The 56,717-nt window shown below is 59.3% G+C and carries 50 protein-coding genes and 2 pseudogenes (1 of these 52 only partly in view); 33 read left to right on the top strand and 19 right to left on the bottom strand.

Annotation, left to right across the window (positions count from 1 at the left end; genetic code table 11):
- Positions 1-402: 402 nt before the first annotated feature.
- The 5 genes from PMI36_RS18265 to PMI36_RS18285 form a co-directional block, all read right to left on the bottom strand.
- Entirely contained in the window at positions 403-771 is a 369-nt protein-coding gene (locus PMI36_RS18265) for an antibiotic biosynthesis monooxygenase family protein (protein WP_007985036.1), read from the bottom strand.
- A gap of 78 nt (positions 772-849) precedes the next feature.
- A complete protein-coding gene (locus PMI36_RS18270; protein ID WP_008070870.1) occupies positions 850-1,560 on the bottom strand; it encodes a glutamine amidotransferase in 711 nt (236 codons plus the stop codon).
- A gap of 37 nt (positions 1,561-1,597) precedes the next feature.
- Positions 1,598-2,659, bottom strand: a complete 1,062-nt coding sequence (locus PMI36_RS18275; RefSeq protein ID WP_008070868.1) for a 2Fe-2S iron-sulfur cluster-binding protein — start codon at positions 2,657-2,659, stop codon at positions 1,598-1,600.
- Positions 2,656-3,618 carry an AurF N-oxygenase family protein gene (locus PMI36_RS18280; protein WP_008070866.1) on the bottom strand — a complete coding sequence of 321 codons (963 nt, stop codon included), beginning with the start codon at positions 3,616-3,618 and terminating at the stop codon, positions 2,656-2,658. The genes PMI36_RS18275 and PMI36_RS18280 overlap by 4 nt, the downstream gene beginning before the upstream one ends.
- A gap of 158 nt (positions 3,619-3,776) precedes the next feature.
- On the bottom strand, positions 3,777-4,991 hold the full coding sequence (locus tag PMI36_RS18285; protein ID WP_008070864.1) for an MFS transporter: 1,215 nt from the start codon (positions 4,989-4,991) through the stop codon (positions 3,777-3,779).
- Positions 4,992-5,251: 260 nt separating this feature from the next.
- Here PMI36_RS18285 and PMI36_RS18290 point away from each other — a divergent pair, with 260 nt between their 5' ends.
- Positions 5,252-6,550 (top strand): serine hydroxymethyltransferase, encoded by a 1,299-nt coding sequence (locus PMI36_RS18290; RefSeq protein WP_008070862.1) that lies wholly within the window; start codon positions 5,252-5,254, stop codon positions 6,548-6,550.
- 30 nt (positions 6,551-6,580) lie between these two features.
- Positions 6,581-6,757 carry a hypothetical protein gene (locus PMI36_RS31690; RefSeq protein WP_008070860.1) on the top strand — a complete coding sequence of 59 codons (177 nt, stop codon included), beginning with the start codon at positions 6,581-6,583 and terminating at the stop codon, positions 6,755-6,757.
- Here PMI36_RS31690 and pdxR read toward each other — a convergent pair.
- Entirely contained in the window at positions 6,754-8,250 is a 1,497-nt protein-coding gene (gene pdxR / locus PMI36_RS18295) for a MocR-like pyridoxine biosynthesis transcription factor PdxR (RefSeq protein WP_008070858.1), read from the bottom strand. The two genes, PMI36_RS31690 and pdxR, sit on opposite strands and share 4 nt — an antisense overlap.
- Before the next feature lie 135 nt (positions 8,251-8,385).
- Between pdxR and serC the strand changes: the two genes are divergently transcribed.
- From serC to PMI36_RS18325, 7 genes are all read left to right on the top strand, one after another.
- Positions 8,386-9,468 (top strand): 3-phosphoserine/phosphohydroxythreonine transaminase, encoded by a 1,083-nt coding sequence (gene serC, locus PMI36_RS18300; RefSeq protein WP_008070855.1) that lies wholly within the window; start codon positions 8,386-8,388, stop codon positions 9,466-9,468.
- Between the two features lie 124 nt (positions 9,469-9,592).
- Complete coding sequence (locus PMI36_RS18305) at positions 9,593-10,846, top strand: benzoate/H(+) symporter BenE family transporter (protein ID WP_008070850.1); 1,254 nt, start codon at positions 9,593-9,595, stop codon at positions 10,844-10,846.
- Positions 10,846-11,691: a YggS family pyridoxal phosphate-dependent enzyme gene (locus tag PMI36_RS18310; RefSeq protein WP_008070848.1), complete on the top strand. Its 846-nt coding sequence runs from the start codon at positions 10,846-10,848 to the stop codon at positions 11,689-11,691. The genes PMI36_RS18305 and PMI36_RS18310 overlap by 1 nt, the downstream gene beginning before the upstream one ends.
- Before the next feature lie 24 nt (positions 11,692-11,715).
- Positions 11,716-12,897 carry an aspartate aminotransferase family protein gene (locus tag PMI36_RS18315; protein WP_008070846.1) on the top strand — a complete coding sequence of 394 codons (1,182 nt, stop codon included), beginning with the start codon at positions 11,716-11,718 and terminating at the stop codon, positions 12,895-12,897.
- Between the two features lie 25 nt (positions 12,898-12,922).
- Entirely contained in the window at positions 12,923-14,188 is a 1,266-nt protein-coding gene (gene glyA, locus PMI36_RS18320; protein ID WP_008070844.1) for a serine hydroxymethyltransferase, read from the top strand.
- 207 nt (positions 14,189-14,395) lie between these two features.
- The gene (locus PMI36_RS31955) at positions 14,396-14,797 is read left to right on the top strand and encodes a LysR substrate-binding domain-containing protein (protein ID WP_338010022.1); all 402 of its coding nucleotides are present in this window, start codon (positions 14,396-14,398) and stop codon (positions 14,795-14,797) included.
- A 94-nt stretch (positions 14,798-14,891) separates the two neighbouring features.
- Positions 14,892-15,461: a DJ-1/PfpI family protein gene (locus tag PMI36_RS18325; protein ID WP_008070842.1), complete on the top strand. Its 570-nt coding sequence runs from the start codon at positions 14,892-14,894 to the stop codon at positions 15,459-15,461.
- A gap of 214 nt (positions 15,462-15,675) precedes the next feature.
- Here the strand turns inward: PMI36_RS18325 and PMI36_RS18330 are convergent, their stop codons facing one another.
- The 4 genes from PMI36_RS18330 to PMI36_RS18345 all read right to left on the bottom strand — a co-directional run bounded on the left by PMI36_RS18330 (position 15,676) and on the right by PMI36_RS18345 (position 19,631).
- Positions 15,676-16,674: an NADP-dependent oxidoreductase gene (locus PMI36_RS18330; RefSeq protein ID WP_008070832.1), complete on the bottom strand. Its 999-nt coding sequence runs from the start codon at positions 16,672-16,674 to the stop codon at positions 15,676-15,678.
- Between the two features lie 77 nt (positions 16,675-16,751).
- A complete protein-coding gene (locus tag PMI36_RS18335; RefSeq protein WP_008070831.1) occupies positions 16,752-17,621 on the bottom strand; it encodes an alpha/beta fold hydrolase in 870 nt (289 codons plus the stop codon).
- A 47-nt stretch (positions 17,622-17,668) separates the two neighbouring features.
- Positions 17,669-18,457: an SDR family NAD(P)-dependent oxidoreductase gene (locus tag PMI36_RS18340; RefSeq protein ID WP_008070830.1), complete on the bottom strand. Its 789-nt coding sequence runs from the start codon at positions 18,455-18,457 to the stop codon at positions 17,669-17,671.
- A 52-nt stretch (positions 18,458-18,509) separates the two neighbouring features.
- Positions 18,510-19,631, bottom strand: a complete 1,122-nt coding sequence (locus PMI36_RS18345) for an alkene reductase (RefSeq protein WP_008070829.1) — start codon at positions 19,629-19,631, stop codon at positions 18,510-18,512.
- Between the two features lie 146 nt (positions 19,632-19,777).
- Here PMI36_RS18345 and PMI36_RS18350 point away from each other — a divergent pair, with 146 nt between their 5' ends.
- From PMI36_RS18350 to PMI36_RS18370, 5 genes and pseudogenes are all read left to right on the top strand, one after another.
- Positions 19,778-20,350 (top strand): TetR/AcrR family transcriptional regulator, encoded by a 573-nt coding sequence (locus PMI36_RS18350; protein ID WP_008070828.1) that lies wholly within the window; start codon positions 19,778-19,780, stop codon positions 20,348-20,350.
- A 24-nt stretch (positions 20,351-20,374) separates the two neighbouring features.
- A pseudogene (locus tag PMI36_RS18355) lies at positions 20,375-20,599 on the top strand (sugar ABC transporter substrate-binding protein); the annotation flags it as partial.
- Between the two features lie 282 nt (positions 20,600-20,881).
- Positions 20,882-22,219: an MFS transporter gene (locus tag PMI36_RS18360; RefSeq protein WP_008070824.1), complete on the top strand. Its 1,338-nt coding sequence runs from the start codon at positions 20,882-20,884 to the stop codon at positions 22,217-22,219.
- A gap of 24 nt (positions 22,220-22,243) precedes the next feature.
- The gene (locus PMI36_RS18365; protein ID WP_008070822.1) at positions 22,244-23,506 is read left to right on the top strand and encodes a gallate dioxygenase; all 1,263 of its coding nucleotides are present in this window, start codon (positions 22,244-22,246) and stop codon (positions 23,504-23,506) included.
- Positions 23,507-23,716: 210 nt separating this feature from the next.
- Positions 23,717-24,880 (top strand): OprD family porin, encoded by a 1,164-nt coding sequence (locus PMI36_RS18370; protein ID WP_443216693.1) that lies wholly within the window; start codon positions 23,717-23,719, stop codon positions 24,878-24,880.
- Here PMI36_RS18370 and PMI36_RS18375 read toward each other — a convergent pair.
- Positions 24,855-26,090: a LysR family transcriptional regulator gene (locus tag PMI36_RS18375; protein WP_008070803.1), complete on the bottom strand. Its 1,236-nt coding sequence runs from the start codon at positions 26,088-26,090 to the stop codon at positions 24,855-24,857. The two genes, PMI36_RS18370 and PMI36_RS18375, sit on opposite strands and share 26 nt — an antisense overlap.
- A 155-nt stretch (positions 26,091-26,245) precedes the next feature.
- Between PMI36_RS18375 and galB the strand changes: the two genes are divergently transcribed.
- The 4 genes from galB (at position 26,246) to PMI36_RS18395 (ending at position 31,299) form a co-directional block, all read left to right on the top strand.
- Positions 26,246-26,980 (top strand): 4-oxalmesaconate hydratase, encoded by a 735-nt coding sequence (galB, locus tag PMI36_RS18380; RefSeq protein WP_008070800.1) that lies wholly within the window; start codon positions 26,246-26,248, stop codon positions 26,978-26,980.
- A complete protein-coding gene (locus PMI36_RS18385; protein ID WP_008070797.1) occupies positions 26,977-27,693 on the top strand; it encodes a 4-carboxy-4-hydroxy-2-oxoadipate aldolase/oxaloacetate decarboxylase in 717 nt (238 codons plus the stop codon). The genes galB and PMI36_RS18385 overlap by 4 nt, the downstream gene beginning before the upstream one ends.
- Before the next feature lie 2 nt (positions 27,694-27,695).
- Entirely contained in the window at positions 27,696-28,784 is a 1,089-nt protein-coding gene (locus PMI36_RS18390) for a 4-oxalomesaconate tautomerase (RefSeq protein ID WP_008070795.1), read from the top strand.
- 1,816 nt (positions 28,785-30,600) lie between these two features.
- Positions 30,601-31,299, top strand: coding sequence for an ion channel (locus tag PMI36_RS18395; protein WP_008070793.1), 699 nt, complete (start codon positions 30,601-30,603; stop codon positions 31,297-31,299).
- A 106-nt stretch (positions 31,300-31,405) separates the two neighbouring features.
- Here PMI36_RS18395 and arcD read toward each other — a convergent pair whose 3' ends face one another.
- Both arcD and PMI36_RS18405 read right to left on the bottom strand, forming a co-directional pair.
- Positions 31,406-32,872, bottom strand: a complete 1,467-nt coding sequence (gene arcD, locus PMI36_RS18400) for an arginine-ornithine antiporter (protein WP_008070779.1) — start codon at positions 32,870-32,872, stop codon at positions 31,406-31,408.
- Between the two features lie 455 nt (positions 32,873-33,327).
- Positions 33,328-34,917, bottom strand: coding sequence for a winged helix-turn-helix domain-containing protein (locus PMI36_RS18405; protein WP_008070777.1), 1,590 nt, complete (start codon positions 34,915-34,917; stop codon positions 33,328-33,330).
- 258 nt (positions 34,918-35,175) lie between these two features.
- On the opposite strand from PMI36_RS18405, the gene PMI36_RS18410 reads away from it, so the two are divergent.
- The 4 genes from PMI36_RS18410 to PMI36_RS18425 all read left to right on the top strand — a co-directional run bounded on the left by PMI36_RS18410 (position 35,176) and on the right by PMI36_RS18425 (position 39,173).
- Positions 35,176-35,928: an SDR family oxidoreductase gene (locus PMI36_RS18410; protein WP_008070775.1), complete on the top strand. Its 753-nt coding sequence runs from the start codon at positions 35,176-35,178 to the stop codon at positions 35,926-35,928.
- Between the two features lie 43 nt (positions 35,929-35,971).
- Complete coding sequence (locus PMI36_RS18415; protein ID WP_008070774.1) at positions 35,972-36,385, top strand: cupin domain-containing protein; 414 nt, start codon at positions 35,972-35,974, stop codon at positions 36,383-36,385.
- 98 nt (positions 36,386-36,483) lie between these two features.
- Complete coding sequence (locus PMI36_RS18420) at positions 36,484-37,581, top strand: HlyD family secretion protein (RefSeq protein WP_008070772.1); 1,098 nt, start codon at positions 36,484-36,486, stop codon at positions 37,579-37,581.
- Positions 37,578-39,173, top strand: a complete 1,596-nt coding sequence (locus PMI36_RS18425; protein WP_008070768.1) for a DHA2 family efflux MFS transporter permease subunit — start codon at positions 37,578-37,580, stop codon at positions 39,171-39,173. Before PMI36_RS18420 ends, PMI36_RS18425 begins: the two co-directional genes overlap by 4 nt.
- A 190-nt stretch (positions 39,174-39,363) precedes the next feature.
- On the opposite strand, the gene PMI36_RS18430 is transcribed toward PMI36_RS18425, so the two are convergent.
- Complete coding sequence (locus PMI36_RS18430) at positions 39,364-40,173, bottom strand: NYN domain-containing protein (protein WP_008070766.1); 810 nt, start codon at positions 40,171-40,173, stop codon at positions 39,364-39,366.
- Positions 40,174-40,570: 397 nt separating this feature from the next.
- Between PMI36_RS18430 and PMI36_RS18435 the strand changes: the two genes are divergently transcribed.
- From PMI36_RS18435 to PMI36_RS18445, 4 genes and pseudogenes are all read left to right on the top strand, one after another.
- On the top strand, positions 40,571-41,125 hold the full coding sequence (locus tag PMI36_RS18435; protein WP_008070764.1) for a YdeI/OmpD-associated family protein: 555 nt from the start codon (positions 40,571-40,573) through the stop codon (positions 41,123-41,125).
- Between the two features lie 134 nt (positions 41,126-41,259).
- A pseudogene (locus PMI36_RS30460) lies at positions 41,260-41,400 on the top strand (transposase domain-containing protein); the annotation flags it as partial.
- 114 nt (positions 41,401-41,514) lie between these two features.
- On the top strand, positions 41,515-41,979 hold the full coding sequence (locus PMI36_RS18440) for a hypothetical protein (RefSeq protein ID WP_008070763.1): 465 nt from the start codon (positions 41,515-41,517) through the stop codon (positions 41,977-41,979).
- Positions 41,966-42,859, top strand: coding sequence for a tyrosinase family protein (locus PMI36_RS18445; RefSeq protein ID WP_008070762.1), 894 nt, complete (start codon positions 41,966-41,968; stop codon positions 42,857-42,859). The genes PMI36_RS18440 and PMI36_RS18445 overlap by 14 nt, the downstream gene beginning before the upstream one ends.
- A gap of 6 nt (positions 42,860-42,865) precedes the next feature.
- Here the strand turns inward: PMI36_RS18445 and PMI36_RS18450 are convergent, their stop codons facing one another.
- Entirely contained in the window at positions 42,866-43,759 is an 894-nt protein-coding gene (locus PMI36_RS18450; RefSeq protein WP_008070761.1) for a LysR substrate-binding domain-containing protein, read from the bottom strand.
- Positions 43,760-43,867: 108 nt separating this feature from the next.
- Here PMI36_RS18450 and PMI36_RS18455 point away from each other — a divergent pair, with 108 nt between their 5' ends.
- Complete coding sequence (locus PMI36_RS18455) at positions 43,868-44,275, top strand: tautomerase family protein (protein ID WP_008070760.1); 408 nt, start codon at positions 43,868-43,870, stop codon at positions 44,273-44,275.
- A 186-nt stretch (positions 44,276-44,461) separates the two neighbouring features.
- Here PMI36_RS18455 and PMI36_RS18460 read toward each other — a convergent pair whose 3' ends face one another.
- A complete protein-coding gene (locus PMI36_RS18460) occupies positions 44,462-45,424 on the bottom strand; it encodes an AraC family transcriptional regulator ligand-binding domain-containing protein (protein ID WP_008070759.1) in 963 nt (320 codons plus the stop codon).
- 67 nt (positions 45,425-45,491) lie between these two features.
- Here PMI36_RS18460 and PMI36_RS18465 point away from each other — a divergent pair, with 67 nt between their 5' ends.
- Positions 45,492-46,376, top strand: a complete 885-nt coding sequence (locus tag PMI36_RS18465) for a sterol desaturase family protein (RefSeq protein WP_008070758.1) — start codon at positions 45,492-45,494, stop codon at positions 46,374-46,376.
- Positions 46,377-46,611: 235 nt separating this feature from the next.
- Here the strand turns inward: PMI36_RS18465 and PMI36_RS18470 are convergent, their stop codons facing one another.
- Complete coding sequence (locus PMI36_RS18470; protein WP_008070756.1) at positions 46,612-47,496, bottom strand: LysR substrate-binding domain-containing protein; 885 nt, start codon at positions 47,494-47,496, stop codon at positions 46,612-46,614.
- A 157-nt stretch (positions 47,497-47,653) separates the two neighbouring features.
- Here PMI36_RS18470 and ydiJ point away from each other — a divergent pair, with 157 nt between their 5' ends.
- Positions 47,654-50,677 (top strand): D-2-hydroxyglutarate dehydrogenase YdiJ, encoded by a 3,024-nt coding sequence (gene ydiJ, locus PMI36_RS18475; RefSeq protein ID WP_008070755.1) that lies wholly within the window; start codon positions 47,654-47,656, stop codon positions 50,675-50,677.
- Between the two features lie 148 nt (positions 50,678-50,825).
- Here ydiJ and katG read toward each other — a convergent pair whose 3' ends face one another.
- Complete coding sequence (gene katG / locus PMI36_RS18480) at positions 50,826-53,114, bottom strand: catalase/peroxidase HPI (RefSeq protein WP_008070753.1); 2,289 nt, start codon at positions 53,112-53,114, stop codon at positions 50,826-50,828.
- A gap of 384 nt (positions 53,115-53,498) precedes the next feature.
- Here katG and PMI36_RS18485 point away from each other — a divergent pair, with 384 nt between their 5' ends.
- From PMI36_RS18485 to PMI36_RS30455, 3 genes are all read left to right on the top strand, one after another.
- Positions 53,499-53,990, top strand: coding sequence for a GNAT family N-acetyltransferase (locus PMI36_RS18485; protein WP_008070751.1), 492 nt, complete (start codon positions 53,499-53,501; stop codon positions 53,988-53,990).
- 201 nt (positions 53,991-54,191) lie between these two features.
- Positions 54,192-54,563, top strand: a complete 372-nt coding sequence (locus PMI36_RS18490; RefSeq protein WP_008070749.1) for a hypothetical protein — start codon at positions 54,192-54,194, stop codon at positions 54,561-54,563.
- Positions 54,564-54,566: 3 nt separating this feature from the next.
- Positions 54,567-54,749, top strand: coding sequence for a DUF1289 domain-containing protein (locus PMI36_RS30455; protein WP_081499251.1), 183 nt, complete (start codon positions 54,567-54,569; stop codon positions 54,747-54,749).
- A 171-nt stretch (positions 54,750-54,920) separates the two neighbouring features.
- On the opposite strand, the gene PMI36_RS18495 is transcribed toward PMI36_RS30455, so the two are convergent.
- Positions 54,921-55,817: a LysR family transcriptional regulator gene (locus PMI36_RS18495; RefSeq protein WP_008070747.1), complete on the bottom strand. Its 897-nt coding sequence runs from the start codon at positions 55,815-55,817 to the stop codon at positions 54,921-54,923.
- Between the two features lie 128 nt (positions 55,818-55,945).
- Here PMI36_RS18495 and PMI36_RS18500 point away from each other — a divergent pair, with 128 nt between their 5' ends.
- On the top strand, positions 55,946-56,717 hold the 5' portion of the coding sequence (locus PMI36_RS18500; RefSeq protein ID WP_008070745.1) for an MFS transporter. The gene runs 650 nt beyond the window's last position; only the first 772 of its 1,422 coding nucleotides appear in the window; its start codon is at positions 55,946-55,948; its stop codon lies off the right edge, out of view.

The following is a 56,717-nucleotide window of genomic DNA, read 5'->3' as shown; positions in this document are numbered from 1 at the left end:
AACAGTGATTCGACCAGACGCTGCCCCACACCTTAGATGATTGGCACCTTTGAGATCGGCGCAATGTGTAGCGAGGACCATAAAGGCTGCTTTTGGCCCAGAGTGTGTAAAAACGCTTCGCCCAAAATTGAAGTGTGCGCGTCTACGTTAAATCTGAAATTCATCAGCACGTCAGCAGATGTGGATTTCGCGTAGACGCGCGATTTCCAGTCCAGTTTTGAGTACCTGTCGCACTCATAAACGTCTTTACACCATCGACCCATTATAGATAGTCCGTCCCACCTTCACCGATGCATTCGAACACGCCGAAACCTCGGGTGATGAGCGGGTTGTGGTGAGCCGGCTCACCACAACCACCGACAATAAATCTCTCGCCCCTGTGCAGCTGACGAGAATACGGCGTTATACCACCGCGGCAGCCGTGGCGGGTTCACCGTCGACCACTACGTTGTACGGTGCCTGTTCGCGATCACGCAGGCCGTAATCACGAATCACCGATGTCACGCGCACGCGATAGTCATCGAAGATTTTGTCGCGCCCGGCGCGCTGGGCCGACAGGTGGGCTGTCACGTTGCGCCACTGCACCACGGCTTCCTCATCGCGCCAGGTGGTGACCGACATCACCTTCTTGGGGTTCAGCGTGCTTTGAAAGCACTCGACGGAGATAAACCCGCTCATGGGTTCAAGCAGCGGGGTCAGCTTGTTGACCAGGTCAACATAGGTCTCGCCCTGGCCTGGCAGTGCCTGCAACTCAAACAAAACTACGATCATTTTTGACTCCTCATCCTTGACGGTATTTTTCAGGTGGTTTTACACGGTGCAAATGCGGGGGAGGTTGCCCGACCGCCTTTAGTGTTTTATCGGGGTGCCCAGGTTGTTCAGCCAGGCCCGCATGACGTGGCCCGCAGCGCGGGTCAGGCGGTCGCCGAGGTTAATGGCCTCGCTCCGCAACGCAACAGGATCGATGCCGGTTTGTGCCAGTTCGCTGGCATGGCCAACCAGCCATTGCTCGATGTTGGCGGTATCGGCTTCGAGGTGAAATTGCAGGCCGAGAATCGTGTTGCCCACGGCGAACGCCTGATGAGCACCCACCTGGGTACTGGCCAGCAGCACAGCGCCTTCCGGCACATCGAACTGGTCGCCGTGCCAGTGCAGCACGGGGGTGTCCATCAGCGCGGCGAGCGGCGAGTCCCGGCCGGCCGCGGTCAGGGTCAGCGGTGAAAAACCGATCTCCTTGACCCCCATCGGGTAGACGTTGGCGTGCATGGCCCGGGCGATCAATTGCGCACCGAGGCAGATGCCCAGCAGGGGATTACCGGACGCAACGCGCTGGCGCACCAGCTTCAATTCGTCGTGCAAAAACGGATACAGCTGCTCGTCATGGGCCCCGATAGGGCCGCCGAGTATGATCAGCAAGTCGGCCTGCAACACCTGCTCGCTGTAGATGGCGTCGACCGTAGGGTCCAGGTAAATCAGCGTATAGCCTTCTTCGGCCAGAACGGCATCCAGGGTGCCAACGTTTTCGAAGTGAATGTGGCGCAATGCAATGGCAGTTTTCATGGAAAAACCCAGTTGTTGAAGTAAGGACGGTAACGGTTCATGCCGTGGTGGTGAGTTCGACCTTGATCGTCCCGGATTGCGGGAAGGTGCAGCAGGCGAGGGCGTAGCCTTCATCCTTGTCCTTGTCCGTCAGGCAAAAGTCGGGCTCAAGGGTGTAGTGACCCTCCGACACCTTCAGCCGGCAGTGACCGCAGATGCCGGCGCGGCAAAGGCTGCGCACCGCAATACCGCTGGTTTCGAGCATCTCCAGCAAATTCTTGCCGGCGGGTGGCTCCAGCACCTGATCGTTGTGGTTCAAGTACAGGCGCAGCGTCGTGTCGGTCTGAGCCTCGGTCTGTGCGGCGGTGACCGGCGCGGCCGGTGGCGTGAATGACTCGATCAGCAAGCGGCTGGCGGGGAACATGGCCAGCGTGTGTTCGCGCATGCCCTGGGCGAAGCCATGGCTGCCGCAGATCACCACGCTCTCGGGGTTACCCAGCCGGCTCAGGTCCTGGGCTTGGGGACGACCGGCGCTGAAGTGCCCGTTGTTGTTGACCGCTTCGCGGGTGACGAACACCTGCAAGGAGAACCACGATGTGGTCAGCTCAAGCTCCAGCAACTCATGTAGAAACGGAATCTCGGCGACGGTCGGCACAGACAGCAGCAGGCTCACATCGGGCACCTCCAGTCCGCGTCGCGCGCGCTCGACCAGGCCGCGCAGCAACGCAATCGGCAAGGTGATGCCGATGCCGCCGGCGAGCATGCCGACCTGTCGGCAACCCAGAACCGACTCCAGCGAAATATCACCCGCCACAAACCGCACCGAGGTGGTCGAGCCGGCTTGCAGCATAGCGTGCAACTGGTCCGAAACCCCGCCATGGCCTTCGCGCTTGACCGCAATGTCGAACCGGTCGGCGCCGCGCTTGCGCGTGATCGAATACAGCCGCTGGTGATGGGTGCCCGCCATGTCAGCGGTATGCAGGGCCACGTGTTTGCCTGCCTCCAGGCTGTCGAGGAATTCGGCGGATGCGTCCAACGCGCGCAGAGTGAAGACTTTTACATTGGCCGTTTCAATGCTCACGTGTTCGCACAGGGCCTGGAGGGACGTCATGGAGTTCATGCGCGGGCCTTCTCGCCTAAGGTTTCAATGGCATGCTCGGCACTGCTGAGGCCGTTGCCGGTCAAGCCGATCCGGTCTATCAGGGCTTCGAGCGAGTCGGTGTAGACGCTGATTTCGTTGTTGTCGCCCACGTCATGCAGGATCTCGCCGGCATGGGGGAAATCCAGCATAGAAAACACGGTGGACCATGCGCCCATTTCGTTATTGGCGAACATCTGCACCGTGCGCAGGATGATCGAGCGCAGGTACTCGCGTTCCTTGCGGCTAAGGCCATTGACGATGTCGGAAGCGACGAAGCTGAAGACGCTGGAATGGCTCCACTCGTCCATGGCATGGGTGCGCGTGACCTCATGGCACACCGCCTGAATGCTGGCGTCTTCGGCCATGGTCTTGAGGTAGTCGGTGATCAGCGTTTCGCTGGCGCACGCGACGCCGAAGCGGGTCAGGCGTCGCTCCCATTCGGCGGTGCAGTTGGCCAGAAGGGTCTCGCGCCAGGTCACCAGGTTGAAGGCGCTGAAATCCAGCGGGGTGAGTTTGCGCATGTCATAGATATAGTTGCAGGCCATGATGGACATGCGCGTGTGCAGGGCTTCGTCGAGCAGTGCCTGAGACATCACGTCCTGCAGCAGGGCGCGGTTGTTGCTCGGCGGCGGGGTCTTGATAGTGTCCTCGCAGGCAGGGACGACCACATTGCATTCGATGTAGATGGTCTTGAGGTTGTAGATGCCCCACGCGTAGGACAGGCATTTGGATTGCAAGTCCTGGGGGGCTTCGAGCCAGGCCTGGTGATGACGAAACGGCAGCAGCGACAGACTGAAGTCGTGCTTGTCGGCATCAAAGGCGAGGCCCCAGTAGTTCGGTTGCGGGTTGTTGACGGCGGCGCGGGTTTTCCAGAGCGTGGATAGTTTGGCCAGCATGTTTTTTACCACGTCATCGGTACCACAATTCAAACGTTCCATGTTTTAACTCCAAGGAAATCGACTATTGGTGTTCGGGTTTACCGTGCAGTCCTTGCAAAAATAACGGGTCCGCACAAGCGGGGGAGGGGCAGCGCAATCAATGCGGGACGGTGCCCTACAAGTCTGCGGCAAAAACACGCTGGGGCTATTGACCCAGGTCACTTGAATGCCACTTGCAGTGCCATCATTTTTCGGGTCCTGGCCAAGGACCGCTCCTGCATCAGGGTCAGTACAACGGTCAGGCCCATGAAGGCGGCGCTGGCCCAGAAAATTGCGTCGGGGTGGCCTTGGTCGAGCAGCCAGCCGAACCCGACGGGACCGATGGCGCCACCGATATTGAAACCTGTAGAGACGATGCCGAAGGTTTTGCCTTCGGCATCCTTCGGGGCGGCCGCACGTACCAGCATGTCGCGGGACGGTGCGATCACCCCGGTCAGGAAACCCGCAGTCCCCAGCACGACCAGCAGCGCCGGCTCGCTCAAGCGTGCCGTGGAGACCAGCAGCATCAGCACGGTGGCCAAGGCAAACGCGCTGGCTGCCACTACGCCATGGCGGCGGGTCCGGTCGGCCAAGGCTCCCCCTGCCAGCACGCCGAAGGCGCTGGCAAAGAGGAAGGCGGTCAACGCCGAGTTGGCCCAGGTCAAGGCCACGCCCTGGCCTTGCATCAGGGCGGCGACCGAGAACTTCTCAATCGCGCCGGTGCTCAGGTTCAGCAGCACGAACAACAGGGTCAGGCTTAGCACCATAGGCGAGAGCAGTGACAGGCGACGGGCGCCGAGGGGTGTCGGGTCGGCGGCGGGATGCACGCGACTGACCCGGGTCAGTGCGGAGCCAGGGATCAACAACAGCGCCAGCGCGACAAACCCCACCAGTGCCGCCGCCGCGAAGGCCATGGCCGGGTTGCTCGCCACCGCGATACCCAGCAAAAACACAGGGGCCACGGCCGCGCCAAGGAAACCGGCAAAGGTATGCACGGAGAACGCCTTGCCGATGTGGGCGGGGTCAATGTGTCGGGACAGCAAGGCGTAGTCGGCCGGGTGATAAATGGCGTTGGCGACGCCGGCCAGCGCCATGCCGATCAACAAACAGGTGTAGCCGGGCAGGAGTGCAATCAGCAGGAAACTGCTGCTGCCCAGTGCCAGCGCGACCAACAGCAAGCGCCTGGCACCGTGGCGGTCCACGGCAAACCCCATGGGCGCCTGTACCAGCGCCGTGACGATATTGAACAGGCTGAAAGCCAGGCCCAGCTCGACATAATCCACGTTGAAAAAAGCCGGAAGCAGGGGGAACAGCGCCGCCAGCACCATGATGTGCAAATGACTGACAAAGTGCGCTGCGGCGACCTGAGGCAACAACCCGATACGAATCGTCATGGCGAAACCTGTGTGATGAGCATGGCAAAACCGGCGCAGAGCTTAATGAGGCGATGGTCTTGCGCGATAGTCCATTACCGATGAGTCCATCAGACCACTTTGAATGGCTGCGATTTCGCGACGCCTGCCCCTGCGTAGACGCGTGGCAGCGGCATTGAGCGCAGTGGTCTGCAACGTCGGCACGAACTGGTATGGCTGGTCGGTCCGTGGGCGGCTAGGGTAGTGCGGCGTGTTATCGGACGTTTACACAGGGAGTGACCATGCCGCATTTCGCTTATCGGGAGGGCCACGCGCTGCCAGGGGTCAGTGGCGTTGCGCTGCCCCAGGTGGACGCGGAGGTGTGGCGCGCCATCGACGCCGAGCGTCAGCGCCAGGTGCAGTCAATCGAGCTGATCGCCGCCGAAAACGTGGTCAGTCGTGCGGTGCTCGAGGCCCAAGGGTCGGTGCTGACCAACAAATATGCCGAGGGCTACCCAGGGCGTCGCTATTACGCCGGTTGCTGCAATGTCGATGCAATTGAAGAACTCGCCATCGAGCGGGCCAGGCAACTGTTCAGCTGTGCCTATGCCAACCTGCAACCCCATTCGGGCAGCCAAGCCAACCAGGCTGTGTTTCTGGCTCTGCTGGCGCCGGGGGACAAGATCCTGGGCCTGGACCTCAAGTCCGGTGGGCACCTGTCCCATGGTGCTGCGTTCAACTTGTCCGGGCGCTGGTTTCAGGCCCTCAGCTATGGGGTGCACCCGGTGACCCATCGGGTCGACATGGATCAGGTCGAGCAGATCGCCCGACAAGAACGCCCACGCCTGATCATCGCAGGGGCCTCGGCGTATTCACGGGCGCTGGATTTCGTCCGGTTTCGTGCGATTGCCGACGAGGTGGGTGCGTTCCTGATGGCCGACATCGCCCACGTCGCCGGGCTGGTCGCGGGTGGTGCGTATCCGTCTCCAGTGCCGTTCGCCCACGTCACCACCCTCAGCACCCACGCCACGTTGCGCGGTCCGCGTGGCGGGATGATCCTGTGCAATGAGCAGGCCATTGCGCAGAAGATCAATGCGGCTGTATTCCCCGGCCTGCAGGGCGCGGCACTGATGCACACCATAGCGGCCAAGGCCGTGGCGCTGGGCGAGGCATTGCAACCGGCCTTCGGCGCTTATGCCCACGCCGTGGTCGCCAATGCCCAGGCCTTGTGCGGCCGATTGGCTGAAGGTGGGCTGTTGGTTGTGTCGGGCGGCACCGACTGTCACTTGGGGGTGATTGACCTGCGGCCCTGGGGCCTGGTGGGGAATGTCGCCGAGCGTGTGTTGGAGGCAATCGGCATTACCGTGAACAAAAATGTCGTGCCCGGCGATGAGGTCAAGCCCACCGTGACGTCCGGCATTCGTCTCGGCAGTGCGGCGTGCACTTCGCGTGGCATGGGGGTCGATGAATTCAGGGAGATCGGCGACATGATTCTGGCCATGCTCGGTGGTTTGCGCAGCGGTGCCCTCGACGGCCGCACTGAACGCTCGATTCGTGAAGGCATCAGCGACCTGACCAAGCGTTTCAGGTTGCCGTATTAACCGCCTGCGCTTTTTTGAAAAGGAATTCCAATGCCCGGCATCATCCCCACCGGCCGTCTGGCGGCCACCCGCACGTCACGGTTCAGACTGTTCGCCACCGCCAAGCCTCAACCCGTCACCGCGGTTGAATGCCCCAAGCTGCCCAGGCGTGCGCGGATGGCCACCCAGGCCCAGCAGCTGCTGATGAACTATGCGCTGGGCCATTAGATTTTCAGGGCGTTGGCCAGGCGCAACATGGCGGCTTCGATTTCATACGCGGTCAGGGAGGAGTAGCCCAGCAGCCAGCCCTGTTGCTTCGGGTCGCCCGCGTACAAGCCGCTGAGGCCGGACAGTTGCACGCCGGCAGTGGCGGCTTGGCGGATGGTTTTTTCCTCGGACCATCCGGCTTTCAGCAAGCAGGGGATTTGCAGCCCGCCCGGCGGCAGTTCGGCGGTGACCACCGTGCTCAAGTACTTGCCGATGGCATCGTGCATGATCGACCGGCGTCCGGCATACAGCTTGCGCATGGCCCGGACATGCGCGTTGTAATGGCCGTCTTCCATAAAGCGCGCCAGCGTCAGTTGCAGCATTTGCGGAGTGTGGCCGTCCATCATGCTGCGCGCATAGGCAAAGGGCTTGACCAGCTCGGAGGGCAGCACCATATACCCCATGCGCAGGCCGGGGTAGAGGGTCTTGCTGAACGTGCCGATGTAGAGCGTGCGCTGATACTTGTCCAGGCCCTGCACGCACGCCGTGGGTTGCCCGTCGTAATGGAACTCGCTGTCGTAGTCATCCTCGATGATCCACTTGCGTTTTTGCGCCGCCCAATTGATCAACTCAAGACGCCGCTCCAGCGGCAACGTCGCGCCGGTGGGGTATTGGTGCGAAGGCGTGACATACACGCAATTGGCGCCGCTGCGGTCGGCGTACAGCAGGTCGGTGCGGATGCCCCGTTCATCGACATCAATGGGCAGCACCTTGGTTTCGGCGATTTCGAAGGCCTTGCGGGCGCCGTAATAGCCGGGGTTTTCCAGCAGAATCGGCTTGCCGGCGTCCACCAGCAACTGCGCGCACAGATACAACGCCTGACGCGTACTGCTCAATACCAGCACCTGGTCGGGGGAGCATTTGGCGCCGCGTTCGAGGTTCAGGTAGGTGGCAATCGCTTTGCGCAGGGGCTCGGCCCCTTGTGGATCGCCATGCAGCAGCACGTTCGCGCGATAGTCCTTCATGACCTGGCGCTGCAAACGCTCCCAGACATCCGTCGGGAAGCTGCGGGTTTCCGGCAGGCCGGTGGCGAATGCCTTGATGACTTGCTGATCGCGCACGCCGCCGGTGTCGAAGATCATCCGCCCGCGTTGGCTGAGTTCGGCGCCCGGTGCGGCGACGCTGCTCCTGACTTCCTGAGCCTTGAGGCGTCGGCGGCCGGCACCGCGCAATTCGACGCCCACCGTGTCGCAGACGTAACTGCCGGCGCCTTCGCGGCGCACGATAAACCCGTCCCGATGCAACTGCACATAGGCGTTCTCAACGGTGTCGCGGGCGCAGCCCAGTGACTTGGACAGCACCCGCGTGGCGGGCAGTTTCAAGCCGGGGCCGAGGGCGCCGTCGAGTATCAGCGCACGCAACGCACGCTGGATCCGCTGGTGCAAATCCAGCAGCTGAAACTCAGCGTCGTTGAGGCGCATCTTCAGGGTTTCCAGCTCGAAGGTCTTTGCCATGTGGTCTGCTCTCTTTCCATGAATTGGCAGGTAAAGGCAGGCCAGTTTATCCGTAGACTCTGGCCCTCGCCACCCAAGGCTTTACCTCGGTGATTACGCACAGGGCAAGCGTTCTTGAACAGGAGTTACTCAACCATGGCTCGGTCACACAACTTCAGCGCAGGCCCCACCGCGGTGCCGTTGGACGTCCTCACTCAGGCGCACGAGGAGTTTTTCGATTTTGCCGGCACCGGCATGTCCGTGATGGAAATCAGCCATCGTTCGCAGGTGTTCATGACGGTGGCCCGCGAGGCCGAACGGGACCTGCGCGATATCCTCGGGGTGCCGCCCGCCTACAAAGTGCTGTTCCTGCAAGGGGGCGCCTCGTTGCAGTTCGCTCAAGTGCCGATGAACCTGATAGGCGATAAAGGCACGGCGGATTACCTGCACACCGGCCTCTGGTCGGGCAAGGCGATCGAGGCTGCACGGCGCTACTGCGATGTGCGCGTGGTTGCCAGTACCCACGCGTCCGGTTTCGACCGCGTCCCCCACGCCTCGGACTGGCGCCTTAACGCCGACGCCGCCTACTTGCACTACACCGAGAATGAGACGGTGCACGGCGTGCAGTTCATCGACACGCCCGCGAGCGACGCGCCGCTGGTGTGCGATGCTTGTTCAAGCCTGCTGTCCAAGCCGATCGACATCGCCAGGCATGGGCTGGTGTATGCCGCCGCGCAGAAAAACATGGGCGTGGCGGGGTTGACGGTGGTCATCGTGGACCCGGCGTTGCTGGAGCGTTCCCATGCCTTTACCCCGGACATTCTCAACTACGCGCGCATCAGCGACGCGCAGTCGATGCTCAATACCCCGGCGACCTTCCCCTGGTACCTCACCGGCTTGACGCTCAAGTGGATCAAGTACAGCGGCGGTCTGCAGGCCCTGCATCAGCGCAACCAGGCTAAGGCGGGAATGCTGTACCGCGCCATCGATGGGAGTGACGGGTTTTATCGCAACCCTGTGCAGTTACCGTATCGCTCCATCAACAACGTGCCCTTCCGGTTGGCCGAGGCGGCTCTGGAAAAGGCCTTTTTGCGGAGCGCCGAGCAGGCCGGCCTCAATGGCCTCAAAGGTCACGCCAGCGTCGGCGGCCTGCGCGCCAGCCTCTACAACGCCGTTTCAGTGCCGGCGGTCGAGGCGTTGTGCGATTTCATGAACGCGTTTGCGCGCGAGCATGGCTGAGCCGACCGCGCAAAGTGGTCTGGTCTGCTGCGGTAAAGCGTAGGGGTAAAACCTGCCATTCAACGGCTATAAATGACCGCTTACCAGCGGCCGGATTACATCGTCCAGCAAGGAGCCAAGACCTATGTCATCTACTCAATTCCTTTCGTCCCTGCGTCTGCGGGACCTGCTGCACCCGGTGGTTGCCGGGCTGATTTCGGTGATCGTCAATTACGGCGGCACCTTCATCCTGGTGTTTCAGGCCGCCAAGGTCGCAGGGCTCAGCCCTGAGTTGACGGCGTCGTGGGTTTGGTCAGTGTCGATCGGGGTAGGGGTGACCGGGCTGTTCCTCAGTTGGGTGAGCCGCGAGCCGATCATCACCGCCTGGTCGACCCCGGCGGCGGCTTTTTTGATCGTCGCCTTGGCGACCACACCCTACGCCGAGGCCATCGGGGCGTACATGATTTCGGCTGCAGCGTTCGTGCTGCTGGGCGTGTCCGGCTACTTTGAAAAAGCCGTTCGCCTGATCCCGCCCGGTGTGGCAGCGGGCTTGTTGGGCGGCATCCTGTTGCAATTCGGCATCGGTGCGTTCGCCAGCATGAGCGTCGACCCGTTATTGGTCGGGGTGTTGATCGGCGCCTACATCGTGTTCAAGCGCTTGAGTGCGCGCTATGCGGTGGTCGGCATTCTGGTGCTGGGGCTTGGCTTTCTGCTGATGCAGGGGCGCGTGGATTTCATGGGGCTGGCGCTGGAGTTTGCGACACCGGTGTTCACACGCCCTGAGTTCTCGGTCAATGCGTTGTTGAGCGTGGCGTTGCCGCTGTTTCTGATCACCCTCACGGGGCAGTACATGCCGGGCATGCTGGTGCTGCGCAATGACGGGTTCAACACCAGTGCCAACCCGATCCTCAGCGTGACCGGGCTGGGTTCTTTGCTGATGGCGCCGTTCGGTTCCCATGCCTTCAACATCGCGGCCATCACGGCCGCCATCTGCACTGGCAAGGAAGCGTCTGAAGATCCGTCCAAGCGCTGGATCGCAGGTGTGGCCGCGGGCATCTTCTACATCTTGGTGGGGATTTTCGGCGTGACCCTGGCGGCGGTGTTCATGGCCTTCCCGGCGACCTTCATCACCACCCTGGCCGGGCTGGCCCTGTTGGGCACCCTCGGCGCGAGCCTGGCCAATGCCATGGCGGACGTGAAATCGCGGGAAGCGTCGCTGATCACCTTCCTAGCCTGCGCGGCCAATATCACCCTGCTGGGCATCGGCGGCGCGTTCTGGGGGCTGGTCATCGGCCTGGCGGCCTACGCCGTGCTCAATGGGCAGTTGCCGCGTCGTGAAAAGACTGCTGTCCCACAGGCCGAACTTGTTGCAGTGCCCACCAAAGGAGCGGCCAACTGATGCCTGATCAAACCGAAGACCTCAACATCCTGCATGCGCGCCATGGTCGTTACCCACAGGCCGACAGTGTCGAAGACTTTCACCGCAACCTGGCCGCCGTGCAGCAACGCATTGTCGAGGCGTGCCGTCGGGTAGGGCGGGACCCGGCCGGTGTGCGCTTGCTGCCGGTCAGCAAAACCTTTGATGAAGCTCATCTGCGTCTGGCCTATGCCGCCGGTTGCCGCCTGTTGGGCGAGAACAAGGTGCAGGAAGCACAGCGCAAGTGGGAAGCCATGACCGACCTGCAAGACCTGCAATGGTCGGTGATCGGCCACTTGCAGACCAACAAGGCCAAGCAGGTCGCACGCTTCGCCAGCGAGTTCCAGGCCCTGGACAGCCTGCGGGTGGCCGAGGCGCTGGACCGTCGCCTGCGCATTGAAGGTCGGCAGATGGACGTGTTCGTCCAGGTCAATACCTCCGGCGAAGCCAGCAAGTACGGGCTGGCTCCCGATGACGTGGCGGCTTTCCTGGAGACTATGCCAGCGTTCCCGACACTGCGGGTTCGCGGGTTGATGACGCTGGCGCTGTTCTCGGCCGACGCGGTGCGGGTGCGCCCATGCTTCGTCCGGCTGCGTGAATTGCGCGACCGCTTGCGTCATTGCGCCCCTGATGGGGTGTCGCTGCAAGAGCTGTCGATGGGCATGTCGGGTGACTTCGAAATCGCCATTGAAGAGGGCGCGACCGTGGTGCGCGTCGGACAGGCGATCTTCGGTGCCCGAGCCATGCCGGATGCGTACTACTGGCCGACCGCCGATGCCCACCCCCTCAGTGAAGGCACGTTGTTGTCGATCACTCCCAGCCGTTGATCCCCCTCTACAGGAAGGCCCGCAATGTCCGCTGCACCCGCTTACCTCATGCACACCTCAGCCCGACAACCGGTTTCGTTCAGCCGAGGCCAGGGCGCCTCGTTGTGGGACACCGAGGGTGTTGAATACCTGGATGCCATCGCCGGTGTGGCGGTGACGAGCCTGGGGCATGCCAACCCCGAAATTGCCGCGGCCATCGCCGAACAGGCCACGGTGTTACTGCACACGACCAACCTGTTTCGCATCCCATGGCAGGAGCAATTGGGCGAACGACTGTGCCTGCTCTCGGGCATGCAACGGGCGTTTTTCTGCAACTCCGGAGCGGAGGCCAACGAAGCGGCGCTCAAACTGGCCCGCCTGCACGCCAACGTCCGGCAGGTGACCCAGCCGCAAGTGTTGGTGATGGACAACAGTTTTCACGGGCGCACCCTGGCCACCCTCGCCGCCACCGGCAACCCCGCCGTGCATCGCGGCTTCGAGCCCCTGATGCCGGGCTTTGTGCGAGTGCCTTTCGACAACATCGAAGCGATTCGCCAGGTCGCGGCGCAGTCACCCGATATCGTCGCGGTGCTCGTCGAGCCGGTGCAGGGTGAGGGGGGCGTGCACGTCGCCTCTGCCGGCTACCTGCAGGCCCTGCGCCAACTGTGTGATGAACACGACTGGCTGATGATGATCGATGAAGTGCAGACCGGGCTGGGCCGCACCGGTACCTGGTTTGGCTTTGAGCATGCGGGCATCGAGCCGGACGTCATTACCCTGGCCAAAGCGCTGGGCAACGGTTTCCCCATCGGCGCGTGCCTGGCGCGTGGCAAGGCCGCCGAGCTGTTTTCCCCCGGCCACCATGCGTCCACGTTCGGCGGTAACCCGCTGGCGTGCCGCGTGGGCTGCACAGTGCTCGACATCATGCAGCGCGATGACATCCCGCAACGCGCTGCCGCCTCGGGCCGCCGCTTGTTGGCGGCCTTGAAGCTGGCGCTGGGCAACCATCCTGAGGTGGTGTCCGTTCGCGGCATCGGCTTGATGATCGGCATTGAACTCAATGGCCCGTGCGCCGAACTGGTCGGCCGGGCCCGTGAAGAACAACGTCTGCTGATCACCGTCACACGGGGCACCACCGTGCGCCTGTTGCCGCCGCTGATCTGCGATGACGCACAGATCGACGACATCGCCGCGCGCATCACGCGCCTGCTGTCACCTGCCGCTTGAATTCTTGACCAAGGACACTTTGCACATGTACGACTCGACGCTGACCCTCAACGCTTTCGACCCTGAGCTGTATGAATCGATTCACAACGAAGAGCATCGCCAGGAAGACCATATCGAGCTGATCGCCTCGGAAAACTATGCCAGCCCGCTGGTGATGAAAACCCAGAGCACGGTGCTCACCAACAAGTACGCCGAAGGCTACCCCGGCAAGCGCTATTACAGCGGCTGCGAATACGTCGATGTGGCCGAGCGGCTGGCCATCAAGCGGGTCAAGGCCCTGTTCGACTGCGACTACGCCAACGTGCAACCCCATGCGGGCGCCCAGGCCAACGCGGCGGTCTTCCTGGCACTGATCAACCCCGGTGACACGGTGATGGGCATGAACCTGGCCCAGGGCGGTCACCTGACCCACGGCAACCCGGCCAACTTTTCGGGGCGTCACTACACCATCGTGCCTTACGGACTGGACCCGAAAACCGGCTTTCTTGACTATGACGAGATGGAGCGCATCGCACTGCAGACACGCCCCAAAATGTTGATCGGTGGTTTTTCCGCGTATTCGCGGTACAAGGACTGGGCACGCATGCGCAGCATTGCCGACAAGGTAGGGGCTATCTTCTGGGTCGATATGGCCCACGTCGCCGGACTGGTCGCCGCGGGCGAATACCCGGACCCGCTTCCCCATGCGCATGTGGTCACCAGCACCACGCACAAAACCCTGCGCGGGCCACGCGGCGGTTTGATTTTGTCCAAGGGACAGGATGAAGCCTTCTACAAAAAGCTCGACTCCGCTGTGTTTCCCGGCGTGCAGGGCGGGCCGCTGATGCACCAGATCGCGGCCAAGGCCGTGGCGTTCAAGGAAGCGCTTGCGCCGGAGTTCAGCATCTACCAGACCCAAGTGGTCATCAACGCCCGGGCCATGGCCGGGGTGTTGCAAAAGCGCGGGTACAAGATCGTCTCGGGTGGCACCGACAACCACATGATGCTGATCGACCTGTCCGACAAGCCCTACACCGGCAAGGAGGCCGACGCGGCCCTGAGCAGTGCCTATATCACCGCCAACAAAAACTCGGTGCCGAATGACCCGCGCTCACCGTTTGTGACATCCGGCCTTCGTATCGGCACCCCGGCGGTGACCACACGCGGGTTTGGTGTGGAGGCTTGCGAGCAAGTGGCCGGCTGGTTATGCGACGTACTGGACGCCCTGGAAAACGGTAACAGCGACAAGGTCGGGCACCACGTGCGCGAACAGGTTGTCGCGCTGTGCCGTCGTTTTCCGGTCTATCGCTGAGTCTGGCCCGGCCATTGCGTGATCGGGTGGTGACCGGGTATTCAACTGTTTTATCAGGCGATCCCCTTGGCCACACCCACGCGCCATTGATCAGGTAATTGCCCACAATCCGCGACTTGTACACCCGCGGATTGTGGTTCGCCAACGTGCGCGCATTACGCCACAACCGATCCAGCGCCTTGTTGCTCGTCGTGGCACTGCATCGATGTGGCCGTGCGCGTGGGCAACCTGGCCGACTCGCGACTTATCTCTCGTACGCTGGGACCGCATCGTATTTGCGCTTTTGCCTCGCCAGCCTATTTGGCCAAACGCGGCACGCCGCTGGAACTCAGCGATCTGGCCGACCATGACTGCGTGAATTTTCGCTACCAGAGTTCGGGCCAAGTGCTGCGCTGGCCATTCAGCGTGGGGGACCGAATGGTGGAGAGCGCAATAAGAAGCCCCGTCCCATTTAGGTGGGACGGGGCTTTTGTGATTTTAAGATCAAAAGATCGCAGCCTTCGGCAGCTCCTACGTGTTCGTGGTGTTCGCGTGTCGCAGATTTCGCCGGTGGCTCCTGTCAAACCAGCGGACTCACTCGCATCCCATTCAGTATGGTCTATGGGTTGATGCCGCTGACGACGCGACTGATGTTGAGCTGATATCAGTTGAGATCTATTTGTTGTCGCTTTATGTTACTCGTTTTCATGGATGATTCTGACTTATGGCACGCGTGGGCTTGATACTGACACCCGGTTTTGCGGACTGGGAATACGCTTTCATTGCAGGAACCGCGTCCCCGTTTTACGGGATCGACGTCAGGTTTTTTGCCTCTGCTACGGGGCAGTTCCGCTCGCAGGGGGGGCTGGCTGTTACTGTGGATAGCAGCTTGCAACAATGCCTGGACTGGAAGCCGGACGTTGTTGCCGTCATCGGTGGAATGATCTGGGAATGTGCGGATGCACCGGATATTCGGGACTTTCTGCTGGCGAGTCGTTCAAGTGGAGCGACAATTGCCGGTATCTGTGGGGGAACGCTGGCACTTGCGAGAGCCGGGCTTCTCGACTCGGTTTCTCATACCTCGAACAGCGCTGACTTCTTACAACAGAATGCCGCCGGTTATGAAGGCGCCGCGCTTTATCGAAGCAGTCAAGTAGCTGTAGTTGCCGACCGCATCATAACTGCTCCAGGCCCTGCGCCCGTTAGCTTTACCTGCGCAGTGTTCGAAGCTGCCGGACTATCTTCAGAGAGCGTTTCGCAGTTCAGGTCATTGTTGGCAGCGGAACACGGGTAATCGGTTGTTTCAATTAAGGGTGGCATGACCATTTCTCGTTACTGCTCGAGCATCAAGCTGCGCCAAATGATCATCGGCTTTTCTACAGGCGCGACTTCCGGTTGCAACTGCTCCTGTGTGGGCCTGTTGTGCGGTGGTTGCTCCTCTGGTTCAGGCGCTGGAGTCTGATAATTGGCGGCATGCACGTTATCTACTGACATTTTGTGTAGTCCGCTTATTTGATTGTTATGGTGACTTTGCCTTTTGATCTGCCCTGCTCGACGTACCGCAACGCCTCTGCAGTCGATTCAAAAGGGAAGGAACGATCGATGACCGGTTTGATGACGCCAGCCTCGATAAGCGAGGTGATTTTTTGCAGTTGTACCCCGTTGGCACGCATAAACAAAAATGCATAGCTCACCCCGTGCTTGCGGGCTTTTCTGCGAATACCGCTGCTCAGCAGGCGCATGACTTGCCCCAGCACCCAGGACAAGCCTTGTTCTTGGGCAAATTGCGCGGTCGGCGGCCCCGAAAGGGAAATGAGCTGTCCGCCAGGCTTGAGAACCTTGATCGATTTCTCCAGTACATCGGCACCGAGGCTGTTCAACACCACGTCGAAATCGCGCAACTCGTTTGCAAAATCCTGCTGTTTGTAATCGATGACCACATCCGCCCCGAGTGCTTTCACCCATTCGACATTCGCCGTGCTGGTGGTGGTCGCAACGAAGGCGCCGAGGTGTTTGGCGAGCTGGATGGCAAACGTGCCTACACCGCCGGATCCGGCATGAATCAACACCTTCTGGCCTTTTTTCACCTGGGCGGTCTCAACCAGCGCCTGCCAGGCCGTCAAGAGGGCCAAGGGGACGGACGCCGCTTCGGCCATATCGAGATTCGAGGGTTTCAGCGCGAGCTCGTTTTCGTTCACGGCGATCAATTCGGCAAACGTCCCGATCCGATCCTCGGGAGGGCGTGCATAGACTTCATCTCCTGGCTTGAATCGCTTCACCGCCGAACCCGTGTGAACGACCACTCCGGCCAGGTCATTGCCCAATACCAATGGGAATGTATAGGGCAGGATCAGTTTGAATTCCCCCGTTCTGATCTTCGAGTCCAACGGGTTCACGCTCGTTGCATGCACCTGGATCAGAACGTCATGCACACCGACCGCAGGGTCGGGCACTTCGCCAATCATTCCGTTCTGCTTGCCGTAGCGGTCGATAAAAAATGCCTTCATGTTGCAGCTGCTCTTGTCGGTGGAATGAGAATGGGGCGCGGCCCCGACAACGTTGATGCGATGAGACGTGCAGGCTGTCAGGCGTCGAGGAACGTCGAAGCCTTGGCCACGAAATCGGTAGCGTGCTGGAAAATGCTGCCGTGCCCGGCGTCCTGGTAAATGATCAGTTGCGCGTTGGGGATTCGCTTCGCCAGCTCAATCGAGTTCACGGTGGGCACCATGATGTCGTTGTCCCCGTTGGCTATCAGAGTCGGCATACGCAGGCGACCGAGTTCTTGCGGCGCCTGCTTGCCCCACGCAGTAATGGCTTTCAATTGCCGTAAAAACGCGCGGGGTGTCGGGCCTTTGTCCCGGTCTTGCTGGCGTTCTTTCAAACGTTGCAAATACTCGAACGCGGCACGTTGGCCGTTGGCCGTGGTGGTAAAGAACAGGTAGAACTTGGGGTCTCGTAGCGTCAGCAGACCCTTGATCATTAGCGGCCAGGTCACCGAGCCGACGTTGTCGATGCCTGTGCCGCCGGCCGGTCCGGTTCCGGTGAGGATCAATCTGCGCACTCGTTCGGGTGCTTTCAGGGCGATGTCTTGAGCGACGAAGCCGCCGAGTGAAAAGCCGAGCAGGTCAACCTTGTCCAAACCCAACGCACGAATAAAGCCGATGCCATCGTCAGCCATTTCACCGACGGTCAATGGCGCGGCGCCTCCCGAGCCACCGATACCGCGGTAATCAGTAGTGATGACACGCCGGTTTTTTGCCAGACCGTCGATGATCCTGGGGTCAAAGTTATCCAGCACTGCCCCCCAATGGTTGAACATGACCAGCGGGACCTCCGACCTGGGTCCCAGGTCACGATAGGCGAAGGGGATCCCGCCAATCAGAACCGACTGGTTCGCCGCGTTGATAAATGACGACTGCGAACCCGGGTGATTGCTTGTAGCCATAAGGGTCATGTTTACTCCGTCCGATTGCGGGGCGAGGCCGACCTGCTCGACAGGGGTCAGGCTTGAGTCAAATAGCGTTGCGCCACGGCGGACTGCCTGATCTGCGACAAAAGACCCTGACGCGCGGTTTGCAAGGCATCCCAGCGCTCGCCTTCATGCAGCGGAGGAATGGTCACCGGTTCGCGACGGTCGAAGCCAACCAGTGCGGCATCGACCAGATCACCCACTTCCATGATTTCGCTCAAGGTGTTGATGTCGATACCGGCGCGGTCCCAAATCTCCGTGCGGGTGGCTGCGGGCAGTACGGCTTGCACATAAACACCCTGAGGCGAAAGTTCCAGGCTCAGGCCTTGGGACAGGAACAGCACAAACGCCTTGGTCGCCCCATAGACCGACATACCGAACTCAGGCGCCAGACCCACCACCGAACCGATGTTGATGATCGCGCCTTCACCTGCTTTGGCCAGGCGTGGCGCGATGGCGCTGGCGAGCCGCACCAGCGCGGTGGTGTTGAGGGCCACCAGTTGCGCAACGCTGTCGGTGCTTTGCTCGATGAAGGTGCCTGACTGTGCGGCGCCGGCATTGTTGACGAGGATGCCGATGCGCCCGTCATCCCGCAGGCGCGCTTCGATGGTGTGCAGGTCACTGAGTTGAGTCAGGTCGGCCTGAAGCACTTCAATGGCGACGTTGTGTTCGCCACGCAACTTTGCGGCGAGCGTTTCCAGGCGCGAGTGGTCGCGGGCGACCAACACCAGATCATGCCCGCGTTGGGCGAAACGCTCGGCGTAAACCGCGCCGATACCGGTGGAAGCGCCAGTGATGAGAACGGTAGGGTGAGTAGTCATGATGTCAGCTCTTTTTTCGGGAACATGAATGGGGATGGATGCACGATCAAAATCAGGCCCGATCAGCTTGTGCCTGGTTCGCGGCAGCGCTTGATTCGGCAAGCGTCGGGTAGTCGATGTATCCCGCCGCACCGCCGCCGTAGAGCGTGGAGGGGTCGAAGGCGGACAGTGGCGCACCGTTCTTGAGCCGCTCCACCAGATCAGGGTTGCCGATAAAAGGGCGGCCAAAGGCGATCAGGTCGGCCTTGTCATGCGTAAGGCGTGCCGTGGCCAGGTCCAGGTCATAGCCGTTGTTGGCGATGTAGGTGTTCTTGAAGCGCTGGCGCAAGGCGTCGAAATCAAAGGGCGCCACGTCGCGTGGCCCACCGGTCGCGCCTTCGACGACGTGCAGATAAACGATGTCCAGAGCATTGAGTTGGTCGACGATGTAATCGAACTGAGCCTGTGGATCACTGCTCGATACACCATTGGCCGGCGAGACAGGCGAAAGGCGAATGCCTGTGCGATCAGCACCAATCTCGGCGGCCACCGCAGCCGTCACTTCCAGCAGCAGGCGCGCACGGTTTGCGATCGAGCCGCCGTAGGCATCAGTACGCAGGTTGGCGCCGTCCTTGATGAACTGATCCAGCAAATAGCCGTTTGCACCGTGGATTTCCACGCCGTCGAAGCCTGCCGCAATGGCGTTTGCTGCTGCTTGGCGGAAATCGTTGACGATGCCCGGCAGCTCGTCAGTCTCCAGCGCTCGCGGCTCGGAAACGTCCTCGAAGCGATTGTTGACGAATACCTTGGTCGCGGGACGAAGCGCGGAAGGGGCTACCGGCGCCGCGCCTTGCTGTTGCAGATCCACGTGGGAAACACGACCCACATGCCACAGCTGCAGGAAAATTCTCCCGCCCTTGGCGTGTACGGCATCGGTCACCTTGCGCCATCCCTCTATCTGCGACTGCGTGTAAATGCCCGGGGTGTCCTGATAACCCTGTCCCTGCTGCGAGATCTGCGAGGCTTCGGAAATCAGCAAGCCCGCGCTGGCCCGCTGGCTGTAATAGGCAGCAGCAAACTCACTCGGCACAAAGCCTTTGCCTGCACGATTGCGCGTCAGTGGAGCGAGAACCACGCGGTTCGACAGCGTCAGGGCGCCAAGCGTGTAGGGAGTAAACAGATTCAGGTCGCTCATGGGTGTGTGTTCCGTGCCCGTTGATGAATTTCATATGGCTGGCATTTAGGATGATGATCGAAATCTAAACTGTCAACAATTTTGATTATGGTCAACATCTATGTATCATCAGCCGATGAATTTCCAGCGGTAGCGAGGTATCGAACATGCGAGTGTCCAAGGCCCAGGCCCAGGCAAATCGGGAGCACATCGTCGAAACGGCCTCAGTCGTGTTTCGCGAGCGCGGTTTTGACGGTGTCGGCGTGGCCGACCTGATGGCCGCCGCCGGTTTCACCCATGGCGGTTTCTATAAACATTTCGGTTCGAAGGCTGACCTGATGGCCGAAGCCTCGGCCAACAGTCTTGCGCAGTCACTGGCCAGCGCCGAAGCATTGAGCGTGAAGGATTTCATCGATGTGTATGTGTCCAGGGATCATCGCGACGGGCGCGCCACGGGTTGCACCATGGCGGCGTTGTGCGGTGACGCGGCGCGTCAGTCAGGCGATTTGAAGTCGGCATTCGCTGAAGGCATCGAGCGCACGTTGCAAACGCTCGGCGAAAAATACCCGACCGGGCCGGATGCGGCGCCGGGTGAGGCGAGGGTGAAAATGATCGACCTGCTGGCGCGCGCGGTCGGCGCGATCATGCTATCGCGCGCCTGTCCTGACGACTCGGCGCTGGCCGATGAAATTCTGGCGGTGTGTCACGCGCAAATGACCGCATCATTGAAAACGTATTGAAACGACGGTTCCAGCGCTACTGGTTTGGACATGAGTCGATTCGATAGCTGTGCGCAAGCCTCTGCAAAGGATTTCGCCGATGCCGAGAAGACTGGTTCACTCGCTCCGAGCATGGCATTCAACATGTCGACTTCCCAAGCGGTGCAGGGCGCGGTGTTTGATGTCGTCACCCACTTCATGAATGACAAGTCCGCCGATGCTGGCAAGGCTGGCAGGCAATTGCTGGCCGCGATCAAGGCCGCACAATAAATTGCCTTTGGTTTGAACTGCTCCGTATACCGATTACGGAGCAGTTATTGGCGTGTCATCATCCACTAGCGGCCGCTCGTGCCGCGATCATCAACCTCTCGCTCTACCACGCTCTGTTTATCTCTTTTGATTCCCCGATAAGAAAAACCGATACCCGCTTAAAGATTTCCCAGAGGCGGGCGGGATACCTGCGGCTTTACAGTCACCTCCATCGTTCAGCGTGGATGGGAAACCTCCAGGCCTTGTCCATCGGGACTTCTACAAAAATAAGAAGGTGAGAGCATGACTAGTGAAACGGTCGATATCAAAGCGTGGATCGACAACCGAAAAGTGGCGCCATACCAGTGGCTGATTATGGGCTTATGTTTTTTCATAGTGCTTTTCGATGGCTTCGACGTGGCCGTGATGGGGTTTATCGCGCCTTCCTTGATCCAGGAGTGGGGGCTATCGAAAGCAGTGTTTGGCCCGGTGATGAGCGCTGGCATGGTTGGGCTGGCGATCGGCGCCCTGACCGCCGGCCCTTACGCCGACCGAATCGGCCGCAAAAAGGTACTGCTGACGGCGGTGACCGGCTTCAGCGTGTTGAGCCTAGCCTGTGCGTTCGCTCGGAACCCTTATGAATTGGCAGCTCTGCGTCTGCTTACTGGTGTGGCGCTGGGCGCAGCGTTGCCCAACACCACCACACTGCTTTCCGAGTATTTGCCGGAACGCAATCGGTCACTGTTCATCACGATCATGTTCACCGGGTTCAATATGGGGTCGGGGTTGGGAGGATTTCTCGCCGCGTGGTTGATTCCCCATCACGGCTGGCAGTCGGTGTTGCTCGCCGGCGGGATTCTGCCGTTGCTTCTGTTGCCGTTGATGTGGCTGCTGTTGCCTGAGTCCGCTCGTTTTCTTGCCGCTCGCAATGCGCCTGCCAGCCAGATCGCTAAGGTGCTAAACAAGCTGGGCGGCACGTTCAGCGCAGCGACAAAATTCGTCATCGCCGAGCCTGAAGCGCAACAGAAGGCCCCGTTACGCTTGTTGTTCACCGAGCACTATCGTTTCGGCACGCTCGCCTTGTGGGCGACTTATTTCATGGGGTTGCTGGTGATTTACCTGACTATGGGCTGGATGCCGACCCTGCTGCGTGAAGGTGGGCTGTCCATTGAACGGGCAGCGACCATCACCGGCCTGTTCCAGATTGGCGGTACCGTCGGCGCCATCGTGGTCGGCTGGGCGATGGACCGGCGTAATCCGAACGCTGTCATTGCCACGTCCTACGCACTGGGTGGCGCTTTCATTCTGCTGCTGGGCGCCTTCAGCCTTGAATCGAGTCTGCTGGCGTTCGGCGTGGTGGCGGCAGGTTTCTGCATGAGCGGGGCGCAAACCGGCCTCAATGCTTTCGCGCCGGGGTACTACCCGACGGACTGCCGCGCCACGGGCGTCAGCTGGATGCTGGGTATCGGCCGCTTCGGGGCTATCTTTGGTTCACTCATCGGTGGTGCGGTGCTCAGCCTCGGGCTGGGGTTGCCGCTGCTGTTCGCCCTGTTGAGCGTGCCTGCCTTTATCGCCGCGCTGGCGATTATGGCCAACGGTCATGCACGGCGCCGGGTCAGTCGGGCCTTGCTGGCGCATTAATCTTTTTCGACAAAGGAACTCGTTATGGCACGCATCATTGGTGGCCTCGCTGTATCCCACACACCGACCATTGGCTTCGCGGTCGATCACGATAAACAGCATGAGGCCGCCTGGGCGCCGATCTTCCGCGGCTTCGAACCGATCAAGGTGTGGCTGAAGGAGCAGAAACCGGATGTGCTGTTCTACATCTTCAATGACCATGTGACCTCGTTTTTCTTTGATCACTATGGTGCGTTTTCCCTCGGTGTCGATGAGCGTTACGAAGTCGCCGACGAGGGCGGCAACCCGCGCGAACTGCCGGGGATCGGTGGACATGCGGCATTGTCCCGGCACATCGGCGAAAGCCTGGTGGCGGACGAATTCGACATGAGTTTCTTCCGTGACAAACCGCTCGATCATGGCTTCTTCTCGCCGATGTCGGCGCTGTTGCCGTGCGAGCCGGATTGGCCGGTGGAAATCGTTCCGCTACAAGTTGGTGTGTTGCAGTTCCCGGTGCCAAGTGCGCGGCGTTGCTACAAGTTGGGCCAGGCGTTGCGCCGGGCGATTGAAAGCTACCCCGAGGATTTGAAAGTGGCCATCGTCGCGACCGGCGGCGTGTCCCATCAGGTCCATGGCGAGCGCTGCGGGTTCAACAACCCGGAGTGGGACCAGCAGTTCATCGATCTGCTGGTGAATGATCCCGAGCGCCTTACCGAAATGACCCACGCCGAGTACGCCGCGCTGGGGGGCATGGAAGGTTCGGAAGTGATCACCTGGCTGATCATGCGCGGCGCGTTGTCGGCGACGGTGAAAAACCTGCATCAGGATTACTACCTGCCGTCGATGACCGGGATTGCAACGCTGTTGCTGGAAAATCAGGACCGGCCAGTTCCCGTCGACGTCATCGCGCGGCACTTGCAGCACATGCAACACCAGTTGGCGGGTATCAAGACGCTCGAAGGCACCTATCCGTTCACGCTGGAGCGCAGCGCCAAGGGCTATCGGTTGAACAAGTTTCTGCATCGCATGATCGAGCCGCACTGGCGTCAGCGTTTCCTTGAGCAACCTGAGGCGCTGTTTGACGAAGCCGGGCTGAGCGATGAAGAACGCGATCTGCTGCGACGCCGTGACTGGCGCGGGTTGATCCACTATGGTGCGATTTTCTTCGTGCTGGAAAAACTCGCTGCCGTGCTCGGGGTGCCCAATCTGCAGATTTACGCGGCAATGCGCGGGCAAAGCCTGGACGAGTTCATGAAAACCCGTAATCAGCAGGTGCTCTATTCGGTGGCTGGCAAAACACCGCGCTAACGTTTTCAGCATCATCTGCGGCTCGCCCAGGGCCGCTTTCGCAACACCCTTGAATGACTTCACTGCGCCTGGTTCACGCGGGCGTAGCGGCCTGCTTCATCCCTAAAAAAACGGATAACAATAACAATGAAAATCACCGCCAATACCCGCGTAGTCTTCACGCTGTCCGTCGTTTGTGCACTTCCTGCGCAGGTTTTTGCCGCCGGCTTTATGGAAGACGCCAGCGCCAATCTCAACCTGCGCAACTTCTACATAAATCGCAATTTCACCAACCCGGCCAATGCGCAGGGCAAAGCCGAAGAGTGGACACAGAGTTTCATTCTCGATGCCCGCTCCGGATTCACCCAGGGCACCGTCGGATTTGGTGTTGATGTGCTGGGGCTGTATTCGCTGAAGCTCGACGGTGGTCAAGGCACGGGTGGCACTCAATTGCTGCCGCTGGACAGTGATGGCCAACCTGCCGATGAATTTAGTCGCTTGGCCGTCGCCGGGAAAATGAAAGTCGGCAAGACCGAAATCAAGCTCGGCGAGTGGATGCCGGTGCTGCCGATATTACGTTCCGACGATGGTCGCTCGTTGCCACAAACCTTTCGTGGCGGCCAGATCACGTCGCAAGACATCGCCGGGTTGACCCTGTATGGCGGCCAGTTCCGGCAGAACAGTCCGCGCAACGATTCAAGCATGGAAGACATGTTCATGCAGGGCAAAATCGCGTTCACCTCTGACCGCTTCAACTTCGTCGGCGGCGAGTACGCGTTCAACGAAAAACGAACGATGATCGGCGTGTGGAATGCTCAGCTTAAGGACATCTACCAGCAACAATATCTGCAACTGATTCACAGCCAACCACTGGGTGACTGGACGCTGGGCGCCAACCTTGGCTACTTCTGGGGCCGCGAGGATGGCAGCGCCCGCGCTGGCGATCTGGACAACCGGACTTTCTCGGCATTGCTGTCCGCACGCTACGGCGGCAATACGTTTTACGTCGGCCTGCAAAAGCTCAGCGGTGACGATGCCTGGATGCGCGTCAACGGCACCAGCGGCGGAACCCTGGCCAACGATAGCTACAACAACAGCTACGACAATGCGCGGGAGAAATCCTGGCAGCTGCGCCACGACTACAACTTCGTCGTCCTCGGCATGCCCGGTTTGACCTTGATGAACCGTTACATCAGCGGCGATAACGTGCACAGCGGGGCCGTCTCCGACGGTAAGGAATGGGGGCGCGAATCCGAGTTGGGCTACACGCTGCAAAGCGGTGCGTTCAAGAACCTCAACCTGCGCTGGCGCAACTCGAGCATTCGCCGCGATTACAGCAGCAATGAGTTCGACGAGAATCGCTTGATCGTCAGCTATCCGTTGAGCCTGCTTTAACCGCGTCATTGGCCTGCGTTCGGATAACCTGGCGGATCTTCTCCATCAGTGCCTGCGCCACCGGTGAGTGCAGGCAGCCGCTGCGGTACGTCAGGCCGATGGCCCTGGCGGTCTGTTTCAATTCCAGCGGTAAAATGCACAACTCGCCGGACGCGATTTCCTGTTCCAGTTGATGCGCTGAAACGGCCGCGAGCATGTCCGAGCGCAACAACAGTCCGCGAATGATCGCCATGTCGGCGCTTTCCACCACCGGGGAAGGCGCCGCGATACCGAAGCCGGCGAAGCAATCGTCGAGCATTTTGCGGGCCGGCGAACCGGCGCGCGGCAATACCCACTGCGCGTTTGCCAGATGATCTTGCAGGCCGGTTTTGCCGTAGAGCGGGTGATCACGCCGCCCAAGCACGACCATTTCCTCGGTCAGCAGTGACTCACCGACCAAGTCGCTAGCGTAGGTCGACGAACGCAGCGCACCGAAAATGAAATCCACATCACCGGCGCGCAATTCAGTCGCCAGCAGGTCGAAGGGACTCTCGTTGGTGATCACTTGAATACCTGGGTGCTCGGCCATCAGCCGCACGATGGCCTCGGGCAGGATGCGCGTGCGGCCAAGGGGCAGGGCCCCGACGTGCACGACACCGTGCAGGGCGCCGCGAAGGGAGGTGATGTCGGTGTCGATATGGCGCAGTTCGTTTAGCGCACGGCGGATGGCAAACAGGATGTCGTGACTGGCGCGGGTCGGTTGCAAGCCGCGCGGGGTGCGCTCGAACAACGACCGACCGCAGCCGTTTTCGAGGACTTTCAGCGTCGAACTGACCGCAGGCTGACTCAGCCCCAGCAGGTTGGCCACTGTCTGCATGTGCTGGGTTTCACAGAGTTTGACGAACACTTGCAGGCGTCGCGCCTGGAACAGATAAAGCGGTTCAATCGCAGCTTTTTCACCTTGGCCGAGCAATGTCGGCACGCTCTGAAGCTCCGCCAGCACCCGTCGCGCTCGGGGCAGCAAGCGCTCACCGAAATTGGTCAGGCGCATACCGTTGGCGTGGCGCTCGAACAGCATCACGCCCAGGCGTTCTTCGAATTCGGAGATGGAGCGGGTAACCACCGATTGCGCCCGGTACAGTGCGACTGACGCCTTGGAGACGCTGCCGTGATCAGCCACGCGGACGAAGGCGCGCACGTGCATCAGGCTCGGCAGTTCAAGGGTTTTCATGGGAAAGGACTCTGCGGGTCGGCGATTCAGTCGACTATGCCGCCGCTATTTTCGAGTGGCAATAAAAAAAACGCATACCTCGAACACTCGAACGCATTACTCCGTCGGCGGGGTGCGATGCGATGCTCTTTCGCAACGCAAGAGGAGTATCCGCAATGATCGAATCAACCAAAAACGCGCTGGTCGTCAGCGCCCACTCCGCCGATTTTGTCTGGCGTGCCGGCGGCGCGATCGCCCTGCATGCGCAGCAGGGTTACAACGTTCACATCGTTTGCCTGTCGTTCGGCGAGCGCGGCGAATCCGCCAAGCTGTGGCGCAAGGGCGAGATGAGCGAAGACAAGGTCAAAGCGGCACGCCGCGAAGAGGCCCAGGCTGCCGCCGATATCCTCGGAGCCAGTGTCGAGTTCTTCGACATTGGCGATTATCCGATGCGCGCCGACAAGGAAACCCTGTTCCGTCTGGCCGACGTGTTCCGCCGGGTGCAACCGGAGTTCGTCCTCAGTCACTCGCTCAAGGACCCGTACAACTTCGATCACCCGCTGGCCATGAATCTCACGCAGGAGGCGCGCATCATCGCCCAGGCCGAAGGCTATAAACCGGGTGAGAAAATAGTCGGCGCACCGCCGGTCTACAGCTTCGAGCCGCACCAGCCTGAGCAGTGTGAATGGCGCCCCGATGTGCTGCTCGACATCACCGATGTCTGGGACAAGAAGTACGCGGCCATCCAGTGCATGGCCGGTCAGGAGCACTTGTGGGAGTACTACACGCGGGTCGCCCTGCAACGCGGTGTGCAAGCCAAGCGTAATGTCGGGATCACCTCGACCCGCAACATCGTCTATGGCGAGGGTTACCAGAGTATTTTTCCGCGTGTCACGGAGAATCTGGCATGAACGAACTTATCGGCAAGACCGGCGTTGTGGTGCGCAATATTCAGCGGGCCGAAGCGGCGCTGGTCGATGAGTTGAAACGCTTCGGGGTGGCGACCATTCATGAAGCGCAGGGTCGCAAAGGCCTGTTCGCGACTTCGATCAGACCGATTCAGCAAGGCACGGTGATCAGCGGATCAGCCGTCACAGTGCTGGTTGCGCCGGGTGACAACTGGATGTTCCATGTGGCCGTCGAACAATGCCGGCCCGGCGATATTCTGGTGGTCGCGCCGAGTTCACCGTGCATCGACGGCTACTTCGGTGACCTCTTGGCCACCTCGCTCAAGGCTCGCGGCGTCCGGGCGCTGGTGATTGATGCGGGCGTGCGCGACACCCACACCCTGCGCGAAATGGGCTTCCCGGTCTGGTCCCGCGCCATCAGCGCTCAAGGCACGATTAAAGAAACCCTTGGCTCGGTCAACCTGCCGCTGGTGTGCGGCGGGCAACTGGTGCACCCGGGGGATGTGGTCGTCGCTGATGACGATGGTGTGGTGGTCGTGCGACGCACTGAGCTGTTGCAAGTCGTCGAAGCCAGTCGCGCCCGGGCCGACCTGGAGGAACAGAAGGCTCTGCGCCTGGCCAAGGGTGAACTGGGTCTGGACATCTACAACATGCGCGCGCGCCTGGCGGAAAAGGGTTTGCGTTACGTCGACAGCCTTGAAGAACTGGGAGACTGAGCATGGCGCAGACCCGCATTCCCTGTCTGTTGATGCGCGGCGGTACGTCCAAAGGCGCTTACTTTCTGGCCGATGATCTACCGCAAGAGCCCTCGCTGCGAGATCGCGTATTACTGGCGGTGATGGGCTCGCCGGATGCGCGGCAGATCGATGGCATTGGCGGCGCTGATTCGCTGACCAGCAAAGTGGCGATCATCAAACCGTCGAGCCGCGCCGATGCCGATGTCGATTACCTTTTCGCCCAGGTGCTGGTGGAGGAACCTCGCGTCGATTACGGACAGAACTGCGGGAACATCCTCGCCGGTGTTGGGCCGTTCGCCATCGAGCGTGGGTTGGTGGCGGTGACAGCGGACGTCACCCCAGTGCGGATCTACATGGAAAACACCGGACAGATTGCCATCGCCCATGTACCGACGTCTGATGGTGAGGTGCGCTATCACGGTGACGCCCGTATTGACGGAGTGCCGGGACAGGCTGCGCCGTTGATCGTCGAATTCGAGGACGTCGCCGGCGCCAGTTGCGGTGCCTTACTGCCGACCGGCAATGCGAGGGACCTGATCGACGGCATCGAAGTGACCTGCGTCGATAACGGTATGCCCGTGGTGCTGATCCGCGCGCAAGAGCTCGGTTGTAGTGGGTATGAGAGTCCCGCGCAACTCGACGCCGATGCTTCACTGAAACAGCGTCTGGAGTCCATCCGACTGCAAGCGGGTCCGCGTATGAACCTGGGGGATGTACGCCTGCGCAACGTGCCGAAGATGTGCCTGATTGCACCGCCACAGGTAGGTGGGGCCATCAGCACACGCAGCTTCATTCCCCATCGATGCCACACCAGCATTGGGGTTTTTGGCGCCGTCAGCGTAGCTGCCGCCAGCCTGATTAACGGCAGTGTGGCGGAGGGCATGGCATTTGTGGAGGAGGGTGATGTGAAGCGCTTGTCGATCGAACACCCGACGGGCGAGTTCACTGTGGAAATACGGGTACAGGATGGGCAAATAGCCGGCTGCGGGTTGATGCGCACCGCCAGACTTTTAGTCAGCGGCGTCGTATTCGTTCCGTCAGGTCTTTGGAGTGATAAGCCAACTCGTTAGTTTTGACCGTCCATTTGATTGCTCTTGTAACCGAAGCGCTTAAGGCGACCCTGTCCAAACACATCCCGAAATAGACTGTAAAACAAGGCTGGTTTTCGGAGAATCGCTCTCCCTATAGCCGATCGTCTTCCTCTTTATGGTAGTTGCCGGTCGCCGTCCACTTGAGTAACGCCGACTAACTACTGTCCTCCAGGCAACCAATGACCGCTGTGTGGTTTCTTGCCGGTCGCGAAGGGCAACAGAATCGACGCAATATAGCTGACCCTCAGGATTTCGTACTCTCAAACCTCATCCGCGAATTTGCAAACCACTGACGACATATTGGTAGGTCTGGAGAGGGGCATGACCACCACGCAAAACCTGACTCAAACAACGCTATGTGCAATGTAAGATCGAAGGTTATGGGTTGTCATGAAATGAAAAAAAGCTGTCGCCAAATGAAAGGCTGGCGCACGCCACGTCTATAAACTTCTCCTCAAGCTTGCGCAGCAAGCCAGCTATTTGGCTGTTGGTGCTCACGGACGCGGGCATTTCCTACGAATGGAGCAGAGACAATGAGTGAGCGGTCGATAACGCAGTGCTTTTCCGCCCTAGGGGCCCCGCTTTGCATGCTGCGGCAGTCTTGGGGGCAGCGCGAGCAGATGGTAAAAGTCTCCGTTTTCTGCGTCCTCCCCGACTAGTGCGCTGTCGGTTGGACGGCACATTGTTACCAAAACAGCAGTAGACTGTTACAAATCATACGCTGGCTATCTATTAGTGTGCTTGGTATATTTAAAAATTATTCATCAACTTTGAATCTGGATAATTAAGAATTTTAACAAACTAACAACACTATAAGTGCTTAATATCTAGCTTACAAATATATTGCTATAAGTTAACAGCGTGGCTGCGCAGTCACCCTAATAAAGATTACGTTTAAAAATGCGTTCCTAAATCACATTGCTGAAGATAAAAATAAGTAATAGTTTTTGCGATTTGTTTTTTGTTATATTCATAAATTGTACAATCAAAAACCATGACAAGCCTTGCAAAAATATCACTTCAATACCCTCAATGCTGGAAGCTCGATATAAGTAATCGAATCCTGTTTGACGGTGCCAATCAAATACACTTGACAAATATTGAGAGCATAATTGTAAAGAACATGCTCCTCAAGGAGGAGCGCGTAATCAGTAGAGCAGAGCTAATTAGTAGTATTGGGAGAGAGCCTGGTCTCTATCGTGGCCTGGAGATGAGTTTGAGTAGGCTGCAAGTAAAGTTCAAGAAAGGCGCTGGAGGTGGGCATCTCTTTCGCGCAGTCAGAAATCGTGGCTACTGCCTCACTCAAACCATACATATTAATGGGGAGCCGTCTCGGGAGTTTACGTGAGGTAAGCGGCAGCGTTTAAGATGAGTGAGTTAACTTTTTACGATGGGCCTTGCGCTTTGATACTGGTGCAGCGGATTTGAAAATGCCGTCGCATAACTTCTGAGTTATGCGACGACTAATTCTGGCGTGAAACTGTCGCACGTACTCAGTTATCTGCGACATGAGATGCACAGATGTGGCATTGAGAAAGAAGGGAGGTAAATCCGATACGCTCGGTTCCCGCTCAGGACAAAAATCTGGAGTCGCAGCGAAGCACGCTGACGAGTTTGGCCTGTCACAACTGACCGAAAATGGCCGCTTCTGACCGACTGCTACCCTTCCTTACAGGCAGAATTCGACCCATATCCGCCACTCAAGGATTTCACCCCCGACTATTCTAAAGCCAAGCCAGATTTCAACGGTGCACGGTCAGATATCGAGTGTTACTTCAGCCTCTGGGAAACCGATATGACAAATCCTCAAAATAAAGCCGAACCCGACGAGGATTTAGCCCGGTTGATTATGGGGAAAGGTCCCTACACCTATCTATTGCTGCTCTTGCTAGGGTTGATCCTTCTCTTTCCCTTTCTTGAGGAAGGTATATTTGCTCGTACCTTGCTCGGCATTCTTTTTTCGATCGTGCTGCTCGTGGGGGCTTTCGCCACCAGGCAGACTCGGCGGGGGTTCATTCTCAAACTGGGCCTGGCGTTGCTTGGGGTTGGCCTTCAATGGACGGCGTTATGGACTGAGAGTATCGCGATTCTTAGCCTTGCCGGGATAGCGTATACGGCGTCTCTTGCCGTCTCGTTTAGCGGAGTGCTTCTCTACATTCTCAAGCGCGGGCCAATTACAGCCGGCAAGCTGCATGGCGCGCTGGCGGGTTACATCATGCTGGCTTTCGTTTGGTCCTTCGTTTATGCCATGGTGGAGATATCCAGCGCTGGCTCATTCGGTCCTCTGCCCCTCGACTTCGCACAGCCTGGCACGTTCTTCAAATTAATCTATTTCAGCCTCACGACGCTCACAACCACCGGTTACGGAGATGTTATTCCGTTGACCAATCACGCCCGCTCACTGGTAATGGTCGAAGAGTTTTCAGGCGTCTTTTACGTTGGGGTTGTGATCGCTCGGTTTGCCGGTCTTTATCCATCGAATCAGGCTAAGTGATGGACGACCGATTGCTGATGGCCCATGCCATTGAAAAAATCCGCCTCGGTTTTCATTGAAGCCGCATGGCAGACGGAGCGCTCCATCCGCCATGCAAACCCTTGTTTCAGAGGCTGAGGAAACCGCTGTAGAGGCCGTAACCCGCGAGCAGCGCACCTATCATCACGACAACGAAGATGACTTTTTCAATGGAGGTGAACACCGGTTGGCCCAGTTCGCGCTTGGCCTTGGCGAACAGGATTGCGCCGGGAGCATAAAGCAGTGCAGACAGCAGCAGGTACTGCGCCCCGGCCGCGTACACCAGCCATACGGCATAGAGCACAGCGATCACCCCGATTACCAGATCCTTGGTCCGCTCGCCTTGAGCCTCCTCATAGGTTTCGTTACGCCAGGCCAATAGTAAAGCGTAGGCGGCGGACCAGAAGTACGGCACCAGGATCATCGAGGTTGCCAGGTACAACAGGCTTAAATAGGTGGAACTGTTGAACAACGTGATAATCAGGAACAGCTGGATAAGCCCGTTGGATAGCCATAGCGCATTGGCGGGAACCTGGTTAGCGTTCTCCTTGCGCAAGAACGCCGGCATGGTGTGGTCGCGGGCACTGGCAAAGAGGATTTCCGCGCAGAGGAGTGTCCAGGACAATAGCGCACCGACCAGCGAGACGATCAGCCCTGCGCTGATCAGTACTGCCCCCCAGTGACCCACCACATGTTCCAGTACGCCCGCCATGGAAGGATTTTTCAGGCCGGCCAGTTGTGCCTGGGCCATGATCCCCTGAGAAAACACGTTAACCAGAACCAGTAAAAGCAGCACCCCGACGAAGCCAACCACGGTCGCCTTGCCGACGTCGCTGCGCTTTTCAGCACGGGCGGAAAAGATGCTGGCCCCTTCAATGCCAATAAACACCCAGACGGTGACCAGCATCATGTTGCGAACCTGATTCATCACCGTGCCCAGGTCACTGTTGCCAGCGCCCCAGAAGTCGCTGGTAAAAACATCCATCTTGAAGGCCACGCCGGCAATGACAATGAACAGCGCCAGCGGCACCATCTTGGCGATGGTAGTGATCACGTTAATGAAGGCGGCTTCCTTGATTCCGCGCAGAACCAGAAAATGCAGGAGCCAGAGCAGCACGGAGGCGCAAATGATTGCCGGTAGTGTGTTGCCTTCTCCAAACATCGGGAAGAAGAACCCGAGGGTACTGAACAGCAACACCATGTAGCTGACGTTGCCGATCCAGGCACTGATCCAGTAACCCCAAGCCGATGAGAAACCCATGTAGTCGCCAAACCCGGCCTTGGCATAGGCGTAAACCCCGCCATCGAGCTTGGGCTTGCGGTTGGCCAGTGTCTGGAAGACGAATGCCAGCATCAGCATGCCGACGCCAGTGATCAGCCAGCCAATCAACGTGGCGCCAGCACTGGCACTTTTAGCAATGTTCTGCGGTAGCGAAAAAATCCCGCCGCCCACCATGGAGCCGACGACCAGAGCGATCAATGCTCCGAACTTCAACTTATCGCTGGAGGCAGAAATCTGGGTATCTTTGTCGATGTTGCTGACGGAGTCGACCATCTGAATCTCCTTACCGAAACGGAATCGTTCAAGAGGTGACGGGCTGACAAGAGATGGTCGCTAATGCACTGCATGACCCCTTCGAGTGACGCATGCCACCGAACAGACTGCTTTTTCGCTGCAGGAATGGATTGATGTCACCGCCCCCGCAGCTGGGCACAAACAACTAAAACGCATTCAAGTCGCAGTTTCGTACCAGCCAAAACTGGCTTCTGCTGCTTTGAACCTGACTCGATCGTTAGATCCACTTGGCTCTCCCGAAAGAGGGGATGCAAGATTCAAGCAACTTCAGTGTAGCTTCCATTCGTATATTGCAATCTGCGAACCTGCGCATTCCTTGGAGCAGTTGGCGAAGCCAGCTACAGATCGCAGTTCGCATTAGCAGCCTTCGGCAGCTCCGGTAGGGAATTCCCGCGTTGGCTTTAGCAAGCCATTCGCAGTTCACCGGGCCGCAGTCACTCAGGCAACCCAGCTAGCCGCAACCCATCAGCAAACCGTGCAAAATCCTCAGGACGCTGGATTGGCAGCCAGTCCTTCAGGTTGGAGACGCGCAAGGATGGATCCAGCTCGTGCAAACGCTGCATCGCCTGCTTCGCTTTGTCCATGCGTCCGCTGAGCGCATGACTGGCCGCCATAAGGGCAACCGACACCAGGAGGCAGGGCAGGTTACCCAGCGCCTTTTCCGCCCAGGCAGAAGCGGGATCGAAGCGCCCGGCGAAGAAGTGTGCGAGTGCCATTCCAACCTGCATCCTGAACATTTCCGGATCCAGCGGGCTCAAGCGAACGGCATGGGTTAAATCCGCAATGGCGGCGTCTGCTTCACCGCGCAGTGCGCGCAGGATTCCGCCCAGGTACCAGGCGGGGGCGAGGTTGGGGTTGAGCAGGCGTGCCCTGTCGAGCAGGGCAATGCCGCCATCAATATCGCCGGCGAGATGGCCAAGTGCATGTCCGCCTCGCGTCAGCGCCACCGCATCGTCCCGGCCGAGTTCCACCGCCAAACGCGCAAGTCGTGCGCCCTCGGCGATCTCTTGAGTCCGATCGGTCATCCAGCCATTCAACTTACGCCAGAAGTGACACCAGGCTGCCATGCCATAGGCCGATGCAAATTCCGGATCGAGCTCGATGGCCTTGTAGAACAACGGCAGCGCTTGCTCGATGGCTTCGCGGGTGCCGTTGTGCAGTTTCGGCATTCCGCGCAGGTAATAGTCGTAGGCGTCCAGGTTTTCCGTCGGTTTGCGCTTGGCGCGCTCGATTTCCGCCCGTTCCAGCTGCGGTGCTATGGCGCCGACGACGCTTTCGGCGATTTGATCCTGCAGCTCGAAAATGTCGTGGAGCATGCCTTCGAAGCGCTCTGCCCAGATATGCATCCCGGTCGTCGCGTCGATGAGCTGCCCGGTGATGCGTACCTTGTTCCCGGACTTGCGCACGCTACCTTCCAGCACGTAGCGCACGCCGAGCGTCTGGCCGACGCCCTGGACGTCCACGGCCCGGCCCTTGTAGGTGAAGCTTGAATTGTGTGCGATGACGAACAGCCAGCGGATACGCGACAGGGCGGTGATGATGTCCTCTACCATGCCGTCGGCGAAATACTCCTGCTCCGGATCGCCGCTCAGGTTATGGAAGGGCAGGACAGTAATGGAGGGTTTGTCCGGCAGGACGAGCGTGGGCGCAGGCGTTTGCTTCAGGTCCACGGGCGTGGGTTCTTCGATGTCAGGCTGTCGCGTTTCCCCGACCTCATCCACCTTGATCTCGCCGACGAAGCGGTATCCCTTACGGGCGACCGTACGCACCAGGCGCTGCTCTTCGCCGGTATCGCCGATGGCCTTGCGCACCGCATTGATGTGGCTGGTGATGGTCGACTCAGAGACGATCCGACCGCTCCACACGGCCTTGAGCAGGTCGTCCTTGCTCATGACGCGATCGCGGTTGCTGACGAGTTGCAGCAGTAGATCGAAGACCTGCGGCCCGACAGACACGACTTGCCCGCGCAAGGTCAGTTCCCGGCGCTGCTGATCGAGCACGTAGTCTTCAAACACGAATTGCAAGGTGAGGATCCCCTGGTCGAGCGCCCTCGACTCCGTGTCTGAGCTGGCGGTGGGTAAGTGGTATCGATAATACGGCAGCGCCTGACCCGCTGCACCGTTTGCGGCAAGGGAGACCCGTCGAATAACTGTTTTTCTGGACGAAAAATCAAGCTTCCCTGAAGGCAAACTCAAGGCCGGTACAAGGACGTCCCTGACGCGCGCTGGCACTCTCGATCTACATCGACAGCAATGGTTGCAGTCGAGAAGCGGAGAGAAACCATGAAGATCGTCGTCATTGGAGGCACCGGCCTCATCGGATCGAAACTTGTGCAGAACCTCCGCGAGCGCGGCCATGACGTGCTCGCAGCCGCCCCCAGCACGGGCGTGAATAGCATTACCCGCGAGGGCCTGGCCCAGGCGATGGATGGCGCCGATATTGTCGTCGACGTGGCGAACGCGCCTTCGTGGGAAGACCAGGCCGTTCTCGATTTCTTCGAAACGTCGAGCCGTAACCTGCTGGCTGCCGAGGCGGCCGCTGGCGTTCGCCATCACGTGGCCCTGTCGATCGTCGGCAGTGAACGGCTTCCCGAGAATGGCTATTTCCGGGCCAAGGTCGCGCAGGAAAACCTGATCAAGGCATCCAGCATTCCTTACACCATCCTGCGGGCCACACAGTTCTTCGAGTTTGTCGGCGGCATCGCGCAAGCGGCCACCGTCGGCGAGGAGATTTGCCTGTCTCCGGCGCTGATCCAGCCGATGGCGTCCGACGACGTGGTGGCGGCGCTCACCGAGGTCACGCTGGCAACACCGGTCAATGGCACGGTCGAAGTCGCCGGTCCCGAGGCCATGCCACTCGACGAACTGGTCAGGCGCTTCCTGCGTGCCACTCAGGACACGCGCAAGGTCGTGCCGGACGTGCACGCGCGCTACTTCGGTTCGGTGCTCGACGATCAATCGCTGACGCCCGGCAAGAACCCACGCCTTGGCGCAATCCGCTTCGAGGACTGGCTCGGTCAGTCGACGGCTCGGTAACGGGCCGCGCGCTCACACCACCTACGCACCAAGGAGCATTGCCATGGTTACCCGATTTCTCTTGGCCGCTGCCTTCGCAGCGCTGTCGATCAGCGCAGCGTCGGCCGCCGAGCCGCCCGCAGGCAAGGTGTCGGTCGTATTCGATCGGCCCATTCCCAACCTCCCAGGCAAGAGCATGAAGGGCGTGCTGGTCGAGTATGGGCCGGGCGCCGCGTCGCCGTCCCACACCCATCCGAAAACGGCGTTCATTTATGCCACGGTCCTGGAGGGCTCGTTTCGCATCAAAGTCAAAGGCGAGCCAGAAAAGATCTACAACGTCGGCGAAAACTTCGTAGAGGAGCCGGGCTCTGTGCACGAAGTCAGCGCCAACGCCAGCGACACGAAGCCAGCTCGCCTGCTGGCCGTGTTCGTCCTCGACAGCAACGAAAAGGAGCTCGTCACCCCCATCAAAAAGTGAGCCGATCAACGCGCTCATCGACGCTCGACAGCCGGGCGGCAGGTCACTGCCGTCCTGTGGCTGCTGTGGATCCTTGGCATTGAACAGGAAACAAGAACATGAATTCGCTTCAGGACAAGGCCGCCATTGCCACCGGCGCAAGCGCCGAGATCCCTGTCGTGGTGGCGCGGCAAAGCAAGAGAAAGATGATTGGCATCCTGCTGTGCATCGGCGCCGTGGTGGTCGTGGCCGGCGGATGGGCCATGGCGTTTTCGAGCGGTTCGACCTCCACCGATAACGCTTATGTGCGCGGCGACCTCACCTCGCTCGCGGCCAAGGTTGCTGGCTATGTCACGGCGGTAGAGGTCGAGGACAACCAGACCGTCCGGGCGGGTGACGTCCTGTTTCGGATTGACGATCGGGACTATCGCGCACGGCTTGCACAGGCAGTGGCCAATGTCAGCGCTGCCGAGGCTCGCCTGACCCATGTCGATGCCGAAACCCAGCTTCAGCGTGCCCTGATTCGACAGGCCGAAGCCCAGCGACGCTCGGCCGCCGCCGAGATGAATCTGGCGACCAAGACCCATGATCGCAGCCAAAAACTTATCGTCAGCCACGCGGTCAGCCAGGCCCTGGTCGATGAAACCGGCACGGCACGCTCCAGAGCCGAGGCGACGGTCTCGGCAGCTTCGGCAACGGTCGAGGCTCAACAGCAACGCATCACCGTCCTCGTGGCCCAGCGAGAAGCTGCCGTTGCTGCTGTGGCGCAGGCACAGGCCGCGCGCGATCTGGCCCAGATCGATCTCGACAGCACCGTGGTACACGCGCCTGTTGATGGCGTTATCGGTAACCGTCAGGTCCGGGTCGGCCGGTTCGTTACGCCGGGAGGGGCCTTGCTCGATATCGTGCCGGTCAATGATGTGTGGGTCGTGGCGAACTTCAAGGAAACCCAACTCGAACATATCCGCCCCGGCCAGCGCGTGCGCATTACGGTCGACGGTTATCCCGACGGGGCACTTGAAGGCGTGGTCGACAGCTTTGCGCCGGGTAGCGGGTCGGCGTTCAGCTTGCTGCCCACAGACAACGCAACAGGAAACTTTGTGCGTGTCGTGCAGCGGGTTCCGGTAAAAATCCGGCTTGCCCACAACCCGTTACCGGGCCGCATCGTCCCTGGCTTGTCCGCGCGTGTCGAGGTTGCGCAAGGGGACGGCTCATGAGCACGATTGCCAGCGCCACGCGGAGCAACGCCAGCGCTACGACCGGTGTCCTGCTCATGGCGGGCATCGTGCTCGCCACGCTAACGGAAGCGATCGCCAGCACCGTTCTGTCGCTCGGACGCAGCGACATCATCGGCGACACCTATGCGACGCCTGATGAGTTTGCCTGGTTGGATATCGGCTACATCGCGCTCAAGCTGATCGGGTTCATGACCGCCCCTTGGCTGATGAACCGTTTCGCTGCGCGTCATGTGATCATCAGCTCAACCCTGGTCATGGGCCTGGCGTGTGGCATTGCCGCGATCACCGCTCGGCTGGATTTGCTGGTTGCACTTCGAGTTATCCAGGGCTTCGCCGGTGGCACTCTGCTGGTCGGGGGTCAGGCGATCATATTTCGCGCTTATCCGCGGTCCCTTCAGCCAATCCTTCAAGCGCTGTTTGCCATGGGCTCCGTTGTCGCGCCCGCGACGCTCGCCCCGGCGCTTCAAGGGTGGCTGATCGATAGCCAATCCTGGACATGGATCTTCTTCAGCGTTGTCCCGATTGCCTTGGCGGCTAGCGGGCTTGTGCTGATCGCAGACGGCCCAATGCCCGCCAAGGTCCGGCAGCGTCCGTTTGACTGGATCGGCTTCTCGCTGATCTCAACCACGCTGTTGTGTTTCACCTACGTTCTCAGCCAGGGCAGCCGATGGGACTGGTTCGAGGAGCCACGCATCCTTTGGCTAACGGTGATCGGCGCAGCCGCTCTGCTGGCATTTCTGGGGCAACAAGTGTTGGCCAAAGGGCAGGGCTTGCTCGACTTCAGCCTGTTCAAAACGAGCGATTTTTCCTTCGCCTTTATCGTCAGTTTTGTCGCCGGCGCCGCCTTGTTCGGCAGCGCGTTCCTGATTCCGGCGTTCGCCCTGTCGGTCCTCGGGTTCACTCCTACCGATGCCGGTCAGCTGCTGTTGCCCAGTGGCGCGTTTTTTGTTGGCGCGCTTCTCATATCTGCTTATCTCATGCAGGCCCACCGCGTTGCGCCGTTCGCCACCGTGCCCTTTGGAATCCTGATGATCATGGTGGCGATGTGGATGCTGTCCGGTTCGACCAACGAAAGCGGCGCGGACGACATGATGGCAGCTATCCTGTTGCGCGGGTTGGGGCTTGGCTTCCTGTTTCTATCGATCACGCTGATCGCTTTCAGCCACCTCAACAGCCGAAACCTCGCTGGCGGAATAGGCCTTTTCAATACGGGTCGCCAGTTGGGTGGCCTTATTGGGGTCGCAGGGCTCCAGACACTGATCGACCATAACGTCGTCACCAATGCCGTGGTCCTCGGCGCCAACGTCACCCCGGGGGGAGCCGCACTCATCGAGCGGATGACGAACACGACAGCCATGCTGGCCGTGAAAGGCATGGATGCAGCGGCCGCTGGCCGGGCAGCGACGAGCCTTCTGGGCCGGTTGGTGACAAGTCAGTCCATGGTGATTGCCTTCGACACAGCGTTCGTCGCCGTGGCCCTGCTTTTTGTAATCGCTGCCCCCATCCTGGTCGGCATCAAGATCGGATTCGCGCGATCCGAGAAAGTGCGCGCTTCACGAGCAGTTGCGTGAGACAGCCCCGGCCCGAGCCTTCGACAGCTCCTACAGTCACCAGCTACCGTAGGGAATTCCGTACTTTTCAATGTAGTGCTTGGATGCTTCAGACTGCGATCGGCTATTGCTCATGAATTACATTGATCGCCCCTGCCAACTGTTTGGCAACCGACAGCAATCGGCCAAGAGCGGTCGTTGGCGACGGGGGCTACGAGCTCGGCTGTCGGTGCCGGGCATAGAGTATTGAACCACCCACTCCCGACGTTCCTCTAGTTTGCAGTTCAAACATATCCGGATACCCCTTGATCAATTCACTAAGCTTTTTATAACCATGGGTGCGAGGGTCGAACTCAGGTCTCAATTTGCTGATGTTGGTGCCCAGCGCACCCAAGTGAGCCCAGCCGTCCTCGTCGGCAATGTCATCCAAGATCTTTGCGATGAAACTTACTGGTGCCTTGGGTAGCTTTTTTACTTCGGGTGTACAGGCGACTTTGACGGCCTCGATTTCGACGGGTGGCTCAGGTTCGGGTCGACCATGTCCATTGCTTGCAGCAACAAGCACTTCACCGCGCAGCAATTCGGTATAGATGAACTTGTCGCAGGCCGACACGAACGGTCTCGGGGTTTTTTCTTCACCAAACCCGTAGACCGTCAAACCCTCTTCTCGTAATCGCGAAGCGAGGCGGGTGAAATCACTGTCGCTCGAAACCAGGCAGAAACCGTCGAAGCGTCGGGTGTACAGCAAGTCCATTGCGTCGATGATCAAGGCACTGTCTGTTGCGTTCTTACCTTTGGTGTACGCGAACTGTTGGATAGGTTGAATCGAATGGTCGAGTAGCACCTTTTTCCATCCACCCAACTGTGGGCCAGTCCAGTCGCCATAGATCCGCTTGACGTTGGCGACACCGTACTTGGCGATTTCTTCGAATAAACCTTCAACAATTGCTGCGGGGGCATTGTCGGCGTCGATTAACACTGCCAAGTGTTTTTGCGTGGGGGTGGGTGCGTGGATGGCCATGGGTCGTCCTTGAGTTGAGGACTTCAACATACCGTTAAATAACGGATGAACAAAGGGATCACCGTTTCGCGCTAGAGAGCGTGTTTTGCCAACGGCTACGGGTTTGCGGTGATGTGCAAAGCGGAACGATTAGCCAATGGCTTTTAATCGACCAGCCGCTGGACAGACTAGTGGCAAATAGTTAGCGTCGACCTTCTGCACTGAATCTTTACCGCAGCTGAGCTTGGCGTCATCCATGTCTCGTTTCTCCCTGGGCTATGTCGCGTTGCTGCAATTCCTCCAGGCTAGACAAGGGCTTGCAGGACGACAAGGAACGTTATACGACATCACTGTCGCTTTTAAACGCGACAGTGATGTCGCCAAATAGTAGTTAGGCGTATTAGTTGGAGGAGTTGCAATGACAACAATCGATGTGAAATCCCGATTCGAAGCAAAGCTTCTTCGTCCGGCAAAGCCTGGTAATGATACGTCGTGGGCGTTCGTAGTACTGCCAAGAGACGCGAGTGAACAGCTTCCGAGGCGAGGAAGGACGACAGTTGAAGGCACAATCAATGGGCACCATTTCCAGGCAACCCTTGAACCGGATGGTCAGCTGAGCCATTGGCTGCAGGTAAGTAGAGAGTTACACGAAGCCGCAGGCGCGGCCGTTGGGGATATCGTTACACTAGAGCTAACCCCTGTGAAGAAGGAACCCGAGCCTGACATCCCACCAGATTTTCAGGAGGCACTGGCAGCCACTCCTGAGGCTCGTAAAGTTTGGAACAATACGACGACCATCGCACGAGTAGACTGGATACACTGGATTACTTCAGCCAAGCAACTTAAGACGCGCGCAAAACGAATTGGTGATGCCTGCGATATGCTTGCATCCGGCAAGAAGCAGGTTTGCTGTTTCGACCCGTCTGGCTACTACAGTAAGGCCTTCCGTGCGCCTGAGGCAGAAAATTTTTAAATGGAACATTCCGTTGAACACGTCTAACAAGGCGCTCACTGGAACTCGCAAAAGCTACGCTTTTGCTCGCCTGTTAGCTTAATCGTTAGGGTGCACTCAATGGTCACGAGATGGGAATGCGTCTGTAAAAGTGAATCATGAGCCTGATCCAATAAGTGAAGCTCAATGGGCATGATCCGTACGTTTACTTAAAGGACATCCTCACGCGCCTGCCGACACAACGGGCGAGTGAGATTACCGACATGCTGCCGCATCGCTGGGTGCCCGTAGGGTGAATCCACAGTAAGTCCGCCCGGCGGATGGGTTCAGCGGCATGCCTGCCAGCGACCAACTACACTTTCTCCAGCCAGTCTGGGCAACCGTCCGGGGGGCACACTCCAGGAGGAATCATGACACGGAAGAATGTCTCCAGCCCCGAACCAGCGGGCATGAAACCCAATGCGCTATTGAGCCTGCCTGACATAGGTGCTCTCGCGGAGATATCCATCACCGATCCTGACAAAACGCACCCAGCGTGGATCAAGGAGCAGTTTCCTGAGTACGTGGACCCGCATGCAGGACATGAAGCCAGGACGGTTCGCGAGATTAACCACAAAGGGCATGTTGTCCGGATCGTGACCACCTACCAGGTGGAGGTTGATGGGGCTCCGGTCCAGGCGCATCTGTTTGTGGACGATGCGGGCCAGGTCCATACGCACGCCACCCCATTCGTCACTTACGGATCGGCTCTCGACTTGATGACCGCGGTGATCGATGCCTATCCGGAATCCTTCGCCAAGGGCGATGGCGACGGGGGAGAGCACCCAGACCACCCCGTCCACCATGCCCATGGAGCACATCATGATCAGGTCTAATGCTGTCAATGATCTCCCGGCGCTTAAGAAATACGTTGAAGGGGTAAAGCGACTCAAGGACCCCGCGCAGAATCCCTGGCCCGGGCAGGCCAACCTCTCGATTTACGACTCCTTCGTGGCCTGGCACCACCGGGCCATGATGATTTCAACGCCTGCCGGGCAGATGGCCAGGAACGCTGCGCATGGCGGGCCATCATTCTTGCCGTGGCATCGCTACTTCCTCGTGCGCCTGGAAACCTTGCTTCGCAAGGCGATAAACGACCCACACTTTCGAGTCCCGTACTGGGATTGGAACACTGACGCGGAACTTCAGGACCCGAGAACCTCACTCATTTGGTCGGATGAGTACCTTGGGCAGTTCGTGAATGGTCAGTGGCGGGTGCGATTGACAGGTAATGGCCGCACCATGGACCTGGACGGGGTAAACCGCCCCCTGGTGCGTTATCTGGGAAGAGGTGGGTCACTGCCCAGCCGAGCCAATGTGCGCAAGGTCATCCATGAAAACACGGTGTATGACAAAGCACCCTACAACGCGGCGCAGTCCACCGGTGGTGCGCGCAACAGCATCGAGGGATGGGCGGGCGAAGAACGCATTCATAACAACGTCCATGTGTGGGTCGGTGGTGACATGGGATTGTCGTCCTCGCCGAATGATCCAGTGTTCTTTCTGCATCATTGCAATGTCGACCGGCTCTGGGCTGCATGGCAAGCGAAGCATCCCGCCGCCGCATACGTACCTGCGGGAAATGCCCCGGACACCCTCAAGTTCCATCGGATTGATGACCCGATGTACAGCCCTTTCCCGGAAAAGGTGACGCCCCGGGATGTGCTGAATTACAGCCAGTATTACAAGTACGACACCTTGGGCGATTTGCTTTAGACAGCATCAAACGGTGGCGCCTGCAGTGATACTGAACGCCTGCTCTTCCAGACTGGTTTGTATCAACGCAGCCAGTTGTCGGGTGGCAGGCGCCAGGTGTTCTGCGCCACGATAAAGCACATAGCCGAGGGTCGGCAGCGTGGGTAGGCCGGCAATGACGGCGAGATGTCCTGGCAGTCCAATGCGGGTTCGCAACGTGAGGCCCAAACCGGCAGCAACGGCCGCCCAGATTCCACCCACGCTGGGGCTGGTCAGCGCGATTCGCCAGGGAATCCGCGCCTCATCCAGTGCCTGGGTTGCCGCGCTGCGCAACACGCAAGGGGCGTCGAACAAGATCAATGGCAGGGGGGAATCTACAGAGCAGTTGAGCGGTTGCGTATCACGAGATCCGATCCAGTACATCTGTGTTTCACCCAGGCGTGTGGCATAGGGGGACATGTGCCCTGTGTCCCAAGACAGGGCCAGGTCCAGGCCTCCGCCGTCGATCAATGCAAGCAATTCGGTATTACGCGCGATCCTGACTTCGAGGCTCACCCTCGGGTACATCTTGACGTAGCGTCGCAGGATGTCGCTGAGAAAGTGTTCGCCAAAGTCTTCCTGAAGCCCCAGGCGTACCGTTGCGGCGGTCTGGCTTTCGTGCAGCGTCTGGAAAATGCTGTCGTTCAGTTCAAGCAGTCGGCGAGCATGGCTGAGCAGGGTTTCACCCACCGGCGTCAGCACCAGCCCTCGACCGGATTTGGACAGCACTGGCGTGCCTATCTGTTCCTCAAGCTTCTTGAGTTGTGCGCTCACGGCAGACGTCGAGCGATTGAGCCGATCCGCCGCTTTGGCAAAACTGTTGAATTCCACACCGGTTACGAAAGTACGCAGCACATCAAGATCGAAGGTTGGACGGCGCATCGAATCATCCACTGATTCAGGACTATGGTCGCCATTAAATCGGATATTCGGAATTATCGCGACTTGATAGTTTTCTCCTGTCAGTGGGTTTTTCAGGAGTAGACCGTTATGCCATTTGCACGTATTTCATTGCACCGGGGAAAGTCGGCCGAGTATTTACAGGCCCTCTCACAGGGGCTGCACGACGCATTGGTAGAAAGCTTCGAAGTGCCCATGGCCGACCGGTTCCAGGTCATTCACCAGCATGAAGTGGGCGAACTGATATTTGATCCCGGCTACCTGGGCGGCCCGCGCAGCCATGACTTTGTGCTGATCGCGATTACTGCCGGCCGCCCTCGAGACATCGAGACGAAACAGCGTTTCTATCGCAACCTGGTCGAGAGACTGAGTCGAGCACCAGGCATCGACGCTGAAGACGTCATGGTGGTGATTACCACTACCGCGGCAGATAAATGGTCGTTTGGTGGCGGGCGAGGTAATGATGGTGTACCTCAGGGGTGCATGCGGTCGGCGTAGGAGCTGGCGAAGCCTGCGATCTTTTGATTTTCAGCGGTTTCGCAAATGCCAAGATCAAAAGATCGCAGCCTGCGGCAGCTCCTACGGAGATGGCGTACTTCAGGGGGGATGCGGTCGGCGTAGGAGTTGGCTTGGGGGCAGGATTGACTAAGCAAAAGACAGACTCGAAATAAACAGGCCGCCACCTTATTTCCTGTCACGCCATCGACTTCGGGCATGGAGATAGGCAGTCAAATCGCTGTAGCCCAATTGAGCTGCAATCTCTGTCAACGACTCGCCTTGCAATTCAAGATGCAGTTCGAGTTCCGCACGAACCTGATCGAGTAATTGCCTGAAGGTTGTGCCTTGTTCTTCCAGGCGTCTGCGTAATGTCCTGGGCGTCTGGTGTAGCGCCTTTGCCAGATCGTCCAGATTTGGAGTTTCACCTCTCGCCAGAGATCGTCGCGCACCTTCGGCAACTTTGGCTGACCAACCGCTGAAATTGCGATGCGTGGCAATCCGTCGATCCAGCTCCTGAGTCAATAACTCCAACATCCCGTGATGACGGGTTTGCATTGGCAGGCTCAAGCTTTGGGTATGGAAATAGAAGCGGTTAACCGGGCAGTCAAACTCGATGCGGTCTCCAAACCACTGGGTGTATTGCTTGTAATACGACGGACGTGAATGCCTGAATTTTGCCAGAATCGGCTGCACATCCTGCCCCGTTCCACGTCGCAATTGCGCGATGGACATCACGCCGTAGTGTTCGATGACATACCGCGCCAACTCTCCAGGCGCATCGACGCACAGCTCGATCCCGACGCCGTTTTCGTCATTTACCAACCTCACATTGTCGGTGTCCGATGCAAGCGGTGCGTACCGCGCCCAAAGGTGCATGGACGACAAAACGTCGGGGCTATAGAGGCAAAGATAAGCCAGGACGTGCCAGTCCTGAGGCGTGAACAGCGCGAACAGTTTTAACCCGATAGCCGAATCAATGCGCGCCGCCTCGCGCCAAAGTTGATCCAGTTCGATCAGGCTGTAATCCGTGCTTTTTCGGGAAACCTGGCTGTCAAGGAAACGCTCCAGCACTTGGCCCAGCCGGCCTCGATGAAAGCGCTGGGGTGGGCGATTGGCCGGTTCTAGCTCAATTCTGTCCATTTCGCGCATTGGGAGGGCTGATTCCTGGGTTTCTAATGACATGGCATTGCCCGCAAGGGCCTGAATCGAGAGTGCCATGAATATAACAATGCTCGCCAATAACCCTGCTGTAATAGTGGCCGGGATTTTCCTTGCCTTCATTTTGCTAGAGCTTGCCTGCTCCTCGTTTCGTCAGTCGTCAGGCAGTAAACGTGACGTACTCATTGAAGTCGTCGGTTCCGGCATCCTGGTGGCGGTCACGTTCCCTTTAGTCATGTGGCTTAGTGGCAAAATATCAAGTCAGGCTGTACCGGAGATGAAGGACGCATTGGCTGGAATCCCGTGGATTGCAGGATTTGTCTTGTTCTTACTGCTCGATGACATGACCCAATACTGGTGGCATCGCCTGACTCACCGGGTTCCTGCACTTTATGCATTGCATCGTGCACATCATTCCGCACCCTATATGAGTGTGCGCATCGTCTATCGCAACAACAGTTTCTACTATCTTCTGATGCCCGGCATCTGGTTATCCGGGGTGTTGATCTACCTTGGGCTTGCACCCGTTTATTATGGTTATCTGATTCTGAAAATGACCGTGATCTTCGCTGCACACAGCAGCATTGCGTGGGACGACAAACTTTATCGCATCCGCGCGTTACGCCCACTTGTCTGGGTTTTGGAGCGAACCTTCTCCACACCCTCCACACCCTCCACTCATTCTGCGCATCACGGTTTGACGGCCGAGGATGGCGTTACCCATTACAAAGGCAATTTTGGCAACCTGTTGTTTTTTTGGGACGTGCTGTTCGGAACCGCCAAAATTACCCGTCGACGTCCGCCAGCCTACGGAATCGAACACGTGTCACCGATAAGCTGGAAAGAAGAATTGTTCTGGCCCATCGTGCGTTCCCGCCGTACCGCTCCCAAGGTAAACGCTAACCGGAAAGTGGCGCGATCAATCAGTCAAGGTCGGGGCTGATACGGTTTTTCCTTCGCTATCTGCATCTGTAATGGGATCAGCCTGCGGCTCACAATGACAGCACGGTCAGCAGCGGCGGTAGCCGCTGCACCGCAAACTCATAACGTAGGAGGCCCAATGGGCAAGATGGCATTATTCCTGGGTGGATTTCTGGTGTTGACCATTTTGATTGGTGCGCTTGCCACGATCTCTCCGGTGTAGGGAGAGGGCGCCTCTCGCTTGAGATCCAGGGCGCTCATATCTGTTCCAGCAACCAGGTACGGAACGCGATGAGTGATGGCAGCATTTCGTTGCGCGGCGGGTAGGTCAGGTAGTAACTGCGCTGACTGGCGAAGGGCAGGTCCAGGCCGATCAGCTCTGCATTGGCCAATTCATCAGCCACCAGAATACGAGGCACCAGACCTATTCCGATGCCGGCTCTGACGGCCTGGATCAAGTGTGAGGTGAGTTCGAAACTTGGCCCCAGGCGCATCATCCGATGGGGCAAGCCGTGGTGGCTGAACCACTCGCCCCAGACGTTGGAATTACTCGCGACATTGAGCAGCGTCTGCCCGCCAATGAGCTCCGGGGGCCAGGCGTCATGGGCCTTGGCCGCTTGTGGAGACATGATCACCATCAGTTCTTCCGTGTGCAGCCGATGGCTGATCAGACCCGGTAAATCAGCATTGCCGACGACAATCGCGGCATCAATGCCGCTGGTTTCAAAGTCGATGGCGTCGATCCGGGAGTTGATGTGCACCAGCATGCCAGGATGGCTTTTATAAAAGTCATGAAGGCGCGGCAATAACCACTTCGAGCCGAAGGTCGGCAATGTGGCCAGGCGCAATGTGCCGCTGCCGGATTGATAAGCCATGGCCTGCAACGTGGCGCTGCGGATGCGTCCGAGCGCTTCGCTCATTTCCCGCTGATAAAGACGACCGACATCGGTCAACTTCACCTGGCGACCTTCACGGCGAAACAGCGTCAGGCCCAGTTGCTGCTCCAGCGCCTGGACCTGGCGGCTGACTGCGCTTTGGGTCAGCGAGAGTTCCAGCGCAGCGTGGGTGTAGCTTTCATGTCGGGCGGCGGCTTCGAAGGCCAGCAGCAACGACATCGAGGGGGTGAGGTGACGGTAATTCATTCGTAAAAGTCATCGATAGCGGCAGGATTATCCGTTTGTCCGGTGCCCGAGCCTGCAGGATCATTGGCGCAGCCGACGACCTGAGGCTGACGTATTAATGCTCAGGCGACAAGTGTTTTGATTTTTCGTGATTAGACCTTCAAGAGACCATCCAGCGATGATCGCCCAGTTGACGACCGTTGAATCCGCGGCACAGTACCCGGAATTTCTGCAAGCCCTGCGCGCCAGCGGTTTCCGCGGTCAGCTCAGTACGGACTATGCCACTCGGACCGTGCTGGCGACCGACAACTCGATTTACCAGCGTCTGCCGCAAGCGGCGGTGTTCCCCCTGGACGCGGACGACATCGTGCGCATCGCGACATTGATGGCCGAACCACGCTTTCGCCAGATCAAGCTGACCCCGCGAGGCGGCGGCACTGGAACCAACGGCCAGTCATTGACCGATGGCGTCGTGGTCGACTTGTCGCGGCACATGAACACCGTCCTCGAAATCAACGTCGCCGAGCGTTGGGTGCGGGTGCAGGCGGGCGTGGTCAAGGACCAGCTGAATGCCGCGCTCAAGCCTCATGGGCTTTTCTTCGCCCCGGAGCTGTCGACCTCCAACCGCGCCACGGTGGGTGGCATGATCAACACCGACGCCAGCGGCCAGGGCAGCTGCACCTATGGCAAGACCCGCGATCATGTGCTGGAACTGCACAGCGTACTGCTCGGCGGTGAACGCCTGCACAGCCAGCCTTTGTCCGACGCGGAGCTGGAAGTGGTGTGCGCGCAATCCGGCCGCATCGGCGAGGTGTACCGCACTGCGCGGCATATTCAGGAAACCCAGGCCGACCTGATCGAGTCGGTGTTCCCCAAACTCAATCGCTGCCTGACGGGTTACGACCTGGCGCATCTGCGTGATGAGCACGGACGCTTCAACCTCAACAGCGTGTTGTGCGGTGCGGAAGGCTCGTTGGGCTACATCGTCGAAGCCAAGCTCAACGTGCTGCCGATTCCCAAGTACTCGGTGTTGGTGAACGTACGCTACGCCAGCTTCATGGATGCGCTGCGTGACGCCAATGCGCTGTTGGCGCACAAGCCGCTGTCCATCGAAACCGTGGACTCCAAAGTATTGATGCTGGCAATGAAAGACATTGTCTGGCACAGCGTCGCCGAGTATTTCCCGACGGACGCCGAGCGCGCGACGCTGGGTATCAATCTGGTGGAGTTCAGCGGGGAAGACCTGACGCAAGTGAAGGCTCGCGTGGCGTCGTTCGTGGCGCATCTGCAGGCCGACACCACGATCGAGCGGTTGGGCCACACGTTGGCCGAAGGTGGCGAAGCAGTGACCCGCGTATACGCCATGCGTAAACGCTCGGTCGGGCTACTGGGCAACGTTGAAGGCGAGATTCGCCCGCAGCCTTTCGTTGAAGACACCGCCGTGCCGCCGGAGAAACTGGCCGACTACATCGCGCAGTTCCGCGCCTTGCTCGACAGCCATGGCCTGGCCTATGGCATGTTCGGGCATGTCGACGCGGGTGTGTTGCATGTGCGCCCGGCGCTGGACATGAAAGACCCGGCCCAGGCCGCGCTGGTCAAGCCGATTTCCGATGCCGTGGCCGAGCTGACCCGGCGCTATGGTGGTTTGCTGTGGGGCGAGCACGGCAAGGGATTGCGCTCCGAATATGTCCCTGATTTTTTTGGCGAGCTGTACCCGGCGCTGCAATTGCTCAAGGGCGCGTTCGATCCACACAATCAGCTCAACCCCGGCAAAATCTGCACTCCGCCGGATGCCGCCCAAGGCTTGCTCAAGGTTAACGAAGTGACGCTGCGCGGTGAGCTGGATCGGCAAATCGACGAGCGTGTCTGGCAAAGTTTCGGCACCGCTGTGCACTGCAACGGTAACGGCGCCTGTTACAACTACGACCCCGACGATGCGATGTGCCCATCATGGAAAGCCACCCGTGAACGCCAGCATTCGCCAAAGGGCAGGGCGTCATTGATTCGCGAATGGTTGCGTTTGCAAGGCGCGGCCAATATCGATGTATTGGAAGCGGCGCGGGGCAAGTTGTCGTGGTTGCGCGGCTTGCCAACGAGGATGCGCAATAACCTGGCACGCTCGCGCGGCGAGGCGGATTTCTCCCACGAAGTCTACGACGCGATGGCGGGCTGTCTGGCCTGTAAATCCTGCGCCGGACAATGCCCGGTCAAGGTCAATGTCCCGGATTTCCGATCGCGTTTTCTGGAGCTCTATCACGGTCGCTATCAACGTCCGCTTCGCGATTACCTGATCGGCTCGCTGGAGTTCACCATTCCTTATATGGCCTATGCGCCGGGCCTGTACAACGCGGTAATGGGCTCAACATGGATGAGCCGTTTGCTTGAACGACACGTCGGCATGCTCGACAGCCCGCTGATCAACCGTTATGACTTGCAGGCCACGTTGACCCGCTGCAAAGTCGCTGTCGCCAGCGTGCCAGCCCTGCGCGAGCTCACCATCGCGCAACGTCAGCGCAGCGTGGTGTTGGTGCAGGACGCTTTCACCCGTTACTTCGAAACACCGTTGCTGGCGAGTTTTATCCAGTTGGCGCATCAGTTGGGCTATCGCGTGTTTCTGGCACCCTATAGTGCCAACGGCAAGCCGTTGCATGTACAAGGATTCCTCGGCGCATTCGCCAAAGCGGCGATCCGCAACGCCAGTCAACTCAAGGCGCTAGCCGATTGCGAAGTACCGCTGGTGGGGCTGGATCCGGCGATGACGCTGGTCTACCGCCAGGAATACCAGAAAGTGCCGGGGCTCAATGATTGCCCAAAGGTCTTGCTACCCCAGGAGTGGCTCTTCGATGTGTTGCCTGAAAACCCGCAACCCGCTACTCAGACATTCCGTTTGTTGGCGCACTGCACCGAGAAGACCAATGTGCCGGCCAGTACTTCGCAATGGGAAGCAGTGTTTGCCCGGCTTGGACTCAAGTTGGTGACTGAGGCGACGGGCTGTTGCGGCATGTCCGGAACCTACGGCCATGAAGCCCGCAACCAGGACACCTCGCGGACCATTTTTGAGCAGTCATGGGCCGGCAAGCTGGACAAGACGGGAGAAGCACTGGCAACGGGTTACTCCTGCCGCACTCAGGTAAAGCGTCGCGCCAACAGGCAACTGCGCCACCCACTGGAAGTGGTGTTGGAGCATGCGCGCGCAGAGTAGGCTAGCTTGAGAATCTTGTGGATCGCCAACGGGCAGGTGAGAGGAGTGACCGCTGTCGACGGTCGACTCGATCAGGTCCACGGATCAGCAAAAACCACAACGCCTCCACACAGGGAGGCGTTGCGGGTTTTCAGCAGTATTGCTCAGATCATTTCAGATCAAACCGGTCCAGATTCATCACCTTGTCCCAGGCCGCAACGAAGTCTTTCACAAACTTCTCCTTCGCATCGTCGCAGGCATAGACCTCAGCCAAGGCCCTCAACTGCGCATTCGAGCCAAACACCAGATCGACCCGCGTACCCGTCCATTTAAGGTCACCGGTTTTCCGGTCGCGCCCTTCAAACTCCTCGTTGTCGTCCGAGACCGGTTTCCATTCCACGCTCATGTCCAGCAGGTTTCTGAAGAAGTCGTTGGTCAACGCTTCTGGCTGCTTCGTGAACACCCCGTGCTGAGTTTGTCCGACGTTGGTGTTCAGCACCCGCAGGCCACCGATGAGCACGGTCATTTCTGGCGCGGTGAGTGTCAGCAGTTGCGCCTTGTCGATCAGCAAGGCCTCGGCCGGTACGCTGTAGCGGGTTTTGAGGTAGTTACGGAAGCCATCGGCGGCGGGTTCGAGGTATCCGAAGGACTCGACATCCGTTTGCTCTTGCGAGGCGTCCATCCGTCCCGGTGTGAAAGGCACCGTCACGGTCTGGCCGGCATTTTTCGCCGCTTGTTCGACGCCGGCACAACCGGCCAGCACGATCAGGTCTGCCAGCGAGATTTTCTTGCCGCCACTGTTGAACTCGTTCTGGATGCTCTCGAGTTTCGCCAATACGCTCGCCAGTTGCTCAGGCTGGTTGGCCTGCCAGAATTTCTGCGGGGCCAGGCGCAGGCGTCCACCGTTGGCGCCGCCGCGTTTGTCGGAGCCACGGAAGGTGGAGGCTGCCGCCCAGGCGGTCGAGACCAGTTGTGAAACGGTCAGGCCGCAGGACTGGAGCTTGCCTTTGAGTGCAGCGATGTCGCTGTCGTTGACCAGGGCATGGTCGACCTCCGGAATGGGGTCTTGCCACAGGAGTTCTTCGTTGGGCATTTCCGGGCCGAGGTAGCGGGAGAGGGGCCCCATGTCGCGGTGGAGCAGCTTGAACCAGGCGCGGGCGAACGCGTCGGCCAACTGGTCCGGGTTCGCCAGGAACCGCCGTGAAATCGGCTCATAGATCGGGTCGAATCGCAGGGACAGGTCCGTGGTCAGCATGGTCGGGTTACGCCGCTTCGACGGGTCGTGAGCATCCGGAATGATGCCCGCGCCAGCACCGCCTTTCGCGGTCCACTGGTTGGCACCCGCCGGGCTCTTGGTCAGTTCCCACTCGAAACCGAACAGGTTTTCCAGGTAGTTGTTGCTCCACTTGGTGGGTGTGGTGGTCCAGGTCACTTCCAGGCCGCTGGTGATGGTGTCGCCGCCCTTGCCGCTGCCGAAGGTGCTCTTCCAGCCCAAGCCTTGAGCTTCGAGGCCAGCGGCTTCGGGCTCGGCGCCGACGTTGTCGGCAGGGCCGGCGCCGTGGGTCTTGCCGAAGGCGTGGCCACCGGCGATCAGTGCCACGGTTTCTTCGTCATTCATCGCCATGCGCCCGAAAGTCTCGCGGATGTCCACCGCGGCAGCGACCGGGTCCGGATTGCCTTCCGGGCCTTCCGGGTTGACGTAGATCAGGCCCATTTGCACCGCGGCGAGCGGGTTTTCCAGGTTGCGTCCTCCTTCGGTACGGCTGTCCTCATTTTCCCCCGGCTCAGCAACGAGTGGGCCTTCGCCGGGTTCTTGCATGGGCTCCTTTTTGTCTTTTTCGTAGCGGGTGTCACCGCCCAGCCACTTGTTTTCCGAGCCCCAGTAGACGGCCTCATCCGGTTCCCAGACGTCTGGCCGGCCACCGGAAAAGCCGAAGGTCTTGAAGCCCATGGACTCCAGCGCGACGTTGCCGGTGAGCACGATCAGGTCGGCCCAGGAGATGTTGCGACCGTATTTTTGCTTGATCGGCCAGAGCAGCCGGCGCGCCTTGTCGAGGCTGACGTTGTCCGGCCAACTGTTGAGCGGTGCGAAGCGCTGCTGACCGGAGCCGGCACCGCCACGACCGTCACCGACGCGGTACGTGCCGGCGGCGTGCCAGGACATGCGAATAAACAGCGGCCCATAGTGACCGAAGTCTGCCGGCCACCAGTCTTGCGAATCGGTCATCAGCGCGTGCAGGTCTTGCTTGAGCGCCTGAAAATCCAGATTTTTGAACGCTTCGGCGTAGTTGTAGCCCTCGTCCGTGGGGTCGGACAGCCGCGAATTCTGGTGCAGGATCTTCAGGTTCAGTTGGTTCGGCCACCAATCGCGGTTCGTCGTGCCACCGCCCGCGGCGGCGTGATTGAACGGGCATTTCGATTCATTTGCCATGTGTGCGCTACCTTTGGTCGTAATCATCCGGCTATCCGGCCCGGGGTGGGCGCGCAATAGCGACGAGCGAAATCAATGACATAGGCTGCAGCCGTTCGATCAACCGTTCATCGTGGTCACAGGGGAATCTGGATAGCGGCAAATCGAGTTGCCTATACGGTGGCCCACGGCAAGCCTAGTACGCTTCTGATTCATTCGTATCTTTTATCAAGTCTCAACCGGCCGGCTCACGCCAGCGCTGCATTAAGGTTAGACGCCTATAAAGCAGTCAGCTAATAGGTGGGGTATTCACGCTTGATAGGCAGAATCTTTTACCTGAGCCATCGAGATGGAACCGCTGATACGAGTCTCTTTTATCCAGCATCGGCAAAACGTAATCTGTCGCACCGACCTTTGGATGGAACCCAACCAATGCTACTCACCCACCGCCCCGTCGATGCTGAAGATGTGTTGACTGTTTGCGACTTTCCGCAAAACGCTCAAGAACTGTTTTACATGTTCCCGAAGGCGCACTACCCGCTGACGGAAGATCAACTGCGTGCATCGATTGCTCTACGTTCAGACTCTACGGTGGTTGAGGGGGACGGTTCTGTTGTTGGCTTTGCGAACTTTTATGCGTTTGAGCGCGATGGTGTTTGCGCGATCGGCAATGTGATCGTGTCGCCCAGGGCGCGGGGGAAAGGTGTCGCGAAGTTTTTGGTGGAGACGATGGTGAAGCTGGCCTTTGAGCGTCATCGGGCAAGCGAGGTGCAGATTTCGTGCTTCAACGAGAATACGGCGGGGCTGCTTCTGTATCCGCAGCTAGGATTTGTGCCGTTTGGGGTTGAGGAGCGAGTGTCGCCGGATGGGCGCCGTGTAGCGCTCATACAAATGAGAAAGGCCGGGAGCCATGGGGGTCTCTGAGTATTTTTCGGGTCGGAATTTGTGCTGTTTATTCGAGCCTCTTCGCGAGCAAGCCCGCTCCCACAGGGGATTTGTGTCATGCACATGAAAACGTTCCTTCCATACAAGCTGGGGCGTGGGCGGGTAATGATGCAGAGAGGAGACGAGCGACCGAAGGTATGATGGGCCCTTTCAATCGACGCCCACAAGGATCCTTCCCCGATGTCTTTAAGCAAACGCGATCAGGCCCAAATCGAACGTCGCCTGGTCGCCACCCTGACCGAGGCGTGTGAAACCGCCAAGGCAGAAATAGTCGGGTTCTGCTGGCTGACCCACGAAATCGATTACGCGGTCTTTCCTTCCAGCCTGCGGGTGATCTGGGTCTTCGATACACAGGCCAACAAGGATCAGGCGCTGGCGAGCGGGCAGGGCGAGCGTATGGTCGAACTGACGGCCGTGGCGCTAAGTGAAGCGGATGTACTCATCAGCCCGGTAGCGGCCCATGTGCAGTTCGATTCTGAAGAACAATGTCAGCGCACCCATGCCGGTAACTGGCAGCAATGCCTGGCGCCCAAGCGCTCGACGCGGGGTTGAAGCGTGGCCAAGGATATCGAAAATCCGTGTATTTCCATTTGCCAGCTCAGTGGTGAGCTGTGTGTCAGTTGTGGCCGCACCAAGGACGACATCAGAAAATGGAAGCGTATGAAGCGTCCGGAAAAAATGGCGGCGGCGCAGCGGGCGAGTTTGCGGTTGAAGGGGCTGCAGAAGAGGAAGGTTTGAGGGCAATGCCAGGCCGCACTCCGATCCGTAGCCGCTGGCGCAGCCTGCGTTCGGCTGCATAGCAGTCGTAAAATCAGAGAATGCGCTACGTCTGGTAGAGCGCGTTACCAGGACTCACGACTGCTGCGCCGCCGAACGCAGCCTTCGGCAGCTGCTACAAAAGCGTGTCGCTTAACCGGGCTGCGTACAAACCTCCCGCACACATTCACGCAGCCACCGATGCGCTGAGTCGGCATCCATGCGTGGGTGCCAGAGCATCGAAAGGGTGATCGGCGGCAGGTCGAACGGAAGATCAAAACTGTGCAGGCCTGCGCGCAGGTTTCGGGTGTGTTGCGCGGGCACGGTGGCAATCAGGTCCGAGGCGCGAGCCAGCGCCAGCGCGGCCGAAAAGCCGCCGACGATGGTGGTGATCTCGCGCTCCAGCCCCAGCACTTCCAGGGCTTCATCCATCGGCCCCTTATCGAGCCCGCGTCGCGAGACCAGGATGTGCCTGCCAGCGGCATAACGGGAGGCGGTGACTTCGCCTTGGGTCAGCGGATGCCCTGTGCGCACGACGCCGATGAAACGATCCTCGAACAACGCACGGGTGCGCACTTCCGGGCTCGTCGTGCCGCCGACCACCCCGGTTTCCAGGTCGACGGAACCGTCGCGAAGCGCGGCGCTGTCCTTGCTCAGCTTCTGCACAAAGTGCAAGCGCACGCCGGGTGCTTGTGCACTGACGCGGGCAATCAGCGCCGGGCCGAAGTTTTCGACGAAACCGTCGCTGGTGCGCAGCGTAAACGTCCGGACCAGTTGTTTGAGATCAAGCTGTTCGGCGGGGCGTAACACGGCTTCTGCGTCTTGCACCAATCGGCTGACCTGTTCGCGCAGTTCAAGTGCCCGGGGCGTCGGCACCAGCCCGCGTCCGGCCCGGACCAGCAGCGGGTCGCCCGTCGTTTCGCGCAATCGCGCCAGTGCCCGGCTCATGGCCGAAGGGCTCAGGCGCAGTCGTTGGGCGGCGCGTGCGACGCTGCCTGCGGCGAGCAGCACATCCAGGGTAATCAGCAAATTCAGGTCGGGAGTCGTCATGCCTCAACGTTAGCACGGCGTGCGGGTGACATGGCGTCAAACGCAACTATCAAGTGCAAGTCATGCGTCTTCCGCCATATCACGCTCGGGCATACGCTGCTGATCTACCTTTCAGATGTGGCCAGACAATGAAACTCATCACCCAATCAGGCTCCGTCCGCTGGGCGCTCGCAAGTCTTTCGCTATCGATGTTGATGCCTTCACTCGACACCAGCATCGCCAATGCGGGTTTGCCGATGTTGGCCCAGGCGTTCGATGCTTCCTTTCAGCAAGTGCAGTGGATTGTTCTGGCGTATTTGCTGGCGATCACCACGCTGATTGTCAGCGTTGGACGACTCGGTGACCTCGTCGGTCGTCGACGCTTGCTGCTGACGGGCATCGGCATTTTTACCCTGTCATCGCTGGCATGTGGTGTCGCGCCGTCGCTTTGGTGGCTGGTCGGTGCCCGGGCGGTGCAGGGCCTCGGGGCGGCGATCATGCTGGCGCTGACCGTGGCGTTTGTCGGCGAGACGGTGCCGAAAGCGCAGACCGGCAGTGCCATGGGGCTGCTCGGCACGATGTCGGCGATCGGTACCACGCTGGGGCCGTCGCTCGGTGGAATGTTGATCGCAGGCGCAGGTTGGCAGTCGATTTTTCTGGTCAACGTGCCGCTGGGTGTTCTGAACATCTGGCTCGCGTATCGCTATTTGCCGGCGGATGCACAGCGAACGAAAGCGCCATGGGTGGGGTTCGACAAGGCAGGCACGTTGCTGCTGGCGTTGACGCTCGGGGCGTATGCGCTGGCCATGACGATCGGGCAGGGTGATTTTGGGCCGGTCAACATCTCGCTGCTGCTTACGGCTGCTTTTGGCGTTGGGCTTTTCATCTTCGTTGAGACCACGGTTGCATCACCCCTGATTA

The sequence above is a fragment of the Pseudomonas sp. GM79 genome, from assembly GCF_000282495.1.
Lineage (GTDB): Bacteria > Pseudomonadota > Gammaproteobacteria > Pseudomonadales > Pseudomonadaceae > Aquipseudomonas.
Note: the sequence above shows the minus strand (reverse complement) of the source record. Positions and strands in the feature narration are given on the sequence as shown.

Coding starts and splice junctions, on each gene's coding strand:
- PMI36_RS18345 (WP_008070829.1), bottom strand. CDS start 19,631: ATGAGCGACCTGAATCTGTTTACTCCCTACACGCTTGGCGCCCTGACG.
- PMI36_RS18415 (WP_008070774.1), top strand. CDS start 35,972: ATGGTTACCCGATTTCTCTTGGCCGCTGCCTTCGCAGCGCTGTCGATC.
- PMI36_RS18360 (WP_008070824.1), top strand. CDS start 20,882: ATGACTAGTGAAACGGTCGATATCAAAGCGTGGATCGACAACCGAAAA.
- PMI36_RS18335 (WP_008070831.1), bottom strand. CDS start 17,621: ATGACCCTTATGGCTACAAGCAATCACCCGGGTTCGCAGTCGTCATTT.
- PMI36_RS18265 (WP_007985036.1), bottom strand. CDS start 771: ATGATCGTAGTTTTGTTTGAGTTGCAGGCACTGCCAGGCCAGGGCGAG.
- pdxR (WP_008070858.1), bottom strand. CDS start 8,250: ATGGCAAAGACCTTCGAGCTGGAAACCCTGAAGATGCGCCTCAACGAC.
- serC (WP_008070855.1), top strand. CDS start 8,386: ATGGCTCGGTCACACAACTTCAGCGCAGGCCCCACCGCGGTGCCGTTG.
- PMI36_RS18440 (WP_008070763.1), top strand. CDS start 41,515: ATGACACGGAAGAATGTCTCCAGCCCCGAACCAGCGGGCATGAAACCC.
- PMI36_RS18410 (WP_008070775.1), top strand. CDS start 35,176: ATGAAGATCGTCGTCATTGGAGGCACCGGCCTCATCGGATCGAAACTT.
- PMI36_RS18450 (WP_008070761.1), bottom strand. CDS start 43,759: ATGCGCCGTCCAACCTTCGATCTTGATGTGCTGCGTACTTTCGTAACC.
- PMI36_RS18395 (WP_008070793.1), top strand. CDS start 30,601: ATGACAAATCCTCAAAATAAAGCCGAACCCGACGAGGATTTAGCCCGG.
- PMI36_RS18365 (WP_008070822.1), top strand. CDS start 22,244: ATGGCACGCATCATTGGTGGCCTCGCTGTATCCCACACACCGACCATT.
- PMI36_RS18430 (WP_008070766.1), bottom strand. CDS start 40,173: ATGGCCATCCACGCACCCACCCCCACGCAAAAACACTTGGCAGTGTTA.
- PMI36_RS18460 (WP_008070759.1), bottom strand. CDS start 45,424: ATGCGCGAAATGGACAGAATTGAGCTAGAACCGGCCAATCGCCCACCC.
- PMI36_RS18375 (WP_008070803.1), bottom strand. CDS start 26,090: ATGAAAACCCTTGAACTGCCGAGCCTGATGCACGTGCGCGCCTTCGTC.
- PMI36_RS18275 (WP_008070868.1), bottom strand. CDS start 2,659: ATGAACTCCATGACGTCCCTCCAGGCCCTGTGCGAACACGTGAGCATT.
- PMI36_RS18470 (WP_008070756.1), bottom strand. CDS start 47,496: ATGAATTACCGTCACCTCACCCCCTCGATGTCGTTGCTGCTGGCCTTC.
- PMI36_RS18350 (WP_008070828.1), top strand. CDS start 19,778: ATGCGAGTGTCCAAGGCCCAGGCCCAGGCAAATCGGGAGCACATCGTC.
- PMI36_RS18445 (WP_008070762.1), top strand. CDS start 41,966: ATGATCAGGTCTAATGCTGTCAATGATCTCCCGGCGCTTAAGAAATAC.
- PMI36_RS18270 (WP_008070870.1), bottom strand. CDS start 1,560: ATGAAAACTGCCATTGCATTGCGCCACATTCACTTCGAAAACGTTGGC.
- PMI36_RS18485 (WP_008070751.1), top strand. CDS start 53,499: ATGCTACTCACCCACCGCCCCGTCGATGCTGAAGATGTGTTGACTGTT.
- PMI36_RS18435 (WP_008070764.1), top strand. CDS start 40,571: ATGACAACAATCGATGTGAAATCCCGATTCGAAGCAAAGCTTCTTCGT.
- PMI36_RS18315 (WP_008070846.1), top strand. CDS start 11,716: ATGTCCGCTGCACCCGCTTACCTCATGCACACCTCAGCCCGACAACCG.
- PMI36_RS18310 (WP_008070848.1), top strand. CDS start 10,846: ATGCCTGATCAAACCGAAGACCTCAACATCCTGCATGCGCGCCATGGT.
- PMI36_RS18340 (WP_008070830.1), bottom strand. CDS start 18,457: ATGACTACTCACCCTACCGTTCTCATCACTGGCGCTTCCACCGGTATC.
- PMI36_RS18280 (WP_008070866.1), bottom strand. CDS start 3,618: ATGGAACGTTTGAATTGTGGTACCGATGACGTGGTAAAAAACATGCTG.
- PMI36_RS18425 (WP_008070768.1), top strand. CDS start 37,578: ATGAGCACGATTGCCAGCGCCACGCGGAGCAACGCCAGCGCTACGACC.
- PMI36_RS18455 (WP_008070760.1), top strand. CDS start 43,868: ATGCCATTTGCACGTATTTCATTGCACCGGGGAAAGTCGGCCGAGTAT.
- PMI36_RS18490 (WP_008070749.1), top strand. CDS start 54,192: ATGTCTTTAAGCAAACGCGATCAGGCCCAAATCGAACGTCGCCTGGTC.
- PMI36_RS18370 (WP_443216693.1), top strand. CDS start 23,717: ATGGAAGACGCCAGCGCCAATCTCAACCTGCGCAACTTCTACATAAAT.
- PMI36_RS18305 (WP_008070850.1), top strand. CDS start 9,593: ATGTCATCTACTCAATTCCTTTCGTCCCTGCGTCTGCGGGACCTGCTG.
- PMI36_RS18495 (WP_008070747.1), bottom strand. CDS start 55,817: ATGACGACTCCCGACCTGAATTTGCTGATTACCCTGGATGTGCTGCTC.
- glyA (WP_008070844.1), top strand. CDS start 12,923: ATGTACGACTCGACGCTGACCCTCAACGCTTTCGACCCTGAGCTGTAT.
- PMI36_RS18330 (WP_008070832.1), bottom strand. CDS start 16,674: ATGAAGGCATTTTTTATCGACCGCTACGGCAAGCAGAACGGAATGATT.
- PMI36_RS18385 (WP_008070797.1), top strand. CDS start 26,977: ATGAACGAACTTATCGGCAAGACCGGCGTTGTGGTGCGCAATATTCAG.
- ydiJ (WP_008070755.1), top strand. CDS start 47,654: ATGATCGCCCAGTTGACGACCGTTGAATCCGCGGCACAGTACCCGGAA.
- PMI36_RS18420 (WP_008070772.1), top strand. CDS start 36,484: ATGAATTCGCTTCAGGACAAGGCCGCCATTGCCACCGGCGCAAGCGCC.
- PMI36_RS31690 (WP_008070860.1), top strand. CDS start 6,581: ATGCCCGGCATCATCCCCACCGGCCGTCTGGCGGCCACCCGCACGTCA.
- PMI36_RS18390 (WP_008070795.1), top strand. CDS start 27,696: ATGGCGCAGACCCGCATTCCCTGTCTGTTGATGCGCGGCGGTACGTCC.
- PMI36_RS18325 (WP_008070842.1), top strand. CDS start 14,892: ATGGCACGCGTGGGCTTGATACTGACACCCGGTTTTGCGGACTGGGAA.
- galB (WP_008070800.1), top strand. CDS start 26,246: ATGATCGAATCAACCAAAAACGCGCTGGTCGTCAGCGCCCACTCCGCC.
- arcD (WP_008070779.1), bottom strand. CDS start 32,872: ATGGTCGACTCCGTCAGCAACATCGACAAAGATACCCAGATTTCTGCC.
- katG (WP_008070753.1), bottom strand. CDS start 53,114: ATGATTACGACCAAAGGTAGCGCACACATGGCAAATGAATCGAAATGC.
- PMI36_RS18465 (WP_008070758.1), top strand. CDS start 45,492: ATGAATATAACAATGCTCGCCAATAACCCTGCTGTAATAGTGGCCGGG.
- PMI36_RS18285 (WP_008070864.1), bottom strand. CDS start 4,991: ATGACGATTCGTATCGGGTTGTTGCCTCAGGTCGCCGCAGCGCACTTT.
- PMI36_RS18290 (WP_008070862.1), top strand. CDS start 5,252: ATGCCGCATTTCGCTTATCGGGAGGGCCACGCGCTGCCAGGGGTCAGT.